Below are 57,232 nucleotides of genomic sequence, written 5' to 3'. Positions count from 1 at the left end.
TAAAAGGCGCCTGCGCCAGCTAATAGAATCCCCAACCTATATCCAAAAACGCCCACAGCTTCTCCCGTCCCATATTGAGATCGTTGCAGACGCTCAACCTGATAAGCAAGCATAACAATATCTTGAGTGGCAGAAGAAAACGCTATTAAAAATACAAAAACAACTATTTGTTCTAGATTCTGAGCTGGATCAAGGCGACTCAAACAAAACAAAAAAATAATTAAAAAACTCTGACTTAGAAAAAGCCACGCTCTCCGTCGCCCAAGCCACTGCGTTAACCAAGGCAGGCGTAATCGATCGACCAAAGGAGCCCATAAGAATTTAACCGTATAAGGCAAAACGGCTATACTCATAAGTCCAATTTTCGTGAGGCTAATTTTTTCTTGTGCCATCCAATACCCCAGCGTTGACGCTGTTAAAAGTAAAGGCAGGCCACAAGAAAACCCTAAAAGAGCAATGATTAAAATGCTACGATCATAATAGGATTGTATTAATAATTGCTTTGTTTCTTTAAAGAAATTCTTAACTCCTTATTATCCCCTATCCCTCAAAGTCATAGTACAAAAATTTCTCGGAGAGAAGAAAAGTTTTTCTTTTATGGAACAATCTCTTGCATGCTTAATAATATCTTTCTAAGGCCTTCCTTAAATATCAGTTGTCGCCCCTTAAAGTCCTCTTTATGATGCCTATGATAAATAGAAAGTCACCTACACATCTATTTAAATTCTAAAAAGGATATAAAAAATGAAAAATGCATTTATTGGTTTTGTAATAGGCCTCAGCACCTTATCGTTTTGCTCAACGACTTTCGCAGAAGAGACTCCTCAAACTTTAGAGAAAAATGTAGATCTTGAGAATGTTTCCTCAAATCAAAACACCCAATCTGTAGAAGAAAATCTAACTGAAAATACCGTTAAGAATATCAAAGAAAAGAAAAAATCAGCAAAGAAAGCACGTAAGAAAAAAAATAAAACTGACAAAAAAAGAATGCCGAAGAAAACCAGACGATATAATAAGAAGACATCAGAACAAGAAAAAAATATTTCCATTACAAAAGAAGAAGAAACTCAAATAAAATCTACACCTCAAGAAGAAAAAATAGATATACGCCCTGAGAATACTTCAAACTCTTCCGAAGAGAACGAATAATTTATTAAGATTTCAAGCTAAAGGCCACTCTCAAAGTGGCCTTTTTAAATATAATAAAAAATTAATGCTAATACTAAAGAAAATGTAATTAAAATAATGCTCTCAATGAGAAGAAAAAGAGGGCGCCGAGACGGTGAAATAGTTTCGATAAATTTTTGTTGCTGCTTTAATAGTTCTTTACGAATAGCATACCCAAATATCACAATAACACCCATCAAGATCATCATTGGGAAGAAAGAAAGCTTCAAAGCAATTAACCCGCCCATAAACCAGGCAAAAACTCCAAAGAACATTAAAAAACCACCATACCTCGTTGTCCAAAAGAGCATTGGTTCCATGATAAATTCTTCATCTTTAATGAAAAAATTGAGAACATAGGGCGTAATAAACTTAGTCAAAGAAAAAATATAACCTAATAATGAACTAAAAATTGTTAGCCAAAACAAAACACTAAAAGCTTCAACGTCAACAATCCCGATAAAAGGCACATGGGCGTGCTGAAATGTCCGCAATAACACTGTTAAAGCGCTTGAGAAAAATACACCCCCTAGAATAGGGGCCCAAGCTTGCATATGAAGAAAATTAAATAACTTTAAGAAACCTTGCCGCCCTTCCAAGCGTTCTCCAGGTAGCAAGAAAAAAGGTGCTAATAAAATAAGAACTTTTTGCCCTATCGTTGTCTCAAAAAAGGCATGAGAAGTTCGCTCAAAAAAATTTAAACATATTATTCGCAAGCCATGCAAAAGCTCACCCATGTATCTTAGCCTTTTCGACAATAATCTCTTTGTTCTCCATAGTCCAATCTACATTATTAACGCTACTATTTAAATAATTAATTAAGCGTTTCAAAGTAGCGTATCCCTTCCAAAAAGACACTGTATTCAATCTTTTTAAAAGGAAGCTTATTTTTATAAAATGCGCATCATTTCGCTACTTTTTCCCAGAATTTTCCTAGGTCCTCAACAACCTTTTCTACTGTTAGGGTGGTCATCAAGCTTCCTTGATCCCCCTCTTGTTGGCGTCTTTTAAGAATCTCATAGGATTCTGGTGTACGAACATATCCTGTTTTGTATCCATAAGGAGCATAATGTTGATCAAGGCTGGGCCCAAAAAGTCCAAATGTGGGGATTCCCGTAGCTGCTGCTAAGTGCATTAATCCCGAATCATTCCCTATAAAAAGTTGACATTGTGAAAAAAAGGCACCTATATCCAAAAGTTCCAAATTCCCCGCACAATCAATTAATTTTTCAGCGGGGATTTGAGCAAGAAAATCACTAATTCTTGCCCGCTCTTGTGGTGCAGAGAAAACAGCAATGCGCGCTTTAGGTAAAATTCCATCCACGGCTGTTATCTTGTTTATTAATTGCATAAAATATTCATGAGGCCACTCTTTTCCTATCCAATTTGCTGTTGGAGCCAGAGCAATTACAGGCCGATCATCATGAAAATAAGTCTTAACTCGTTGAAGTCGTTTTTTATCAAAATAAATTCTAGGATAAGGAACAGGTTTTATGTTCACCATAGCCGCTAAATGTTCAACACGATGCCCTAAAGTTGCAACAGAACGCCATATAAATCGTTGTTTTGCTCTTACACAATAAGCAATAACTGACCCTCTAGCATCGACAACAATATCCCATGAATGAGGCACGACTTTTTTCCAAAGTGAAAACCAATGCCCCAAAAATGGCTTCTTTTTAAAAATAATAACCTTTTGTAATCCCGGCCATTCTTTAAAAAGGGGAGCAGGAATTGCACCGCAAGCAATAGTAAGCTCAATTTGAGCACTAGATTTCCCTAAGGCATCTAAAATACCTGTTGATAAGATTGCATCGCCTAATCGATTTGAGGTAATAAACAATATTTTCATACTTGTTTTATAATGCTTTGAGATTTTTCTGTACAGGCAAAAGATAATCATCTTTAAGCAAGATTGACAGCCTTTCTATTTAACGTTAAAAAAGAAAAGTAAGGGGAAATTTATGCAAAAACTTATATCGATCGTTATCCTGTCAGCTAGTTTTTTTATTCAAGAAAAGGGATATAGCTACAAAGCACAACTTACGTGTCAAAATCTGAGTGACAATATGGCTCAGCTCTTAGTAGATTTTCCCGATGGCCGTATCCGAAGTTTTTGTGGTGCTGCTGAAACTTCATGTGAACGTTCTAAACAGCTTAAAGAGTTGGAAAAAATTATACAGAAAGCAACTCCAACAAACAAAGAAGCTCTTTCTGCCCTTTTCGAAGCTCTTTCTCCTAATATTACCAGCCAATTAGCCTTAGATCTAGGCGTATGTGAATTGGCCTTAGTTAGCCTCTTTCCTGATCAATATAAGCAAAAGTTCTTAGCTCATTAGATTATACGAAGAATGATAAGTCTAAATTGCTAAAGGTTATTTTCATGAAAGATCTGATAGAAAAAATTTTACTTTCCAAACTTTTCTCCCAATCGACTTTCTGATGAGAATCGACTATATCTTAAGATGAAAAAATAGATGGATATAGCAACATGCGTCTTTTATTAAAAGTATTAATATTATCCTTTTTTGTTTCATATAAAGGTGTTACAGCGCCTCGTGTTCTTGTGACACTCCCCCCTCTTTATTCACTGGTGGCGGGTATTATGAAGGGAATTGGCACCCCCACTCTTCTCTTAGATGGGCTTATCTCTCCTCATCACTATGCATTAAGACCCTCTGATCGACGAAAAATCGAGAACACTGATCTTCTTATATGGATCGGCCCGAATTATGAATTCTTCTTAGAAAAATCTTTAAAACAAAGTTCCACCCAAACGATTCAAATAAATGAACTTCCGGATCTTATTCAATTACCTATCCGTTCGATGGAATGTTCAACATGCTCTCATTCTCATGGAATTGAAGATAATGCCATAGATCCTCATCTATGGTTGACACCTGTCAATGCGCAAAAAATTACCAAAGTTATTGCAGAGGAATTATCCCGCCTTGACCCCAAAAATTCTTCAACTTATAAACAAAATGCGGTTTTTTTGATCTCAAAACTCGCTCAACTCCATCAAACCTTAACTCAACAATTAATCCCTGTAAAAAATCTCCCTTTTTTAGTATATCATGATGGTTATCAATATTTTGAAAAAGCTTATAATCTTGCAGGCCTAGGAGCTTTAACTCTAGATCCAGAAATACCAATTAGCCTACAAAGACTTAAAATTCTAGAAGCACAGATAAAACTTAAAAATGTGAGGTGCATTTTTGGAGAAACACAATTTTATCCTCCTCTTATTAAAACATTAGCTGATGCAACAAAGATTAACACAGGAAAATTAGATCCTTTCGGAACAAGTTTCCCTCTAGATGAAATGCTTTATTTTAAGATGATGCATCAACTTGCAGATACTTTTATCACTTGCCTTAAAGAGGCTGAATAAACATGAAAATTGCTTTTGTTTCTAGTTCTCACTCGGAAGCTCAAAAAGCACTGATAACACTGAAAGAACGCTATGCTTCTGTCTCTGTAGAACAAGCTGATATTATTGTTGCACTTGGAGGAGATGGCTTTATGCTCCATGTTCTTCAATCTACAATTAATCGAAGTGTATCTGTTTTTGGTATGAATTTTGGAAGCGTTGGATTTTTAATGAATAATTTCAATCTCGAAAACCTCCAAACCCGACTCGACAAAGCAAAAGCTATTCAGCTTCATCCCCTTCATACGCGTATTATCACAACTCAAAATATTAATTATGAAGCGCGTGCTATTAATGAAGTCTCTCTTTTAAGGCAGACTTATCAAGCAGCTAAATTACGCATTTTTATTGATGACATTGAACGACTGAATGAAATGATCTGTGATGGTGTTTTGGTCGCTACTCCTGCCGGCAGCACAGCTTATAATCTTTCAGCTCATGGTCCAATTATTCCCTTAAGTGCTAAACTTTTAGCTCTTACACCTATTAGCCCTTTCAGACCTCGGCGGTGGCGCGGCGCCTTACTTCCCCATGCAACGAAAGTGCGATTCGAAGTTTTAGAACCTCAAAAGCGTCCTGTCAGTGCAGCAGCAGATTCAACAGAAATCCGCGATGTACAATCAGTTGAGATCTCTGAAGATTCCTCAAAAAAATTTACACTTCTGTTTGATGAAAATCACGGGTTTGAAGAACGCGTTATTCAAGAGCAGTTCCAAGTCTAAGAATTAAAAAGTATACTCATGAATCAATTCCTCTAAATTTTGAGCGTCATTAGGAACCCAAGGAATATCTTCTTCTATGGGAAATATGATCCATCCCTTCTGCAGGCCGATAAGCTTCATCTGCTCAAAAAAACAATTTTTCGTGCTCAATCCCAATACGCCACTGGCTTTCAGGTTTATTTCCTTGAATAAAACAATCAATTAACGTTGTTCATCGCTATTTCTTGGAAATTTACAGAAAAATAACATTTTCTTTATCTATAATGTTACAAACTCTTTTCTTTTTCATTTCGCTTGCTGTTTTAAGAAAATTGAGGTAGGTTCTGGATCAGAAATGTTAACTATAGGTTGAAAAATGGCTGTTCCCAAGAGAAAAGTTTCTAAATCTCGACGCGATATGCGTCGCTCTCACCACGCGCTTCCTCAAATTCGTTCTGGTGAATGTACAAATTGTGGTGAACGAAAACTATCCCATCATATGTGTTCTAAATGTGGCCACTACCGTGGTCGGATGATCCTTGACATTAAAGTCTAAGCCGTCTTTCTACGCTTAGATTTTCTTAATGATCGATGAAAGGGGCTTAGCTTGAGCATTCGTATTGCCATTGATGCAATGGGCGGTGATCAAGCTCCTCATGTTGTCATTGAGGGGCTTACGCGAATTGTCCAAGATTTTACAGATGTTACTTTCCAAATCTATGGAAGTGAAGCAGGGGTTCTGCCTCTCTTAAAAAGCCAACCTCAGTTGCAATCTATTTCGACTTTTATTCCAACGACTGAAGTTATCACAGCAGATACGAAACCCAGCGCAGCAGTCAGAGGCTTTAAAAACTCAAGTATGCGACAAGCAATTATGGCCGTTCGTGAAGGACGCGCTGATGGCGTGATTTCAGCTGGCAATACTGGCGCCTATATGGCACTCGCTAAAATTATTTTAGGAACTCTTGAGGGAATTGATCGTCCCGCTATAACGGGCCTAGTTCCTTCAATTTCTGGCCCAAAAGTCATGCTGGATTTGGGAGCAAATGTAGATGTTAATCCCCAAAACATTATTGAATTCTCTTTAATGGGAACAGCTTTTGCAAAAATTGTTTTGAATTTGCAAAATCCTTCCGTAGGCCTCCTTAATATTGGCTCAGAAGAGCTCAAAGGGAACGCTGTGTTGCAAGTTGCTCAACAAATGTTACGATCCACAAAGTGCCTTGAGAATTATTATGGCTTCATTGAAGGCGATGACATCTCAAAAGGCACTGTTGATGTTATCGTTGCAGATGGTTTTATGGGAAATATTTCTCTCAAAACTATGGAAGGCACTGCTCGATTGATGTCTCATTTTTTACGTCAAGGATTGAAGCAATCTCTCCTCTCCAAAATTGGAGCCTTACTCTCAAAATCAGCCTTGCAATATGTAAAAAATAAGCTTGATCCGAGTAAATATAATGGCGCTCCTTTTTTAGGTCTTAAAGGAATTGCGGTTAAAAGTCATGGAGGAACAGATGCTTCTGGTTTCTATAATGCTGTCACCGTTACGGCAGACATGATTCGAAAAAATATTAATCAAAATATTAGCGCTATGATTCTTGAATTTTCTCAAAAATTAAAAGAGGATGAGACAACCTCCCTCTTGGATTCTGAAGGAGCTGATTTAAAATGATTCATCCTACACAGTGGCGATCAGTCATCACTGGGGTTGGAGGCTACCTTCCTCAGCGTGTTGTCACAAATTATGATCTATCTGAAGTCGTTGATACATCCCATGAATGGATTGTTGAACGCACGGGGATTCATCAACGTCACTTTGCTGCAGAAAATGAATTTACTTCTCATCTTTGTGCTAAAGCCGCTGAATGTGCCCTTAAAAATGCCGGAAAAGATATTAATGAGATTGATCTCATTATTGTCGCAACGGCTTCTCCTGATTTAACTTTTCCTTCCACAGCAGCTTTAACGCAAAAGCTTCTAAAAAATACAAATGCCTTAGCTTTTGATGTCGCAGGGGTCTGTGCAGGCTTTCTGCTTGCTCTGCAAGTTGCCGATAATTTTTTACGCTTAAGACAAGCTAAAACTGCTCTTGTGATTGGAGGAGAAACGTTCAGCAGACTCATTGATATGGAAGATCGACGCACCAATGTCTTATTTGGGGATGGAGCGGGTGCAATCGTTCTTGAAAGTATGCCTCCCGAAAAAGCAGGGGAACGAGGCGTCCTTGGTGTCCATCTTCAAACAGACGGTCAATTTAGTGATATTCTTTATACTGATGGGGGGGCTTCTTCTTCAGGGAAAACAGGTAAAATTAGGATGTCCGGTCAAGAAGTTTATAAACATGCCGTCACAAAATTAACAGATTCCGCTATTAAAATCTTAACCGAATATAACATTACCGTTAATGAAATTGATTGGTTTATACCTCATCAAGCAAATGCTCGGATTATTGAATCTGTTGCTCAACGCCTCAATTTACCTCTTGAAAAAGTGATTGTAACCGTCGATCGACATGCAAATACATCTGCCGCTTCTATTCCTTTAGCCCTTTGGACGGCAACTCAAGAGGGACGCGTCAAACCAGGGGATCTCATTCTTCATGAAGGAATTGGGGGAGGTCTTATTTGGGGATCAGCTTTAGTTAGATATTAATCCCCATTTTAAGTTTATCCTCGTAGTAATGAAGGATAACTAAAGCCTAGAATATGAATAAGGTTTACCGAAAAATGCAAAAGTATCGAAGACTCTAATCGTTGACTCCGCATGAAGACATACCCATACCCTATACCTGCCAGTGTCGAGAGTATAATATAGGGGACCCCACCTCTATAATGAGAAATCCCAAAAATGAAGGCCGCAATACTTAAAGCAATCCAATTCTTGTTCTTATAAGAAGCAAAAAATTTTGTAAGTTCCTTTTGAATAAAACCTCGGTAAAAAATTTCTTCCATCGCGCAAACTAACAATAGATTTGTCGGGAGCCACCAAATCAAAATAGAGGGGATTTTGAGATCAATTTTGATGGAATGCATTGCAAAAGCAGTTCCCAAGAGAAGAGCACAAACATATAGGAGAGGAAAAGGCAGGCTACGTAAAGATTTTTTCCACTCTGTAATGGATTTATTAAGCGCACAATAGAAGAGTAATAAGAGAGAACCCACCATAATTTTATCAACACTCACATAGGCAGAATAAAAATTAGAATCTGGACTTAATTTAACTTGATCGATAATTTTAAAATTATGAAATCCTGGCAGAGCGTGCAGATAGATAGAAAAGATAAGCATCGTCAACAAGATGCCCAGCATCTTTTTTGAAATAAAAGAGACTTTCTGATAAGCTAAAAGACCCAAAAAAATCAATAATAAATAACTAAAACCAAGGACTTCCGCATAATGATATCTATAAGCTAAGCTACAACTTAAGACATAACCTAGATAAGATACCCAACGCGGCGCAACCCAACATGAAGCAATCGTCATAGTGATCGTAAAAAAGAACCAAAGCTGAGCATCTCTCAGCAGAAAAGTGGATAATATAAATTCCATTCTAACTTCCCCTACATGAAAAATTAATTTTTTTATGCTGCCATACAAGATGTATAAGAGCAATATCAACATAATAATCTTTAGTATTCAGAAAAAATATTTTTTATTAAATAAAACAAAAATTGAATTAACTATTTATTAGAATTTTTTATCCTAAAATAAATTTATAAAAATCACATGATAATAAAAATGCTAAAGGCAATGTAATAAATGTCAGATCTTATGTTACCAAAGAATTTTTCTGTTTTTAATATTTTAGATCGTCTTTTGCTAGATAAAAATCACCCCCCTTTAAATACTTCTCCTAGTAACAAAGATATTGCTACCTCTTTTCAAGCTAAACACCTTCCTCATAATTCTTTTCCATCTCTTAAAGGCACTATACTTATAGTTGGAGAAACAAGAAGAGAGCGTGATTTAATTGTGACTGGACTTACCCAAATGGGTCACAAATCATTAACAGCTACCACCTTAAAAGAAGCTCTTAATATTTTATCTAGTCAGAAGATTGATATAATTATCAATAACTTTCAAGATTCTTTTCACCTTCTTGAACTTGTAAAAAAAGTAAAATCCCAAGGCGTTTTTTCTCATATTCCCCTCTTAATTTCTTCTACAATTCAAGAGAAAATCTCTCAAAGCCTTAAGCTTGGCGCTGAAGATTTTTTTCAACCGACTTTAGATCCTTCTCTTCTACGCTTAAGAATTCATCTATGGCTTGAAAATAAAATCTACCAAAGCGCGCAGATTGAAAATCTCCTTAAAATCCGGTCGAGGCTTTCTCTCTTAAAAGAAGCCGTTGAATGTGTTGATGATGGATTTGCTATTTTTGACGCTCAAGACCAATTAACGTTATGCAATCAAAGTTTTCGAAATATTTATAACCTTCAAGAAGATGAAATTAAACAAGGGCTTAATTACCAAAAATTATTGGAAATTAATTATAAACGAGGCCTCTATCTTACTAAGGGACGCCGATCTTTAAATCAACACACCGAGTTGGACCATAAGTATCTTACTTGGCTTTCTAAGAGACTCAAAATTCATAGGATGCCAGAGAATCCTTATATCGATAAGCTTTCGAATGGACTTTACATTGAAATTACAGAAAAAAAATTACCTGAAGGTGGGACAATTGCCATTTGCAAAAATGTGACCGAACAACTTCAATATGAAAATGAAATACAATACCTCGCCACTCATGATATTCTCACAGGACTTGCCAATCGAGTTCTTTTCAAAAAAGCCCTTGAAACTATTTGTGTTAAAACTCAAAAAAAACCTTCAAAAGTCGCTGTTATCTATATCGATCTCGATGGATTTAAAAACATTAATGATACATTTGGCCATGTCTATGGCGACCATTTGTTAACAGTCATGAGTGAACGACTTCAAAAGTGCCTTCGAAAATCCGAGCTTATTGCGCGCCTAGGAGGTGACGAATTTAGCATTCTTGTGAAAACAATAAAAAACCGCTCAGCTTTAGAAAATTTAATCCACCGTATTCAAAAAAGCATGTGTACCCCGATTCATCACAACGGAAAAACAATGGAAATTGCGGCCAGCATGGGGATTTTCTATGACCACCCTCAGGGATTAACACCGACCTCTTTACTGCTTGCAGCTGATAAAGCTATGTACGAAGCCAAACGTGCAGGAAGAAATAACTATCGATTTGCTTAATAACTTTTTAACAAAAATATAGACTTTTAAGTCTTTAATTTCTAAAAGGAAATTCAAATTCTTAAAAAAACTCAGAAGAGAAATTCCGTTACCTTCTATCTCTTATTTTTTGAGAATTTTCTCGAGCTGTTCCGCCACAATTTCTTTAACGAGCTTTGAAAGATTCTGGTCTATCCATGTTCGTAAGAGGGGTTGTAAAGATTCCCGAACCATATCTTCCATCGTGGAATTGAGAATTTCTTTTTGTACACCAGTTTGCCTGATGAAGTGAGAAAGATTTTCTACCGCTTGTGAAACTTCTTGGGCAATTTCTGAAGAAATAAGAGATTCCGATTTTTCGATAGCATGGGAATCTGCTGGAAAAGCTTGCTCCATTGCGTCTGACAACTGCTGTTCGACAGTTTGAGCCTGCTCAAGTTCTTTCTCTAAAGGGCCTTTATAGACATCTTCTGGAAGCATATTCGTTAATTCAAGAATATCTTCATCTGTATTTTCTTTCGATTCCTTCTTAACCGTTTTATTTTCTAAAGCTGGTTCAAAAGAAAATTTAGGGCTCTTATTTTTTGTATTTTCTTCGACATCATCTGCAATAATTTGACGAATTGAAGAAAGGATTTCTTCCATATCCTTATCAATCTGTGCCTGCGGCATCTCTAATTTCCTCTCGGCTTGGAACATCACCCCATCCAATATAGTGGCCACTTACCTCTTCTGCATATCCATTAACATTATGTTTTTGGACAGGAAGTTTAAGCAAAGCTGCAGACAAATTCCCCATCGCTCCTAAAATCTGATACCCAGAAGATAAGAAATCACTCGTTGCTCGTACAAAACCAATGCGCGCATTGACGACATCTTTCTGCGCGTATAGTACATCTAAAAACGTTCTTTCACCGACTAAAGATTCTTGACGTGTTCCTTCAATACGTGTCTCACCCGCTTTAATTTGAGTTTCAAGCCTTTTGATTCTTCCCTTCGAAGCGTACCTCGTTTCCCACACTTGGATTGCATTTTCTATCACTTGTCTGCGGACAGTTCTCACACCAATCGCTTTTTGGGCAGCCGTTTGATGGGAAGCCCGTATAGAAGCCCACTCTGATCCGCCTTGATAAATAGGAATTTTTACTTCAACTCTTGCTGCGATTTCATGAGTCCGTGTTCTTCTGCGAGAATTTAATTGACGACCAGCGTCTCCAACCACATCAACTTTTGGCATTAAATCGGCCGTCGCAATATCAATCCCAGCTTCAGCAGACTTTGCATCAAAAACAGCTTGTTGAAGAGTTGGGTTTCCATCCGTCGAAAGTTTTTTCAACTCTTCTAAAGATGATGGAAGCGTTACTCTTTCAGCAATGTCAGAAGGTAAAACTAATTCTTTAGGCGGTTGATGGCCAATCACTTTTATGTAAGTAGCTGTCGCGTTTTGAACTTCTGCTTCCGCCGAAATGAAGTCAGCTAAGGCCCCTGAATAGCTAAATTCTGCTTCTGCTATTTCTGTAAGACCAATCTCACCAACATCAGCTCTTGCTTTAGCTTGCTCTAAACTAAATTCAAAAAAACGAACGCTTGTTCTGTTAATTTCAAGCTCTTGACGACGAGCCCAAAGATCTAAGTAGGCCTGAATCGCTTTTAATAAAATACTCTGCTCTATTGCTGTAAAAGAAGCATTACCTGCTAAAATCAGATTTTCGGCATAGGTTGTATTGGCTAAGGTTTTTCCTCCTTCAAATACATTTTGTCGCACTTCAAGGCCGGCTGTCTTAGGATGAGATGAAGACGTGATCTTCTCTATTTGATTGGTTCCCTTGTTATAAGCTGCCATTGCTGTCCCATTAATACTTGGACGCCATCCAGCATAAGCTTTTGGTAATTCTTCAGCGAGGGCATTTTGCTCTTTAACCTTCGCCTTAAGCTCTGGATTTGAGGTATAAGCTTGTATTAAAGCCTGCATAAATGGATGTTCGGTCGTCATGCTATCGGCTTTAAGCTTCGGATACGTTTTTACTTTAGAAAGTTTTGCCGTCCCCATTTTAGAAGGGATTGATTTTGGTTTAACCACTGGCGCTTCTGTAGAAGATGTTTTAGCTTCGACAAAATCAATCATCATAAGGCTACAACCAAGACTTAAAGCAAAAAATGTATTTTTCATTCTCCAACCATCACTTTCATTAATAACGAGGAATTGAAGGGTCTATGAGCTGAGACCAGAGGTCAATTCCTCCTCTGAGACTTACGACCTTATCAAATCCCTGCTCTTTTAGTAAATAGCAAGCTTTCAAACTTCGAGCTCCATGATGACAAAGTGTAATAACAAGTTTGTCTTGTGGTATATTTACAACACTTCGAGGAAGCACTGATAAAGGAATATGAAGAGCTCCAGGAAAAGCAGCTTTCTCAATTTCATCTGTATTTCGCACATCGATAATACAGTAATCTTCTCGAGTTCCGAGAAATTGATGTAATTCTTGGACTGTAATTTCAAGCGATTCCATTAAAATTCAAATCCTTTTGTAAGATGAAATTCTTTTAAAATAGGTATTTTTGTTTCAAAAAGGACATTTGTAAACAATGAACCTTCTCTTTTTTCAATAACGACGCCCTGACAAGGCTCTTGTTTTCCTTTAGATAGAATTGTCACAATTCGCCCTCCTTCCGCAAGTTGCGCGAAAATCTCACCCGGAATTTCTTCAACACTCCCTTCAATGAAAATAACATCATAAGGAGCCTGTTCGAGACATCCTTCTCTTAAGGGTCGCAAATAACTTTGAGCATTGAAAATTTCATTATTTTCAAAAGCTTCATTCATTTGATTAACATAAATTGAGCTAGATTCAATAGCGATGACTTTTTCGGCAAGATAACTCAAAACGATCGCTGCATACCCCGTAGAACATGCGAGGGCAAGTACCTTTTCGTGAGGAAAAATGTGCGCTGCTTGGATAAGTGTCGCAAGCATCACAGGCGCCAACATAAGTCGGTTCTCAGCCACCGCAATATAGGTGTCTCCATAGCATACGCTTCGTTGCTCTTGAGGAACAAAAATTTCCCTTTGAAGGATCTTAAAACTCTGCAGAATTTTAGGATGTGTGACATATTGTGGCACCATCTGCCGCTGAATCATGGTCTGTCGCATTTCTTCAAAAATTGTTGTCATTTCCTGTCATTCTCTTTTTTAATTATATGCCTCTTAATATATCAATGTTCAGAAATCATTCACGTTTCGTGAGGTTTACTATTGTTTTCCGCTAGAGGCATCAGAGGAAAAAAATCATCTGCACTTAACCCTAAGGCTTGTTTTTTCTTTGTCATTTCTTCCATACGCAAAAGCGTTAAATCAACTTGAGTTCCCTGAGGAAAGTTGGAATCATATGAATGAACACACATCTTGTTATGGCAATGATCTATCTCATGCTGAAGGAGACGAGCTAAAAAACCTCTCGCTGTCCCTTCAATCTCATCCCCATTTATATCTTTGCCTTTATAGTTAATTTCTTTATATCTCCAAATTTTCCCATAATACTTCTTACCAGAGAAGCATCCTTCCCAATCGAGCGTCTTTCCTGATTTCTCGACAGGCTCATAGGAGGGGTTTATAAGAACTGTTAAAGGAACAAGATGAACCACATCTTCTCGCCATTTTAAAGCATTCTCGGGGACCTGATAAACTGTAACAGGCTTAGAAACTCCAACTTGGGGGGCCGCAAGTCCTGCCGCGCCCAATTCAATGACTTTCCTTTAAGAGCATCAATAAATTCAAGATCTGCTTGAGTCAGCGGAAATGTAACTTCAGACATAGGCGTCGTTAATACCATCCCCTTTTCAAGGTCATCAATATCCACAATTTCTAAACAAGTAACTTTGTTTTTATCTTCCATTATTGTTTTCCCTCTCAACATTTTTTGCTGGCAATCGCTTATAAATTCAGCCTTAAATACAAAGGAATACTCTAAAATGACCCTATGTTATTTGCTCTCTTTATTTATATCTCCTTTTCATAACTTATCTTTTAACAGATATTATGAGAGGAGAAATTAAAAATCTCGCCAAGTAACTTTAGCCTTTGAAAACAAAAGACTCCTAGTCTGCCTCATTCTTTTGCCTTTCCTCAAAAAAAATATTAATATTCAATTTCATACTTTAAATAAGGGACATTTTTTGACTCCTTCCATTCATTTATTATTCAAAAAAGCTCTCTATCGCGCTAAACATCGCGGCGGCAAGGAAGCTGACTTTCTCTTAGGAGGATTTGTTGAAGAGCATGGCTCATCTTTAGATGAAAAAGAGCTCACTGAGCTAAATCTCATTCTAGAACAAGATGATAATGCCATTTTTTCATGGCTATCTCTGGATCAAACGCCCCCTGTCGAGCTTAAAACAATGATTTTTGAAAAATTGAGAAACTACGTAAAAACGGCAGCTTAATTAATCTCATTTGGCAAGTTCGCTCTTTTTCATTGCTATACTTATGTAGTAACAATTTTCAACAAAAATTGCAAGGAAAAAAGCTAGCTAATGAGATTTTTAAACTTAAAAAATTACTTAAGTACAAATGAAAAAAGAGGATAAAGGATCCCTTATCCCCCTTAAAAATGCTCTCTAAATACTGTCACTTTTTGGTTCTTCAACGATGTCATCATGGGGAACCATTCCCAAAGCATGCAAATAAAGGGTCAAAATTTCTTCTTGCTCAGAACGCTCGTCATGGTCCATTTTTCGAATTTTCAATACTTGACGCATGATCTTTGTATCGAAGCCATTTGATTTTGCCTCAGCAAAAACTTCGCGAATATCATTTGCAAGATTTGCTTTGTCTTCTTCTAAACGCTCAACTCTTTCTATGAATTGTTTTAAATGAGCGCCTGAAACGCCGCCAAATGTGGTCATCTTTATCTCCTTAGGAATGAAACTGGAACAAAAATAACGCCCCTCGAAAAAGGATGCAAGCGCTTTCTCATCGTCTTAAATGAGCAACTATTTCAACATGGGGTGACCATAGAAATTGGTCAACAGGGGTTAGTTTTTCCAAACGAAACCCTCCTTTTTGCAAAAAAGAGACATCCCGCGCAAAAGTATCTGGATTACAAGATATCATCACGACATGAGAAACCTTGCTCAAAGCAAGCATTTTGGCTTGAGCAGCAGCTCCTTGACGCGGTGGATTCAAAACAACACTTTGATAAGAATCAAGATGTTCTGGCGTCAAAGGATCTGAAAATAAATTTCGCGCATATGTTTGGATGGGAAGTTGTTGGGTTTTAACCGCTTGAGTAAGAGCCTTTAAGGCTTTCCCATCCATTTCATACGCATCTACTTTTCGTGTCTCTGACAAAGGTAATGTAAATGTTCCTCGACCACAAAAAAGATCTGCCACTTTTCCTGACTCATCAGGAAGACCTTCTAACACAAGGGATGTCAAAAGCTGATCGGCTTCCGTACTTGTTTGCAAAAAACCATCTGCAGAGACTTCAACCATAGAGAAACCAAACTGAATTTGAGGAGTCTTAAGGGCTATAATAGGCCACCCTTCTTGGTCATTTTCAAAAGAAATTCGAGCCAAACTATGTTCATATGCAAAAGTTTTTAAAGCTTCTATGCTCAATAGATCAAGAGGTTCATTTCCTTTTACTTTCAATAAAAAATCTATCCCTGTTTTCGTGAAAGTTAAGAAAATATCTGCTTTTTCTTTCGGCTTGAGAATATTTCCTAAAAGTCGTTTCAGAGGCACGACAAGATCATTAATTTCAGGCCGCAATAGAAGACAATTAGCAATATCTACCAAATGATGAGAGCCCACCTGATAGTACCCGATCAAGGTCTCAGAGGCTGTTTTCAATGCATGAAAAATAGCTCGTCTTCGTAAATGAGGCTCTAAAATTACGAGAGGGTCCATAGAACTTCTTAGAACGCCATGACGTTCCATGGCTTGAGAGAGACGTTTCATTTTATAATCAGCGTAGGCAGAAGAGGACATATGCTGCAAAACACAGCCTCCACAAGTTTCATAGTAAGGGCAAGGAGGAGCTATTCTCTCAGAACTAACTTCTTCGATTTTTTTAACGCACCAACGATCCTGTACTTTTTCAATCTCTACCTTTTCGCCAGGCAAACTATAAGGAACGATTAGAGTTTCTCTATTTTCACTTTGCGCAATACCGTAGCCACGATCATCGAGCTTTAATATCGTTGTTTTTAAGGTTTTCATTTTTTAAAATTCACCATATTGCTACAATAATAGCAATAAAATACAAAAAGTTAGCACACAGCAGTTGCACAAATATCACACCCCCCCAATTCCCACAAATTGTCCTTGATTTTCAATTATTTTTCGGAGAATATGCATGCTGCATGACAAAGTGTTATGTTACATTTAACGGAGTGAAAAACATGAACAAGATTCTTTTAGCTGCTCTCTTGGCTTTCTCAACAGCTGCTATCGCTGCTGAAGCTGAAGTTGCTGCACCAGCTGCTGAAGCTGAAGTTGCTGCACCAGTTGCTGAAGCTGAAGTTGCTGCACCAGCTGCTGAAGAAGCTGCAAAGTAAGCTTTTAGCTTTCCTTAAAAAGCCACTGCCTCTTTAGTCAGTGGCTTTTTTAATGTCTTCTCTTGAATTAACTCTCTACTTCTTGTCTTTATTAAGAAAATTTTTAATTTCTAAAACTTTCCCATAAAAAATGGAAAGACCCCTAAAATAAAAGTCTTTCCATTCTTCATAACTTAAGATCTGCTTTTAAGAATCTAAGAAACTTCTTAGTTTTCTTGAGCGACTTGGATGCTTTAACTTCCGAAGCGCTTTTGCTTCGATTTGTCGAATACGTTCACGCGTCACCGAAAACTGTTGTCCGACTTCCTCAAGCGTATGATCTGTGTTCATCCCTATCCCAAAACGCATTCTTAAAACACGTTCTTCACGCGGGGTTAACGTCGATAAAACACGGGTCGTTGTCTCTCTCAAGTTTGCATTTACAGCCGCATCCATAGGAAGAATCGCGTTCTTATCTTCAATGAAATCACCTAAGCTTCCGTCTTCCTCATCTCCAATTGGAGTTTCAAGGCTGATAGGTTCTTTTGCGATCTTCATAACTTTGCGCACCTTATCAACTGGCATCAACAGTTTTTCTGCGAGCTCTTCTGGTGTTGGTTCTCGACCAATTTCATGCAACATCTGACGCGATGTCCGTACAAGTTTATTAATGGTCTCAATCATATGAACAGGGATACGAATTGTTCGAGCCTGATCCGCAATTGAACGTGTGATGGCCTGACGAATCCACCATGTCGCATAAGTTGAGAATTTATACCCGCGTCGATATTCAAATTTATCAACGGCTTTCATGAGGCCAATATTTCCTTCCTGAATTAAATCCAAGAATTGAAGTCCCCGGTTGGTATATTTTTTTGCAATCGAAATAACAAGACGCAAGTTCGCCTCAATCATCTCTTTCTTCGCGCGTCGAGCTTGACGATCTCCCTTTTGCACATCGGCTACAATTCGACGAAATTCAGCAATATTAAGACCGGACTCAACAGAAATTTCAGCGACACTGTCACGAATATGCTGCACTTCCTGACCATATTTTGTAATGAATTTATCGCCTGATTTCCCAAATTCTTTTATCGAAGGCAACCAATCAGGATCAAGTTCATGACCAAAATAAACACCGAGAAATTTCTCTCTTTGGATTCCTGATTCTGTGGCATAACGCAAAATCTTTCCTTCAAGCCCCATTAACTTTCGATTTAATGTGTAAAGTTGATCAACAAGCTGATCAATTCGAAGAGGATTGAATCGAATTTCACTCACGAGCTCAACAAGCGTCTTTTTTAAGTCTTTAAAAAACTTTTCATTCTTCGAACTTTGACTTTTTTTCTCTTTTGCAAGTTTTAAACGCTCAATTTGTAAGGCATATAAAGACTCATAGATTTCGGCAATTTTATCAAATTTTTCTAAGATTTGAGGTTTAAGAGCTTCTTCTTGAGCTGAAAAAAGATTTTGTTCACTCTCGTTTTCAGGGCTCTCTTCAGTATCTTCATTCTTTTCATTCTCACCGTCTTCGTTGCCTTCTTCCTCATCAACGAGTTCTTCTTCTAATTCTTCTCCTTCAGGATTCTCATTTTCACTTGTATCTTCAATATCAATAATTTCGCGTAATGAAATTTGATTTTCAACTAAGGCATCTCGCCAAGAGATGATTGCTCGAATTGTAAGAGGACTTTCACAAATAGCATCGATCATCATCAAACGACCGTCTTCTATCCGTTTAGCAATTTCTATCTCGCCTTCTCTAGATAAAAGCTCAACTCTTCCCATTTCGCGTAAATACATGCGAACGGGGTCATCTGTTCTTCCGCCTTCGGCGAGTTCAGTAGTCCCTTCCTCATCAGACTCTTCTTCTGTCTCACTCTCAGGATTTTCAGCTTCTTCCTCATCAACTTCATCAGCTTCAATGACATTAATGCCAAGCTCAGCAATTGCAGCCATAGCATCTTCAATTTGTTCCGAAGAAAACTCATCTTGAGGCAACGCATTATTCAACTGATCATATGTGATGTAGCCTTTTTCTTTTCCTTTGGCGATGAGCTTCTTAAGGGTAGCCTTCAAATCTACTTTTTTAAGCTCAACAGCAGCCTCTTCTTGGGTTTCATCACGAAGTTCGGCGGTTGTTCTCACAATTTTTATCCTTTCCTAATTTAATCATAAAATCTAATTTAACTTCTTATTTTTAGGTTTATTGATGCAAGTTTTGCACTTCAATCCATGCGTCATAACTCATATCTTCACCAAACCTACGTTTCGCTTCAAGAAGTGCCTGAGTTAGTTTTTTCTGACCTTGAATACGAGACCATATTTCTTTCCACCCTTCCCTTGCCTCATCAATGTCACTCTCTTCTTTTACAAAGGGGGCTAATGACTTTACTTGAGAAGATAAAACCTCTTGTACAATCTCTCGGAACCCCTCATTATACAAATGGTGATGCAAAATACCAGCGTCAAGTCCTGTCAAATCATTTATTTTTGTAAGCATTGCTTCTCGAAGTTTCCCCCATCCAGGATTAGAAAGTTCAAGTTCAACAAAATCTTCTGCATATTCCAAAATAAGACTTGGGTGATTCAAAAGTACGGCAATTAATATTTTTTGTGACAAAACACTTGAATTTAAAAATGATTGGGCTCCAGTTGAAGCGGACAAAGAAGCTTTCTTAAAAGATGAACTAGCTCCCTTACTTTTACCAGAATTCACATAAAACAATTCTTTTAATCGAGATCTATATTCTTGACGATATTGCTCACGCAAGGTTGGGTCTTGAAGACTATTGGCGTAAGCCATCACCGCCTTTTCAAATACCGCTTTCTGTTCAGGGGTTTTTAGGGGTTTTTGTTGTACTTCAAATTGCCATAATAACTCTGAAAGAGGTAAGGTGCGCTCTAAAACACGTTCAAAGCTTTTAACATCGCCGGAACGTATCAAACTATCGGGATCTTCTCCTTGAGGTAGAAGCGAAAAACGCAATGAAAGGCCAGGCTTTAATAAAGGAATCGCCCGTTCTGCTGCGCGTATAGCAGCTTTTTGTCCCGCATTATCCCCATCAAAGCAGAGGATCGGCTCTGAACGAAATCGCCAGAGTAAAAGGATTTGCTCCTCAGTTAAAGCCGTCCCTAGAGGAGCAACAGCTCCCTTAAAACCAGCTTGATGAAGGGAAATAACATCAAGATAACCTTCAGCAACTAACAAAAATTGATCTTTTTTAAGATCGCGCTGCACAAAATTATACGCATATAAGATCTGACTTTTATGAAAGATACTTGTTTCCGGAGAATTTAAATACTTAGGTTCACCTGCCTCTAAAATCCTCCCCCCAAAAGCAATCACACGTCCTTTTCGATCAAAAATAGGAAACATCACTCGATCGCGAAAACGATCATATGTCCTCTTATCTTCTTCTCGCTGAATAATAAGACCTGCTCGATGTATAATATCTTCGGAGAAACCTTCCTTCATTAAAGCTTCTTTTAAGGTATTGCCCATACTTGCATATCCAAGCCGAAACTGAGAAATCGTCTCAGGTTTTAGGCCTCTCATTTCAAGGTATTGGGCCGCTTTAAAACCTTTTGATGTCCTAAGTTGTTTTTCAAAAAAAACTGTTGCTGCTTCTAAAACTTGAAATAATTGCCCTTGGAAAGATTCTTCGTTAACGGGCTTCTCTTTAAAGATTGGAACTGTTAATCCCGTTATAGATGCCAATTTCTCTAAGGCTTCCATAAAGCTCACGCCTTCGACTTGCTGGAGAAAAGTGAGTGCATCTCCATGAGCGCCACATCCAAAGCAATGATACGTTCCTTGCTCATCTCTAATATGAAAAGAGGGCGTTTTTTCAGAATGAAATGGACATAAGCCTATTTTTAATCGCCCTCGCCGCATAATTTTTACATGTGTGCCAATAATCTCACTCAGCACTAAACGCGTCTTAAGATAATCAATAAATTCTACTAAATTTGCCATCTAAAAGGGGGGTTCCATTCAAAAAATACCGCTTTTACATTCGCATTCATGATTGTTTTTACGTACTTCGGCAATCATTGAGACCTGACCAGCTTTTGCAAATGTTAAAGTCAACTTAATTTTCTCTTTTTCTTTCAGAGGCCGATGAATATTTATCAACATGATATGGAGTCCCCCCTCCTTCAGATCAACTGTTTGTTTTGCAGGGATATTAATTGCCTCAATCGGTCTCATTCTAAAAATATTACCTTCTCGCACATGAGTATGTAACTCCACGATATTACATGCATCTGTTCGTACTTTCACGAGACGATCAGAGGTAAGCCCCTTATTGATAATTTTCATATAAGCAGCGCTATTACCAATCTCGGCAGCCCGTACCCAAGCGTTTTCAATACGAATAACTGACGATGAAGAAGCTTCATTCGCTAAAATCGGACTAATGAATAAGGAAAATATAACCAGAAAGAGATGTAACTTCATCGTCAATTCCTTTAATAAATAACCGTGCACTAAAGGGAAACGCCTTATACATACATTATTTCAAGCAAGATAGCGATTAATTCTTAAAAAAACTAAGTTAAAAAGTTAAATTTAATATTTTTTAACGAAAAATTAACTTTAGAGCTCTATAAATTTTAATGAACAACAAAAGGTTTGCAAGCAAAAAGACAAAAAGAAATTTACAAAAAAGCCCGCTTTAACGCAGCAGGCCTTTATCGATGTAAATTTATTTTATTACACATTTGTTGTAATAAGATAATTTTTAGAAATTAATAACTTCGATTGATCAATTTTCTTTAACATGTCTTCCTCCTAAACATTAAATCGACAAAGATTTGATGCATGCGCCAACAATATGCGGCACACAGAGCGATAATATCATAAGTTTTTAATATTGCAATAATTTTAATTAAATTTTTGCAATTTCAGTATTTTCAATAACTTAAAAATCATTATACCCATTCCGTCAATTAAATTATTCAATATTATTGTTAACTTCACTTAAATTTGTGTATATTAAATTAAGCTATTATATAATTGTTAAAAAATAAGTTGTATGTACCCTAAATGTTCTCATATGTTTAATAATGTAGTGTACAAAACTTTCAAGGAATGTATGAGTAAATGAGTCTTAAAGACACATTTATAGGGGTTTTTGTCCCCTTTTTATGGGCCACAAGTTTAATTGTGCAAAAAATTGCCTTGGATCATATTTCAATTTACATTTTAAGCTTTCTACGCCTCGTTTCTGTCGTTCCTTTACTCTTCTTATATTCTAAGCCGACCAATCCAATTTCTAGATATTTTTTAGCGGGCCTGTTTTGGAATGCTCTTAATTGGTTATTCATTGGTTTTGGCCTTAAAGCTGGAGTGGGTCCAGGATTATCCTCCTTCTTAATGCAAACAAATATTCTCTTTGGGGTTCTCTTCTGCTTCTTGATTCTTCAGGAAAAAGTCTCACTTATTGAACTTGCGGGGATGGCGGTTGCTTTTTTAGGAACCTATCTCTTAACCCAAGCAAGGTATAGCGACACCTCAGATATGCCTTTTCTGGGGATTGTATCTATCTTAGTGTCAGCCATCTGCTGGGGTATTGGATTCACCCTTCTCAAAAAATTTAAAATGGGCGCTAAAATGGCTGACAATGTATGGCTCTCAGTCATTTCGATTCCTTCATTGATGGTCATTCCATTTATTCTCGAAGGCCCCCAAGAAGCTATCTATAATTTCGCTCATCTTTCTTCAATTGGCATTTTATGTTCTATATATGTGGGATTGGTTTCAACAGTTTGGGCAGGATACCTTTGGCTAAGTCTTGCACAACGTGTTTCATCCCTTAAACAAACCCCTTTTATGCTACTCCTTCCTGTCTTCACTTGTTTACTATCTGCTTTACTATTCGGTGAAGAGCTTACATTTTCTCAAATAACTTCAGGAGGTATTATTTTATTAGGAGTTTTCATCACAAGGCTTCAATCCTTATTCACAAAATTTCCTTTAATTAAAGAGTCAAAAAAAGAACCTTCTAAAACATCTCCTTTAAAAAAGGCTCAAACAATCCATAAAAATACAAATAATTCTATTTCAAAAATAGAGCGCTCTCTTCTGGTAAAAAGAAACCATAGAAAATCTTAAATACCGATTTTATCGTCGTATATGCTCCCTAATAAGAAACACTTATCATTAAATGGAAAAAAACTCACATCTCCTCTTATTCAGTGTAGCGCTAATAAAAATGAGGGTTTCGACTATTTACAAAACATATAAATCCAACAACAGGCGCAAAACAGACTTTATTTCAACTAGCCTCACAAATTTGATAATTATAAAATTTCAGTAATGCGCCATAGGGTGCATTAATGTGCAACACTCATAATGGGTTGATAGAAAATTCTGCAGTATTAAGTGGTGGGATTTTCCAAAGACCTTCCAATCTTATGACTTGCACATGCAATAAAAGGAACATGAAGTTTGTTTTTGCAACTCTATTCCTCATAAGAAAGGCTCTTCAGGAACACTATATTTCTAAGGTCCCAGAAAAGAGACCTTTACTTCCACGAAAATTGTTGCTGATTTCCTTTCTCTGCCCCTAAAAATACAAAGGAGAGAAAAATGGCACAAAACAATCGCAATAAACAACCTCAAAGCCCCAAAACTTCTAAACGCGGCTTTGCATCAATGCCTCATGAAAAAGTTCAAAAAATTGCTCGCCAAGGAGGGTTAGCAAGTGCCGAAAAAGCTGGGCATGATGGGATGTCTGAACGCGGGCAAAAAGGTGGCGAAGAAAGAAAACGTCAACTTGGTCATGAAGGCTATGTTGAGTTAGGTCACATGGGCGGTGAAGCTCGTAAAAAACAACTCGGCCCAGAAGGTTACGCGCGCATGGGACGTGAAGGTGGAAATGCTCGAAGAGATAAATCAAAACTAGGAAAAACGTAAAGGCGCACCCATCCATATCAAGCCAAATATACATTCTTTTTTAAAGGGTAAACTCAACAACCAATATTTTGATGTTTGCCCTTTCATTTTGAAAGAAAAAAAATAAAGGGGCAAAAAATGGTAACTTTAGTTGGAATACAAGCAAATTTTGAGGATGCTCTCAAAGATCTTATCGAATTAGATTATGATGCGGTAGAAGCTTATGAAGCTGCTGTAAATCGTCTTCACAATCAGGAGCTCAAAGAGAAATTAAACATCTTCAAAGCCGATCATGAGTGGCACATCCAAGAACTTGCAAATGTTTTAAAAAAAAGAAATATTGCTCCTCCTTCTGGCCCAAGCGTAGGAAAACAATGGCTCACAAAAGGAAAAGTTATACTCGCAAATTTAATTGGCGACAATTCCATTTTACGAGCCATGCTTAGCAATGAACTTGATACAAACACCGCATATGAGCGCGTTTTTTTGCGAGAAGACATGTGGCCTGAAGCTAAAGATATCATTAGAAGAAGTTTTGAAGATGAAAAAAGGCATAAAAAATGGCTTGAAAATACTATTTTAGAAGAGAATAACCTATAATTTCTTACGATTTCCCTTTCCTATAGAAAAAAGAAGGTTATTTTTTCAAAGTACTTTAGACTTAAGCTGAAAAATCACCGTTAACATTCCTCCTTTATTTTGAGGAATAATTTCTAAATATTTATCATTTAAAACATACGTAAACCGCCCTGTTCGTTCCCATCCATATGTTTGCAACCTATCTTGATAAAACTCTTCAATATCTTCCACAAAAACATTCCCCGAAGCTTCCGCTTCAAGTCTAAAAATGTCACCTCCTTGCCCCACATCTTCAATCTCCCCTGTAAGCTTAAGTCCATGCATAAGTGGGATATTTTTCAATGCAAGAATGGCCATAGGAGTCTCTTTTCCTAGCTTTAGCCTATTTGTTGCACATGAAAAAGATATAATAAAGGTGAAACAAATTAGACATAAAATTAATCTCATTTTTGACATTTTCCACAGTAAAATGTTGAACGATTAGATTGAAGAATTCGCTTAATTTCCATGTCATCACATTGCAAACACTTTTCCCCTTCACGATTATATACCATAAAAGTGTCTTGAAAAGCTCCTTTTTTGCCGTCTGGTTGGCGATGATCTTTTAATGTTGATCCTCCCGCAGCAATTGCTTTCTTTAAAATATCTTGAATTGTCTTAACTAAAAATTCAGCTTCTTGATGAGTAATTGTTTCTGCTAATCGAAGAGGTGATAATTTTGCCCGATGAAGAGCTTCACAAGCATAAATATTACCCAGTCCCGCAATGATTTTTTGATTTAAAAGTGCCGCTTTAAGAGAGAGTGACCTATTTTTAAAAAGTCTCAAAAGAAATGTAGCAGAGAAATCCTTATCCAGAGGTTCTATCCCTAAAGAACTTAGTAGAGAAAAACTTGATAATTCTTCTAAGGGAACAAGCAGCATTGCTCCAAAACGACGCGGGTCTCGAAATCGCAATGTTAAACCAGAGAAAAAGGTGATCTCCACATGATCATGCGCTTGACGAGGATTTAATTCTTCAGGGGCAATAATTTGCACTCTTCCTGACATTCCTAAATGCCATAACAAGATAAAATCAGCTTTTTCAAAATATAAAAGAAGATACTTAGCTCGACGGACAAGTTTTTTAACTTTTTGTCCCTTAAGCATTTCTTCAAAATTAGAAGAAATAGGCCAACGCAATCCACGGTGATGGACTTCGACTTTTTCGATTGTCTGATCAAGTATACACTTCTCAAGGTTTACTTTGACAGATTCAACTTCCGGCAATTCAGGCATAAGAGTACTAGAAATTAAATTAAGTTTCCTTTATGGTTTACTCTATCTCAAAAAAGATAAGAAAACACATAGATGACAAACCGTAACACTACTGATTTTGGTTTTCAAGATGTAGATTCATCAAAGAAGACAGGCCTTGTTACCGATATTTTTCGTCGTGTCGCAAGTAATTATGACTTGATGAATGATGTTATGAGCTTTGGTATCCATAGATGGTGGAAAGATCAACTTATTCAAAGAATTTCCCCTAAAAAAGAAGAAAAGTTTTTAGATGTTGCAGGTGGAACTGGAGACATAGCTCTGAGACTCCTTCATAAAACAGCACCTGAAACAGATATTATCATTTCCGATATTAATCCTGCTATGTTGGAACAAGGTCGAGCCCGCGCCATTGATCAAGGAGTGATTAAAGGTTTGCAATGGAGTTGCGCAACAGCGGAGAACCTCCCTTTTCCAAACGCTTATTTTGATGTTTATACGATCGCCTTTGGCTTACGCAATGTTACCAATAAAGAAGCTGCTCTGAAGGAAGCTTTCCGCGTTTTAAAACCAGGAGGTCGCTTTTACTGTCTTGAATTTTCTAAAGTCAATCATTCCTTATTTGAGAAAGCATATTCTCTTTACTCTTTCAGTGTTATCCCAAAGATTGGTGCTCTTATCGCAAAAGATAAGGCTGCTTACCAATACCTGGTTGAGAGTATTGCTCGTTTTCCGTCGCAAGAACAACTCGTCACAATGATAAGAGATGCTGGGTTTTCTTCAGTTTCATATCAAAATCTTACGCAAGGAATTGTCGCTATTCATGAAGGGATAAAGGGCTTCAAAGAAGCTTAAAAAAATGATATGAAACAGCAGTTCAATTAACAAGCATCGACTTTTAAAGAGGCAATATGACGATTGATATAAAAATAGTTCATAGGATTTCTAAACTTGCGAGAATCAAAATTCCGGAAGCAGATGTTGACTCTCTCAAAGGAGACCTTAATCGCATTTTAGGCTGGATTGAACAATTGTCAGAGGTCAATACAGACAATATTCAACCTCTTTATAATATTTCACTTAAAAATATGCCTCGACGTGAAGATCAAATCACCGATGGAAACTATCCTAACGCTATCCTTGCCAATGCGCCAGAAGCAGAATTTGGCATGTTTATTGTGCCTAAAGTTGTAGAGTAACCCATGACAAAATTAACCGACCTTACCTTATGTGAAGCAAGAGATGGCCTTATTAACAAGCAATTCTCAGCCCAAGAATTAACCCAATCTCACTTAGAGAAAATGGACGAGACAAGGGCTTTGAATGCTTATATTACTGAAACGCCTGATATTGCACTCAAAATGGCTCAAGCATCTGATGCAAAAGTTGCAAAAGGCGAAGAGCTTGGTACTCTCGAAGGACTTCCTATCGGAATTAAAGACCTTTTTTGTACTAAAGACATACGCACAACAGCAGGTTCAAAAATACTTGATGATTATAAACCTCAATATGAATCAACTGTAACTCAGAATTTATGGGATGCTGGGGCCGTATTATTAGGCAAATTAAATCTTGATGAGTTTGCGATGGGCTCAGCTAATCTCACAAGTGCTTATGGCCCTGCTATAAGCCCCTGGAAAATTAGAGAAGATGATCGCCAATTTGTTCCTGGAGGTTCTTCTGGTGGATCCGCAGCCGCTGTTGCAGCTGGCTCTGCTCTTGCGACAACAGGCACTGATACAGGAGGATCAATTCGGCAACCTGCAGCTTTTGCTGGGATTGTCGGTCTAAAACCAACCTATGGTCGATGTTCCCGCTATGGAGTTGTCGCTTTCGCATCTTCTCTCGATCAAGCAGGGCCTCTTACAAAAGACGTTCATGATGCCGCTTTAATGCTTAAAGTTATGGCAAGTTATGACCCTAAAGATGCGACTTCTACCAATATTCCAGTTCCTGATTATGAAAAATTCCTCACAGGAAATGTTAATAAGCTCAAAATTGGCATTCCAAAAGAGTATCGAGTTGACGGCCTTAATCCTGAAATTGATGCATTATGGATGCAAGGAATAGAGTGGCTTAAAAGTGCTGGAGCCGAAATCCATGAGATCTCACTTCCCCACACTAAATACGCCCTCCCAACCTATTATATTCTTGCACCTGCTGAAGCTTCCTCTAACTTAGCCCGCTATGATGGCATACGCTTTGGCTTAAGAAACTCTGGCCAAACTCTTGATGAATTATATGAACTTACGCGTGCAGAAGGATTTGGAAAAGAAGTCAAACGTCGCATTATGATTGGCACGTATGTTCTCTCAGCTGGCTATTATGATGCTTATTATCTCAAAGCTCAAAAAATCAGACGCCTTATTCATCAAGATTTTGAAGAAGCTTTTAAGAAGATAGACGTCATTTTAACCCCCACAACACCGACTGCTGCCTTTGCTATTGGAGAAGAACCTAAAGATCCCGTGACGATGTATATGAATGACGTTTTAACTGTCCCAGCTAATTTGGCGGGAATTCCAGGCCTTTCTATTCCAACATCTTTTACCAAAGAAGGCCTTCCTTTAGGATTACAAATCTTAGGGCCTGCTTTTGAAGAAGGTCGAATTTTAAACGTCGGCTATGCTCTAGAACAAGCTGCACAATTTAAAGAAAAAGCCCTAAAATTACGGACACGCACATGAGTGAAAAAAATAATTATATCCAAGGCAAAACAGGTCTTTGGGAAGTCGTGATAGGACTTGAAGTCCACGCACAAATTGCCTCAAAAGCAAAGCTTTTTTCTGGGGCTTCAACAGCTTTTGGCGGAGATCCAAATACTCAAGTTTCCTTCATTGATGCCGGGTTTCCAGGGATGTTACCTGTTATTAATAATTTTTGCGTAGAACAAGCCATTAAAACAGGTCTTGGTCTGAATGCCCAAATTAATAAAACCTCTATTTTTGATCGTAAAAATTATTTTTATGCTGACCTTCCTCAAGGATACCAAATTTCCCAGTATCATTATCCAATTGTTGGGAAAGGCTTTCTTGAAATTGAGCTTGAAGATGGCACAGTGAAGCGAATTAATATTACACGCCTTCATCTTGAACAAGATGCCGGTAAAAGCATTCATGATCAACATCCCACCAAAACTTATATTGATCTCAATCGCTCAGGTATCGCCTTAATGGAAATTGTTTCTGAGCCTGATATTCGTTCGATCGAAGAAGCCCAAGCTTATATTAAAAAATTACGAGGTCTCTTACGTTATTTGGGAACTTGTGATGGAAATATGGAACAAGGCAGCCTTCGTGCCGACGTCAATGTTTCTTTAAGAAGACCAGGGGATACCTATGGGACACGCGCAGAAATAAAAAATGTCAACTCTGTAAGATTCATGGGGCAAGCAATTTCTTATGAAATCCAACGTCAAATGGAAATCCTTGAAAACGGTGGACAGATAGACCAAGAAACACGTCTTTTTGATGCCTCAAAAGGCATCACTAGATCTATGCGTAATAAAGAAAACGCTCACGACTATCGTTATTTCCCAGATCCCGATCTTCCACCTCTTATTTTAAATGATGAAGAGATTGAACATATTCGGGGAATGCTTCCCGAATTACCAGATGCTAAAAAAGCTCGTTTTATAAAAGACTATCAACTTCCATCTTATGACGCGGGTGTTTTAAGCTCTGAACTCGAGACTGTTTTCTATTTCGAGACAGCCCTTAAATTTCTCAAAGAAACAACTGAAAAAAGCATAAAGCTACTTGCAAATTGGATTATTGGAGAGTTATTTGCAGCTCTTAATAGAGATTCCCTCTTGATTGAAGACAGTAAAATCTCAGCTCAATCTTTGGCCGAACTTGTTAATTTTATTCATGAAGAAACAATTTCAGGACGTCTCGCAAAAGATATTTTTGCAGAGATGTGGGAAACGGGCGAACATCCAGATAAAATTATTCATACAAAAGGTCTTGTTCAAGTAAGTGATGAAGGAGCTATTGCAACCGTTATTGATAAGGTCCTTAGTGAAAATCAAGATAAAGTGACTGAATATCAATCAGGAAAAGATAAGCTTCTTGGTTTCTTTGTTGGGCAAGTTATGAAGTTGATGCAAGGAAAAGGTAATCCAGCTATTATTAACAAAATTTTGCTTGAGAAATTAAAACCTTAAAACGACAGTTAATCTCTCGCTTTTTAAGAAAAAGGGTTTACAATAAAGTTAATGGCAACGAATCCTTTAGAACAATTTTTGATTAAATCTATTGTCCCCCTCCATATTGGGGGCTATGATATTTCTTTCACAAATTCTTCTTTATTTATGGTCTTGACAACAGCCTTAATTATTTTATTCCAATGGGTAGGAGTTAAAGACCGTAAAATCATTCCTTCTCGTATCCAATCTTTTTATGAAATTAGCTATGATTTCATTCAAACAATGGTCAAAGATAATCTAGGAGAAGATGGGAAAAAATTTTTCCCTTTTATTTTTTCTCTGTTTCTTTTCATCTTATTTGGCAATCTCTGGGGAATGATTCCTTATTCTTTTACATTTACAAGTCATATTATTGTCACAGGAGCACTCGCCTTTATTGTATTTGTCCTTATTACAAGTGTTGGGTTGGCAAAACATGGGGTTAAATTTTTTAGACTCTTTTTTCCCAAAGGAGTACCTTTAGCTATTGCACCCATTTTAATTCCTGTTGAAATTATTGCTTATTTATTCAGACCTATTACGCTTGCCATACGTCTATTTGCGAATATGATGGCCGGCCACATGGTTTTGAAACTCTTTGGTGGTTTTACAGTCGCAATGGGCGTATATGGTTTGTTTGCTCCTTTGCCCTTTTTGATTTTTTTTACTGCTTTTGAAGTTTTTGTTGCATTACTTCAAGCATACGTTTTTACTATTTTAACATGTATTTATTTACATGATACCCTTCACTTACATTAAGTTTATGGTAAACTCAGACATTCAAAATACATAAAGGAGATAATGAATGGAGGTTGGTGCAGCTAAATTAATTGGAGCAGGCTTGGCTGTTATTGCTCTTTTGGGCGTCGGCATTGGCGTTGGGAATATATTTTCGAATCTTTTAAAAGCTATTGCTCGCAATCCATCTGTTAAAAACGATGTGATGATTCCGGCTTATATTGGTGCTGCGTTGACAGAGGCTGTTGGTATTTTAGCCTTTACAGTCGCACTCATCATCTTATTTAGTTAAGATAAAGCGGCGGAGTCGGTAATGCCGCAACTTGAAATAACCACTTATCTTTCCCAACTTTTTTGGTTAGTAATTTGTTTTGCAATTATTTTTCTTTTTTCATGGCGTATTTCACTTCCACGCCTGACAGCCCTTTTGCATCAAAGATGGGAACAAATAGAGGGGCAAAAAAAATTAGCTGGTAGCTTACGAGCTGAAGCTGAAATCCTGAGACAAGCTCAAGAAAAAACTCTTGAGAAAGCTCGTCATCAGGCTAAAGAAATTATGATTCAAACTGACCACAAGATAAAGCTTAGTTTTGAACAAGAGCGCATTCGTCTCTCAAGCACAATGAGAGAAAAAATTAAAGTAACAGAAGCTCATTTACATCAAAAGAAAGAACAAATTTCCAAAGAGATGCCTGAAATAGTTCGTCAGCTGACTCACGAAATTATTAAAAAGGCTTTAAATTCATCTGATTCTTCTCAACTTATTATTAAGGAGAAAAAATCTGATGCTTAATGCCTCTTTATGGGTTTTGATTGCTTTCTGTATTTTAATCTTATTCATTGGACGCCCTGCTTGGCGTGCGCTTGTGAACTACCTCGATCAACATTCTTTTAAAGTTAGAAATGATCTAGAAGAAGCAAAACGTCTTCATAAAGAAGCCCAGGATTTTATTAATGACGCAAAACGTTTACAAATGGAAGCAACTCATCGCGCCCAAGAAATTATTTCTCATGCTAAAATCCAAGCTGAAACTTTACAGAAAACATCGCAAGAAGAACTTGAAACCTATATACGAATTGAAGAACAATTACTTTCAGAACGACTTTCTCACATGAAGGCTCAAGTTTTAGCAGAAATCGAGAATAAAGCTCTCAAAGCTGCTCTTGATGCAGCTCATCAGAATCTTGCCAAAACAATCCAATCTTCTGAGCAAGAGCATCTTTTTACTGAAACCCTTGATCATGTAAAAAACAGTCCCTTGAAATCTAAATCTTCATAACTTTCTTCTGCCTCAAGAAGGCCAACACCAGGCTTATAAATCCACCTAAGGCCATCAATAAAGCCCCTATCCACAAAAGTTGAATACCAGGATAAACAGCTATCTCGAATACCCATCTTTTTTTAGGTAATACTCCTCCCAGAACAATATAAAGATCCGTTAACCAATGGTGCTTAAGAGCAACTTCTGTTGTTAAGACTTGTGAAGATTGATAAAAACGCTTTTCAGGTACCATTAATTGAGGTTTTTCTTGTCCATTATTGATTTCTAAATAAGCTTGACGAGCTTCGTAAGTTGGCATCTTATAAGTTTTTATCTCTTTTAAATAAAACGTATAACCTTGATAATTTGTCTTCTCTCCCTCCTTAAGAAGAATTGTTGTTTTAGAAGACCACAGATTTAGAATACACATGCCCATAATAGAAATTGCCATCCCACTGTGGGCAAAAAGCATGGCATAGCTATTCAACTTTAGGTTCCGTCTCCTCCATTCCATAAAGGAAGAAAGCAAAATTAAACTCGTTAAAACTAAACCCACCACTCCAAATGAAAGCTGACAAGATCCAAATCCGAGTACGCCAAAGATAAGAATACTTCCCAAGATTAAAAAATTGACCCATCTTGAGAGTTGCTTTCGTGTGGTATGGGCCCATACAAAGATAGGTCCCCCAATCATAAAAATCATCATCAAAAATGTCAGCGGAATTACCATCATTTGAAAATAATCCGATCCCACAACAAGTTTTCTCGTAAGCCAAAATTCTCCTAATAAAGGTGAAATTGTCCCTAATAAAATAAGGCCAGACATAAGTGTTAATAAAAAGTTATTTACCGTAATGCCGCCTTCTCGTGAAAATAAGTGAAATGAGTGAGAAGAGGTAAGTTTTGGAGCTCTATAAATAAAAAAACCAATACCTATACAAGAAATAAGAACCGTAAAACCAAAAATGAAAGCTCCTCGAGTGGGATCTGTTGCAAAACTGTGGACAGAGTTAATAGCGCCGGAGCGTACAAGATAAGTCCCGATAAGACAGAGGATAAAAGTTATAATCCCCAATAAAGGCCCCCAAAACTTAAATGAACCTTTCTTCTCAAGGGCAAGAAGAGAATGAATAAGTGCTGTCCCTAAAAGCCATGGCATTAAAGCTGCATTTTCAACGGGATCCCAAAACCAATATCCTCCCCACCCTAGCTCGTAATAAGCCCAGAAACTTCCTGTGGCAATGCCGAGGGTCAAAAAAATCCAGCTCATTAAAACCCATCTTCTTAAAGAACGAGCCCAAGAAGGTGTAATTTTATTTTCAATTAATCCAACGATTGCATAACTATAAGGCACTGAAAAACCGACATAACCTAAATATAAAAGGGGCGGATGAATAGCAAGGGCAGGATCTTGTAACACGGCATTTAAATCTTGTCCTTCATAAGCAATGTTCATGGCTCGCATAAAAGGATTTGCGAGAATAAGTACATACGCCAGAAATCCTATCCCTAACCCAGATTGAATACTTAAAAGTTTTAAGCGAGTTTTAATGAAAGATGTTCCTTCAGAACTCGAGCGTACCTGCATCAAAAATGTGTAAAAAGTTAGAGCCCAAACCCATAAAATCATTGAGCCTTCATGATTCCCCCACACACCCGTGATTTTATATAAAAGAGGAGTCTTTGAATGAGAGTGAGACGCGACAATTTGCAAACTAAAATCTGACATAAGAAAAGCATAGATTAAAGTAAGGAATGAAAGAGTTAGTAATATAAAACTACTGAACGCCCCTAATCTGCCGAGTTGAAGAGCAAAATGAGTTTGCTTCTTAACTAAAAAAAGGGGAACCACACTGTTAATAAGCATGATTATCACTGCTGCATAAAGAGCACTCTCTCCAAATTCATTCATGTTAGATCACCTTTAGTCCTTGAGTGTTTGCACTATTTTATCTTGCTTGTTACCTGGTTTAGGAGGTCGATAGTTTTCATCATGCTTTGCCAGAATACGGTTAGCATCAAACACGCCATTTTCCTTAAATTTACCTTCCGCAACAACACCTTGACCTTCACGAAAGAGATCCGGAAGGGCAGAGCTAAAAGTCACTAAAATCTCTTTCTTAAAATCCGTTAAAATAAATTCGCCTGCAATACCGATAGGAGCATATTTTAAACTTTTCTCTTTCACGACCCCTCCAAGGCGAATTTTTTCAGAAGGAAGGGAATTTCCTTTATTTAAGTCTTCTGGCGTGTAAAAAAAAATAAGATGCGTACGTAAATTATAAAGCACAGCAGATAGTCCTCCACCGAGACTTATAAGAGCAAACATAATATAATAAAGACGTTGTTTCTTTTTAGATATCATGATGCTTTAAGGTCTGTTCAAGTCGTTTTATCCTTTTATGAGCAGCTTGAACTTTCAGATAAGTGAAAACAAAAAAAACAAGACAACTGATAAGAGTTATAGCATACGCACTTGCGATATAATAAAGATAAGAAGTATCCATCTTTTTTTTCTTTCTCAATTCGATTTTAGAGCCTGTACTTTAAAGGCATAAAGGTTTTGTTCTCGCCGTTTCAAATACTCTGTTTCAATTTTTAGCAAAAGCATTACGATAAAATAACTTGCGTAAGCACCAGCCATCAAAAAAAGAGGAATGAGCATCTCAGAATGAATAGAGGGAGAAGAAAGCTTCGTTAGGCTTGCAGGCTGATGAAGCGTGTTCCACCAATTTACAGACCATTTTATAATCGGCAAATTAAATGCTCCAACGATGACGAGTATACTTCCAGCTTTAAGCCCTTGAGCCTGATTTTCAAAACTATCAACCAAAGCCAAGTAGCCTAAATAAAGCAAAAAAAGAATGAGGACAGAGGTTAAACGCGCATCCCACACCCACCATGTACCCCACATGGGCTTTCCCCATAAAGCCCCTGTCGTTAGACTGATAAAAGTAAAAAGGGCTCCAATCGGAGCTGCTGCCTTCACAACGATATCTGCTAAAGGATGTTTTGTAATCCACCCTATCATCGCATTTAAGGCCATGAATGCATACACTCCCATGGCAAACCAGGATGCTGGCACATGAATGTACATCATACGTACAGCATCCCCCATTTGGTAATCAGGTGGAGACCCAAAAAATGCAAACCATAACCCCAAACTTAAAAAGAGAATATGGCTTACAATACAAAAAGGGAGAACCCTTTTCTTAAAAGTTAAAAATTGTTTCGGACTCGCAATAATGCGCATAAGATCTCCTATTTAGTGGTCTGAGTGTAGAAGATTTTCAAGCTAATGAGAAATAAAAAGATGGGATTTCTTTAGACATCTTTTGATTAATTTTTGAAAAAATTCTTATTTCGTGTATTATGGTTGTGTCTTAGAAAATAACGACATTCCTTGTCCCTAATACAGAGGTCTCTATGTTTTTAAACAAACTAAAAATCTGGTCTCAATATAAGAATTTTTTACAGCTTATCCTGATCATCTCTGCTGTCTTTACTCCACACGCTGAAGTTTATTCTACAGAGTTAACTGGAGATGAGATCCTGAGAAATCATCAAATTCTACAAAGACTTGTTAACGACTGTTATACAAATTTTTCAGGAAATCATTACAAAACTTATTTTAATCCAGGACATGATCGAAATTTCAACTTTCGAGGAAATATCAATTTTTGTGCCGGTGGTATTCAATGGATGATGAGAAAAACGGACTCAGACGAATATATAATCACTCCTTTCACTCCTTTCAGAGGAAAAACTGGAAAAAGATTAATTTTTTCGAATACCTCGACCTATCAATGGTCAGGAAGGGAATTAGATACTTATCAAATCTTATCATGGCCATATGAAAGAATAGGAGATGAACTAGAAGATGGAAAAATTGAATATAGTTTAGAACCTTATCATGCTACTTTTTTGGAAGAAATGGAGGAAGAGTTTGGTAAATGGTTGAAAAAAGAAGCTGCCTTTGATCGCAAATACTTTCCTCGATTTTTCCCGCATTCCTGTAAAAAAAAGGATGAAAGAAAATCCATAGTAAATAGAGATGTATCAACAGATTTTGATGAAACTAAAACAAAGTATTTCAGAGCTCTCGACCAAGTTGATTTTGAAAGTTATAAGCACCTTTTTGTGTCAGATACAACCCCTGAAGACCTTATAGATAGAGGCCCTAATATGCTTATCCAAGACGCTGATCATAATCATTCCGAGCCTCTTTTTTGTTGGTGGGTTCAACAAAATATTGAATCCTTGAAAGAAGCCATAATTTCTTCTAAACCTGGATATGACGTTGTATACCCTATTATCTCTCTTTACACAGAGCGACAAACTTGTCTTATCCCATGTGAGCAAGTTGTCCAAAAATGCGCCACTAATTCTTATGTCCCTCTCATTTCATTTAGTAAGCCTTATGAACGAAATAAAGAAATTATCTTAGCTGGATTAACGTCAAAAATAAATCTTGGCAATAATGAAATGGGATTCCCACCTTCTACAATGGTACCAGCCATAAAATTATCAGTCCCTCATCTAGAAGGAATAATAGGAATTTCAAAACCTGATTTTGTGAATTGGGAAATCGTAAGTGTCTTTCAACCCAGCGAGAATACACAGCACCTGAGAGGAATTACAAGGTTTCCTATTCAGTTTCAGCTGGACTAAACTAAGGAGAAAGAGTTTATTTTCCGAAAATATCTTCTTTGAAATAATCTTCATGTGTCTTTATGTGTCCTGAATGATGTTTTACGACTTCTTCTTCCTGAAGATATTTTTGAGGAATATAAATAATTTTACTTTTTAAAACAGGATCTAAAGGAGAAAAGGTTTCTGCATCTTCCGCAGCCGTTGTGCCAATGATCACTAAATATTTAAAAGAATCTTTCTTAATCAATTCTTCTAAAACATCCGTAATATCGCAACCTATGCTAGTTCCAGAAAGATTAAAACATTTGATCTTTCCTTTAATTTTATCTGTAAGTTCTTTGTATATTGCACCTACGGTATTAATAGAAATAAAGCGCTGAGACAGATCAATCGCAATATCTTGGTCCGGATTTTCAGTATGGAATTGATTTAATTGGCTAACAAAAGCTTTCAAAGGAGTACCATCTTTATAAGCCAAGTACCCTCTCTTCTTTTCATACTTAAATCTTAAAACAGAAACTTCTTTCCCTTCTTTAATTACTTCCAGATATTTGGGGGATTGTGCCTCCTGATGAACAGAATCAGTTGAAGTTTTTTCTTCTATTCCCCCAACATCTTTAGTGGAGGGACTATCAACCCGGGGTAGTGAATAAAGATCAATCCCCATGTGAGCAAAAACATCCATACTCGAACTCGGATGAATTGGACTTGATACTCTCATGACAAGTGGTTGTACTTGGGTAACTATTTTCTCATTTAAAAGAGAGATTGTCTGAGTAGAAGCATTACTAGTACCAGTTAAAGTAAATAAGCCAATAAATAAAATCTTCAACTTCATTCTATTCTCCTTTTAAAATTTAAGATCTATCAAACCTACTGCTCAACATCAGTTTTTAAAGTTTTCTCAAAATGAATCCGAAAAGCATCCAACTGACTTGCTTTAATAACATACCCAAGATTTAACATGACGTTCGATTGAGAAAAAGGGGTTAATTGGGTGGGAATATCCTTCGTCACAATTTTTCCTTCTACAGTCATCTGAGGACCTGAATGCAAGATACCTAAAAATAAAAGTCTCCCACCTGCAACTATATTATTATGACCTACACTATATATCCCTGCATTATATATAAATACAGGAGAGCCTGAAGACCCTGGAAAACATGCGGCATCAATCATAAATTCTGGTTTACCATTAAAATCAATTGCCGGATGTGTTGACGTGATTCCTTTTCTAAAAATAGGAAAGTTATTAACTGAATCGTAAAGCCCTGTTGGGTATCCAACCATTAAAACATCTTCAACTGCTGATAACTTTTTTAAGTCTTCTTCTGTCGGTATTAAAGTTTTATTTAAAGAAATCATAAAGGGAGTTTTTTTATACTCTTCTAGCTCCTTTATTATAGGAACAAAAGGAATAACACAAAGATCTATCTCTTCTTTGGGATGAAGAATCACCCTATTCTCAATGTCTTTGAGTTCTAAAATGAATTTATCACTTGAAGGTATAATTTTATCAGAAGTAACAATTGTCCCATGAAAATGAAATTTGGCTTCCGTTGCGCCCTTAACGACATGTTTATTCGTGACAAGGCAAGGCACAGTTTTCTTCTCTGATGGATCTCCAAGGGGAAAATCAAAACGAAAACCGGTTCCCACACCTTGATCTGTTTCAATTCGAACTGTGCAATACATCAGTTGATCTGTGATCGTCTGAGGAACCAGCCCTGGCTTAGGAGAAGATGAAGATTCTGCCTGCTCTTCGGGTAAAGTAGAGGAAGAAGCCTGTTGCCAAAAAGCAGAACTTAAAAGGGTTAAACAACATAGAAAAATCTTATACATAAATCATTCCCTTTACTTGAATTGGCTATTATTAGAACATAATTTGGCTTTAATGGCAATTTCATTAAAAGTTAGCTTAGTTCTATAATTTGTTATTTGCCCTTTTTACTTTTACGCCGGCTTAGAGCCTATTTTATGCCCCCATAAGATACTCAATTACATAGGATGCACAGACACAAATTTAAAATAAATAAATGAATACAATGTATCTTTTTTGCTTTCCTCATTTTCAGGAAAAAATTTCATCGACGGCAGATAAAATTAGGCAATTAAGAAAGATCTCAGCCATAAACTTAAGCATAGTATGATGCTGTTTACCGCCTCACAATTTACCTTTGGCCAGTTTTAGTGCCACTTACGATGAACTGAAACCAGCCAAAGAATATTTATTGAAAATGGTAATGATTACGATTCAATCAACTTTCCTTTAGACGCATGAGCCGCTGGCCGAATTTCAATCGTTCGGGGTTTCATCGCCTCAGGGATTTCACGTTGAAGCGTAATTCTGAGAAGGCCATTTTCAAGATTGGCTTCTCCGACTTTAATGAAGTCAGCAAGCTGAAAATGTCTTTCAAAGGCACGCCCTGCAATGCCACGGTAAAGATATTGGACATTCTCATCGTCTGCCCGTGCTTTACCCATGATCACCAGCACGTTATCTTGAACGGTGATACTTAAATTCTCGTCACTAAACCCAGCCACAGCCATTGTTAGGCGGTAGGTTTGATCATCCACTTTTTCAATATTATAAGGAGGATAGGACGCCCCTCCTTCTTCGCCACGGGTGGCTGAATCCATCACCCGCATTAAGCGATCAAAACCAATACTTGAACGAAACAAAGGTGTTAAATCATAATTGCGCATTCTTATTCTCCATCGAGCAATAAGGTTAATCCATCCGCAAAAGCCGGACATTCCCAATCGGACCCACGTAGGCATCCGACCTATTATAATCATATCAAAAACAGCACAAAAAAGCAAGATTTTTGTAAATACTCCCTTTTAAAACCAAGAGTTTTATCTTTTTATTTTCAATGAGTTATTAGGTATTTTTTTTTGCTTTCCTCCGGCTCTTAAAACCACTAATCAACAGGGAAAACTTCCTCCCGATTTGTTAAAAGAGGCTTCACGGAATGCCTCCTCAAATCAGAGGTAGGGCATTGAACAAAATGCCTTACTTGATGATTATTTTTTTATTGCCTTTGCATTCAGTGGATCAACGGATGCCTTTTTTCTTATGTGTCCACTTCGCGGAGACGCTGCGCCTTCTTTTTTTAAAGGTTCTGAATATGATTGATTTGATGAGCTTTGAGAGGAAGCGAAAGAGCTTGAAAAAGTTGAAGAACTTTCCTTAGGCTCTTCTGCTTTAGGTGAAGAAGGGACTTGAGATTGCTCATTCTCTTTTAAGAGCGCATCTATATCTTCCTGTAATAAGGTGAAATTTCCTTTCCGCGTTGACCGAGATGAAGGCGATTCTGGTCTCTTGTTTTTCCCTAACAATTGACTTGAAGGGCTTGATGAAGATGCCAGAGATCCTTCTGTCTCTTCTTCTTTTTTCTCTAAAGAAGGCTGTATCGCAATGCCTTGAGAGCTGGGCTCTGCCTTCTCTTTCTTTTTGAAAGGGCTTCTTTTCTTCGATGGAGTCACAATTTTTTCACCTAATATATCTTCTAAAGAATCACTTCTTTCCTTTAGTTTTCTTGTAAGCTCGCCATCCTTAGTAACGCCATATTCTCCTTTAGAAAGCTCGGATATCTGGCACGAATCTCTTCTAGAATTTTCACTAAAATCATCAAATGACGCCCCCTTTTTGGTCCAAAACAACCCACCATCTTTGAAGTTTTTCGCCTTTGCTCGCTCAATTGCCTGAAGATGAAATCTAAGAGGCGGGAAGCTTCCATGAGAAATTTTATAAGTACCTTGATAATAATCTTCGCCAGTTTTGAGATCAACCAACACTCGCATAATGATCGGTGAAACTTTTCGCTCTTTGTATTTTTGGCTCATTAGCATCTTATAGTAGACTTCGTAGTTCCTAGACGAGAAATCATCGGGGTCAACATGGACTGAAAACACATAATGGCAATCTCCCAATTCTCTTACCTGAGACAATCCTAGATATTGTGCTCCCGCTGTTTTATTGCCAGATAAATATGGATTGTCTACTATTAACATTTGAAGCGTAGAAAGAGGGATTTGAAGATACTGAAGCCCAATTTTAGCGGATTTGAATGTTTCTCCTTCATCAAGAGCACTGGCCCTGACCGACTGCCTGTTCAAGACCACAAGAAATAAACCAATGATAACCCATCTAAAACTCTTCATAAATAAACTCCATCCCAACAATTTTATGTCTAAAAGTTAAAAAAACCGTAGCACATTCTTTTAAGATTATAAATAAGGATTGATCAATAAAATAGAGAAATAAAAAAAAATCCCTAGGCACAAACCTAGGGATTTCAAGAGCTGAAAAAGATCAGGTCGTTCTTAGTGGTGAGCTAAGATCGCCAACAAGAGCAAGGCTACAATGTTTGTAATCTTGATCATTGGGTTGATTGCAGGCCCAGCTGTATCCTTATAAGGATCACCCACTGTATCACCTGTTACAGAAGCTTTATGAGCTTCAGACCCTTTTCCACCACAATTGCCATCTTCAATGTACTTTTTAGCATTATCCCATGCTCCACCACCGGAAGTCATAGAAATAGCGACAAAGAGACCCGTTACAATCGTCCCTAGCAACATCGCCCCTACAGCTGTGAAGGCAGATTCAGCATCGGCTGTTAAACGAACCACAGACCATAGTAAAGCAGGCGCCAATACAGGAAGGAGAGAAGGAACGATCATTTCTTTAATCGCCGTTTTGGTTAAAAGATCAACTGCACGACGATAATCTGGTTTTGCTTTTCCTGTCATAATCCCAGGAATTTCTTTGAATTGACGACGGACTTCAACAACGACTTGCGCACCAGCACGACCGACAGCCATCATCCCCATTGCCCCAAAAAGATAAGGCAATAAGCCACCAATGAATAGACCAATTACAACATACGGATCTTGAAGAACGAAGGCACAATTCAAGCCGGGGAAATAATGGTTTAAATCCTCAGTATAAGCAGAGAATAATACAAGCGCTGCAAGACCAGCAGATCCAATCGCGTATCCCTTAGTCACGGCTTTCGTTGTATTTCCAACAGCATCAAGAGCATCTGTTACCGTACGAACTTCTTTTGGAAGTTCAGACATTTCAGCAATACCACCCGCGTTATCCGTGATCGGACCATAGGCATCTAATGCAACAACCATTCCCGCCAAAGCCAACATTGCCGTTGCCGCAATTGCAATTCCATAAAGCCCCGCATTGGTGTAAGCGATAAGAATACCTGCAGAAATCACGAGCACTGGTAATGCACAAGATTCCATAGATACTGCAAGACCTTGAATAATATTGGTTGCATGGCCTGTTTGAGAAGCAGAAGCAATGCTTCGAACCGGACGATACGCTGTTGAGGTATAATACTCTGTGATCCACACAAGAAGACCAGTTACGGCAAGACCTGTGAAAGCACAAATCAAAAGCTTAGTTCCATCAACGACGAGGTCACCAATCATGAAAGTTTGCTCAAAGCCGACTAATTTTTGAGTTGCCAGCATAATAAAACCTGCTGATAAAAGCGTGCAAACGAAGAGCCCTTTATACAAAGCACCCATGATGTTTTGTTGCTTACCAAGCTTAACCGCAAAAGTTCCCAAAATAGAACCAACGATACAAACCGCCCCAATCAATAAAGGATATAGGATTAAGGTTTCGGCTATGTCTCCCTTAATGAAAATCGTGCCTAACACCATTGTCGCAACAATCGTGACCACATATGTTTCAAAAAGGTCAGCTGCCATTCCTGCACAGTCACCCACGTTATCACCCACGTTATCTGCGATAACAGCTGGATTTCGGGGATCATCCTCAGGGATTCCTGCCTCAATCTTACCAACCAAATCTGCGCCGACATCTGCCCCTTTGGTGAAGATACCCCCCCCTAAACGAGCAAAAATAGAAATGAGCGAAGCGCCAAAACTTAATGCAATCAAGGCTTCCATGATCGCACGTTGTTCATAATGACTATTCTTTAAGATCATGAAATAAAGAGTGATTCCGAGAAGTCCTAAACCAACAACCAACATCCCCGTAATTGCACCGCCTTTAAAAGCAATGTCTAACGCCGGTTGTAATCCAGATCTTGCAGCTTCAGCTGTTCTTACATTTGCACGAACGGAGACGTTCATTCCAATGTAACCCGCGATTCCAGAAAGTACCGCCCCCATAACAAAGCCCGCTCCGACGTGCCAACCAAGAACCCAAGATAATCCTGCGGCAACAACAAAACCAACCATTGCAATTGTTTTATATTGACGATTTAAGTAAGCAGCAGCTCCTTCTTGAATAGCAGCTGCAATCTCAATCATTCTGGCTGTTCCTTTGGGGGCTTTAAGAACTTGCGCCCCTGCATACAAGCCATAGAGCAAAGCTAAAAGCCCACACCCTAAAATAATATAATAGATTTCCATTATCCTCACTCTTTTGTTAAAAATTAAACGTGTTTCTCTTTAAGAGGTTGCCAGAATGTAGCTTAGCTTTCAACTATCTTCCAACAATTTTAGTCTTTTTTATTAAAAATTTTTAATTTTATGTCATGTACAAGTTTTTTAGAAAAAAGTCGTTAATAATGTCCTGATGTAGATGGGCTTGCAGATCATGAGATTTTAACTTTTTACGTCTAAACCTTTTCCTCCTTTCTTTATTCATTCTTATTTCCACTCAGTTCTCGCCCATAAGCTCAAAGCCCTCTTTTCTTTCATTATCCTCGGCCCTGTGCTTAGGATCTCAAGTAACCTTAAGATCTCCCCTATCCCCATTCGATGTTTTTCATCCTAAAGAGGGAGAGAGTCGCAAGAACAACAAAGGAGAAACCTGTAAGACCCTTTTTACTTCCTATCCATTTACGCCTTCATCATCCTTGCTCATTCTCCAGGATCCCAAATCTTTCCTGAGTGCACTCAGGAAAGGGTGAAATGCCCTTTCATAGAGAGAAAAGACCTTCTGTCGAAAAATCCAAAAATAAGTCTGTCTTTCCTTTTAATCCCCTCTTGCATGCTTTTGGGGTTTATCTCCCTTACTATGCCCCTCACATTCGCAAGGACAGCCAAAGTAGAGTTAATAAAAAAAGAAAAGGCCTCGTCTCAATTTTGAGATTTCTCGGCTTTCTTTCCTCTCAAGAATCTTTGATACAAAGATCAGAGATATTTCTTGAAAAGAAAGCCCTTCCTCTTGCTTTTTGGCTTTTCTCCTCACCATACCTTTCACGTATGCTGAGATCCTTTTGCCACCTAGTTACATCACCAGGTTGCCCGAGATCCCCGGGACAAGCCCGAGAATAACCTCCTGAATATCATCCTTCCTGACCTTTCCTTGTCTTTTCACGAGGCAAAGAGAAGGCATTCGCTCAAAAAGAGCGTTAAAAGGCTTACTTTCTTTAATAATTTAGGTTTTCATCCCTTTATTATTCTTCTTATTGGATGGGTTCAGAAACTGAGTAAAGGGTTTATGAAGAGAGGTCTTCTTTTCATAAGAAGGAATCATTTCTAACCATCTACTACCAGACTATCACAAAACGATACAAAATTCAAGCAAATTTGGTACAAGAATGAAAAAATTTAAGAGATTCGTCATGCTCTCAACTATCATAGTACTTGCACACTGCCGAGAAGCTGTCTCAACAGCAACCTAGGGAAGTTTGAACTATTGTTACGAAGGAGAGATGAAAATTATCCCTTTACGGTTTTTTATTAAGGCGGGGCAATCCTAAAATTTCAGGTAATTTAGGGTCTTTTGCCGCAAAAAAAGTATAAGAAAGGGTGATAGAAGTGAGATCTTTACAATGAGGATCTTCAGCGATTTTAGGATCAATATAAAATTGAACAGGAAGCTCGAGGGTCTGATGAGGTTCAAGCCTTTGTTCTTCAAAACAAAAACATTCTATTTTATTAAAATAAGGAGCAGCTTTATCAGGCGTTACATTATAGACAGCAATCCCAATAAGGGGTTCATCTGACGTATTTTGCACCTTATAATAAGCCAACCCCAAAGCCCCTGCTTTTACCGTTATTTTTGATTGTAAAGGCAAAAATTTCCATGGAAGTGACGTATTCATATCTGCATTAAAATGAATTGTTAAAGAATGTTCGATAACGCGATCAGCTCCTGCAAGAGCCACACGAGGAGTTCCTCCATATCCTGTTTTTTGACAAAAAATACGATAAAGAGGAACTGATGCAAAAGAGAGTACTGTCATCACAAAAAGAAGCATTAACAGAAAAATAACTGTGCGCTTATTGCGTTGAGATGTCATCTAGTGACCAAATTTAATGCGCACGATTGCTAATCCATAAAACAACCCCACAATCGAGATTAAAACTATCAATAAAGCTCTGTTCTTAGTACGTTGTTTTTTCTGTTGATTAGTCATTTTATACTGATTCATCGCCCTATCCCATGATCTAATACTAAAGCACTTAAAAGTAAAAAAAGATAAACTATAGAAAAAATAAAAAGCCGCATTGCATTCGTATTTTTCCCCTTAAAATAGAGCTTAAACGTAAAAAATAACCATCCTAGATTCAAGATTGTTATGAGAGATCCATAAATCCAACCATAGGGAGGAAACCAGAAAAAAAAGTAAGAAAAACTAATTAATAGAAATGAATAAATTAAGATTTGTTTTTTTGTTGCCTGTTCCCCAACTACATTAGGCAACATTGGAATATTCGCTTGTTTATAATCTTCAACTTTTGTAAGCGCTAAGGCCCAAAAATGAGGAGGAGTCCACAAGAAAATAATAAAGAATAATAGAACAGCTTCTGGGCTTATCGCGTTTGTTGCTGCAACCCATCCAATGAGAGGTGGAAAGGCTCCTGCAGCACCGCCAATAACAATATTATACGCCGTTGTTCTTTTGAGAATCATCGTATAAATAACCGCATAAAAAAAGATCGAAAAAGCCAATAAAGTGGCAGCAAAATAATTGGTCGAAAGCCCCATCAATATAATTGAAAAAATGGCTAATATCATTCCAAAGGCTAAAGCATCTTGAGGTGCTATGCGTCCTGCTGGAATAGGGCGACTTTGCGTTCTTTTCATAAGCGCATCAATATCCCGATCATACCACATGTTAAGAGCTCCAGAAGCGCCAGATCCTAAAGCAATTGCGAGTAAAACAAGCCCCTCTAAAAAAGGGTGTAAATCCCCTGGAGCAAGATAAATTCCAACCCAACCACTAAAAACAACAAGAGTCATCACACCTGGCTTAAGTAAGGTGATAAAGTCCTTAACTGTAGCTTCTGCAGAGTGGCTTGAGAAATAAGGAGTCGTTGTCGGGATAGAAACCATTGCCTACTTAACCGTTGGGAGTGTTTCAAATGTATGAAATGGCGGTGGTGAGCTAACCGTCCACTCTAAAGTTGTCGCTCCTTCTCCCCACGGATTTGCTTCAGCTTTTCTTCCCCGCCACAAAGCATAGAAAATGCTCCCTATAAAAAAGACTGTGGCAAAGGCTGTTATATAAGCCCCATAGGACGCAATTTTATTCCAGCCAGCATAAGCTGTTGGATAATCCGGAATACGCCTTGGCATCCCAGCTAAACCTAAAAAGTGCATGGGGAAAAATAACAAATTAACACCTACGAAAGTAAGCCAGAAATGGATTTTTCCTAAGGTTTCAGGAAATTCTTTCCCAAACATCTTGCCAAACCAATAATAGAATCCACAAAATATTCCAAATAGGGCTCCCATCGATAAAACATAATGAAAATGAGCAACCACATAGTATGTATCATGAAGCACAACATCAAGACCAGCATTTGAGAGGATAACACCTGTTAATCCTCCTAATGTAAAAACAAAAATAAACCCAACCGCAAACAGCATAGGAACCCGAAAAGTAATCGAGCCCCCCCACATCGTTGCTATCCAACTAAACACTTTAATTCCCGTTGGGACAGCAATAATCATCGTTGCAGCTGTAAAATAAGCCCGCGTATTGACATCAAGCCCCACCGTGAACATATGGTGAGCCCAAACCACGAAACCAATTAAACCTATTGATACCATTGCGTAAACCATGCCTAAATAACCAAATATGGGTTTTTTAGAAAATGTTGAAAGAACCTGACTAATGATGCCGAAAGCAGGCAAAATCATGATATAAACTTCAGGATGCCCGAAAAACCAAAAGAGATGTTGGAATAGAACTGGATCTCCTCCCCCTGCAGGGTCAAAAAACGTCGTTCCAAAATTTCGATCTGTAATTAACATTGTAATCCCGCCTGCCAAAACAGGGACAGACAACAACAATAAGAATGACGTCACAAGCATAGACCATACGAATAAAGGCATTTTATGAAGCGTCATCCCCGGCGCTCGCATATTAAAAATAGTGGTAATAAAATTGATGGCCCCCAGCAGTGATGAAGCCCCTGCGAGATGAAGAGCAAAAAGCATAAAATCTACAGAAGCATCCGAGTGCCCTAACAATGAACTCAGAGGCGGATACATTGTCCATCCTGTTCCAGCTCCAGAGCCAACAAAAACTGCCATAATTAACAGTATTAAGGACGGGACTAATAACCAAAAGCTTATATTATTTAAGCGGGGGAAAGCCATATCCGGCGCTCCGATCAACAAGGGAACAAACCAGTTGCCAAATCCACCTATCAAAGCTGGCATTACCATAAAAAAGATCATAAGTAACCCGTGAGCGGTAATAACAACGTTATAAAGTTGATAATTTCCCATAAAAACAGTCCCAGCCGGATGGGCAAGCTGAAGACGCATCAGAATGGATAAAAATGCGCCTAAAAAACCAGCTGCAATAGAAAATATAATGTAAAGTGTTCCTATATCTTTATGATTGGTGGAAAAAACCCATCGTTTCCATCCTTTAGGCCTATGCTCTAATTCATGCATAATGTATCACCTTACTCTTTGTATTTAGGCTGTAAATTTTTGTTTTGCTTCGCGCAGCCACTGTTCATATTCTTGCTTAGAAACCGCCCTAATCTTAATTGGCATAAAGGCGTGATTAACACCGCAAAGTTCAGAACATTGGCCATAATAAGTCCCGCTTTTTACAATACGCATCCAAGTTTCTCTTAGTCGACCAGGAATAGTATCCTGCTTGATTCCTAAAGCCGGCATCGCCCAGCTATGAAGAACATCTGCAGATGTCACCAGAATACGAATATTTGTTTCAATTGGAACAACAATTTCATGGTCGACTTCAAGTAGTCTTTGTTGCCCAGGCTTTAAGTCTGCATCTTGAATCATATAGCTATCAAAAGAGATTTTTGCTTCTGGGTATTCATAACTCCAATACCACTGATGTCCTGTAACCTTGAGAGTCATTTCAGGTTCATGAGTTCTATCCATAAAATAAAGTAACTTAAATGAAGGGAAAGCAATTCCTAAAAGAATAGCAGCAGGGACCAAAGTCCATACAACTTCCAAAATAGGGTTATGAGTTGTTTTGGAAGGAATTGGATTTTTTTTAGCGCGAAACTTCAATACGACATAAAGTAAGAGAAAAACAACGGCCAAGGCAATACATGCAATAACGATTAACAATGTATTATGAAGACTATGAATCTGTTGAGCTACAGGCGTCGCAGCTTCTTGTAAATTTATTTGCCATGGAAGAGGGGATTTAGCAAATAATCTACATGAGATAAACAAACTCATGAAAAAACCTAAGACTCGAATTGTTATGCTCCTTTATATTTTATGTTGCTTAGTATACCCAACTCTTTAAAAATTTATAGCAGAAATACAAGTAATTCCCTAGATTACGTCAATTTTTTTAATAACCAAGGCATGATAGAATCAGCCGCCATGGGCCGGGCGAAATAAAAGCCTTGTCCATAATCACATTTCAAATCTTTTAATTTTCTAAACTCAGCTTCGCTTTGTACCCCTTCTGCAACGACTTCAAGATTAAGTTCATGACCTAGTAGAATCGCATTCCGTACAATGGCTTCAGCACCCAAATTCTTAAGCATATTCCGCGTAAAAACTTGATCTATCTTTAAGACATCAAAGGGTAATTCTAAAAGATAATGAAGCGAAGATTGCCCTGTCCCAAAATCATCAATTGCTATTCGAACACCTATTTCCCGCAACGTATGAAGAACTTTTGCAACGTGTTGAAGATTATCTGTAAATGCCGTTTCTGTAATTTCAATTTCAAGGTTTTGTGCAGGAATTTTATATTTCCGAAGCGTTTCATGAATATGATCAATCATCATTGAATCTTGAAAATTTTTCATTGAAAAATTGATCGACAAACATACATCAAAACTTTCTCTCAACCAAAAAGCCAACTGCGAAATCGTTTGATCCAATAACCACTTAGTGAAAGGATTAATTAAGAGAGTTCCTTCAGCAAGAGGAATAAATTCTGCAGGAGAAATCATGCCTAATTCCGGATGGTGCCACCGAACAAGTGCCTCAAGTCTTTCAACTTGACCAGTTCCAAGATTAATTTGTGGTTGATAAAAAAGCTCCAATTCACCTAAAGAAATCGCAGAACTTAAATCGTGAATAATTTTAGCATTCCTTAAAAGTTGTGTTTCGTCTTCATTTTCAAAAGACGCTATTTCAGAATTATTTCGAATTGCTTTTTCAGCCGCAATACGTCCCCGATACAGAAAGTCAATAAAAGGTTCTTTGGGATTTTGAATTTCTGCAATCCCATAAAAAATATTTACAAAAACCGGAATGTCATTAATTGTGAAAACATTTCCGAGTTTATGTCGACATTTTGCAATTGTTTCTTTTGTTTTTTTTGTGTCTTGAAGTAAAAGAGCAAAAGTCCCTGTCTCTAAAGTTGCAATAATTCCTAGATCTTTAACAATGTTTTTAAGAGATTGTGAGATATTCTTAAATAACTGATCCATTTCATCTGGTTTTAGAATAGCTTCCAAGGACGCAAGCTCATGAATGCGCATAATCACTAAAGAAGATTTAATATCTTGTTTATGTATAAAATTTTGCTGCCATTCTTCTATTAACCCGCGACTATTCAATAACTGCGTAACAGAATCTGTGATCAAGCGCTTTTCAAGGTCTTGTAAATAAGTCTTAACTATTTTAGCCCCAATGCCAGAAAGCCCTCCGACTAAGAAAAAAAAGAGACTCCTTAATAGCCAAGATTGGGATGGTTGAGCTATCTCCAATGCAACGTCAAAAGGCATACTGGGACCCGCTAATAAGGAAGCAAGGAAAGCTGTAATAATTCCGCCACGCGCTGAGAAAATAATCCCAGATAAGATAATAGGAATATAAAATCCATGAACATAAGCAAATTTTGTACCTCCCATCGTATAGACAAGAAGATTGCTCATCATTAACAGGCCAAAAATAAAGCTTAAAGCCATGAGTTTTTTTAATCCTTTAGGATTTAAATAACTCTGAATCATTTTTCCTGTGTTTTGATTCAAGGCCCCCACCTTTTGATTTTTAAATGCCATTTTTAGCTTTATATTTTCGATTGTCGCTTTTTTGGTTAAGATAAAACAAGGAAAAAAATAAAAAGGAGGACTTCTTGGCACTCAAAGAGCATTACGAAGGTCATCGCGCGCGCCTTCGAGAACGATTCCTTAAAGCAGGAGGAGATGCTCTTGCTGATTATGAACTTTTAGAGCTCATTCTATACGCGGCTCATTCTCGTGGTGATGTCAAACCTCTCGCGAAAGAGCTTTTGGGAACCTTTAAAACGTTTCCTCAAGTCTTAAGCGCTGATATTCAGGATCTTTTGAAAGTAAAAGGGGTTGGGAATGCTGTCGTAGCAGCTCTTAAATCTGTTCACGTCTCTGTAGAAAGATGCCTTAAGGCTGAGATCTTGCAACGTCCTATTTTAAAATCTTGGCCGCAAATTGTAAATTATTGTGAAATAATGATGAGGGATCTTAAGTATGAACAACTAAGATTACTTTTCCTCGATCGCCAAAACAATCTAATTGCCGATGAGGTTCAGCAAAATGGAACTGTGGATCAAGCAACTATCTATACACGTGAGATTGTTAAAAGAGCTCTTGAATTAGGCGCCTCCGGACTGATTTTAGTGCATAATCATCCAAGTGGAGATCCAACACCTTCAAATGCAGACATTGAAGCAACCTTTCGTATTCGAGAAGCATCAGAACGACTTGGCATTAAAGTATTTGATCATATTATTGTTGGAAAAGGACAATGTCGTTCTTTGAGAAACGAACGAATGATTTAAAATATAGGGGCTAAATTTCTTAACAAAAATGTTAAAACCCCATTTAACTTTTGCAAACCCTCTGCAGTTAATTTGAAATTATCTTCATTCCATTTTATAAGGTTTTCTGCCCTTAAAATTTCAAGGGCAGAATTTTGGAATAATGTCTCGAATTCTCTTCCACCTGAAAGATCCTCAAGATCTTTCCGAGGGATTCCTTCTCGCAACCTAAGTCCCATCATGAGACGTTCGGTAAAAATATCTTCAACCGAAAGCTTAACTTTTTCATCGATACCATGCCCCTTTTCGACAACAGCTTTTATCCATACCTCAGGGGCACGAGTTTCTTTAAAAGAAAACTTCTCATTATCAAAAGTTAAACGTCCATGAGCCCCAGGGCCAACACCTACATAATCTTGCCCTTGCCAATAAACAAGATTATGACGTGATTCTTGCCCTGGACTTGCATGATTCGAAATTTCATATGCTGGCAATCCCGCTTTTTCCATCATTTCTTGTGTTGCTTCATAGAGATCTGCCGCTAAATAATCGTCCGGAACTGTAAAATCTTTACGTTGGTGAGCTGTATAAAAAGCCGTTCCTTGTTCAATTGTCAGCTGATAAAGAGACAAATGCCCTTGCGCTAAGGCCAAAGCCTCTTTCAACTCTTCTTGCCATTGTTTTACAGTTTGTTGAGGACGAGCATAGATCAAATCAAAAGAAAATCTCTCAAAGTTATTTCTTGCAATCGTCAAAGCCTTTAAAGCATCGTCACGACCATGCGTCCGACCCAAGAATTTTAAATCCTGATCTCTAAGAGCCTGAATACCGACAGAAACTCGATTAATCCCTGCATTTTTAAACTCTCGAAACTTATTGGCTTCAATTGAAGTTGGATTTGCTTCAAGCGTGATTTCAAGGTCGTCTTGCAACTGCCAATAATCAGAGAGCTTCTCCAACAAACTTGCGACCGTTTTAGGAGCCATCAAAGAAGGGGTTCCCCCACCAAAAAAAACACTCTTAAGCAACCGGCCTTTGGTTAAATTTCCAAAATAATTAAGCTCTTTTAAGAGAGTTTCTTGCCACAAGGATTCATTGATTTTTTCGCGGACATGACTATTAAAATCACAATAAGGACATTTTGAAAGACAGAAAGGCCAGTGAATATAAAGCGCAAGAGCTTGTGTCATTTAAAACAAGACTCTATCAGCTGCTGAAGCGCAAGAAAACGATGACTCACTTTATTTTTCTCTATTAACGGCATTTCAGCAACTGTTTGGTTACATCCTTCAGGAATAAAAATCGGATCATAACCATGTCCATGAATCCCTCGCGGCGGAAAAGTTAATCTTCCTCTCACTCTTCCTTCAAACACTTCTTGATGTCCATCTGGCCACAAAAGTACTTGGACACAATAAAAAGAAGCTTTCACATTTTTTTGTATTTCAGGATGGTTGGCCCATAGGTCAAACACCTTATCATAGCCTCCCAATGCTTTTGCATAAGGTGCCGTATCAACCCCAGGATTGCCATCTAAAGCTTCTACTTCCAAACCAGAATCATCACTCAAGGCAGGTAAACCCGTTTCAGTCACACATGCTCTAGCTTTTAAAAGAGCATTTTTGAGATAAGTTCCGCCGGTTTCTTCCGGTTCAACCAACCCTAAGGCTGCAGAAGAGGACAATTTTATATTAAAAGGAGAGAATAACTGAGTAATCTCCTCAATCTTTCCTTGATTATGACTTGCGATAACAAGTTGAGATTCTGTGAATTTCCTTGCCATTATGAGGCCTTAAAGAAAAAATAAGTTAAATAGATGGTGCCCCCGGGGAGACTCGAACTCCCACTTCCTTGCGGAAAGCAGATTTTGAGTCTGCCGCGTCTACCAATTCCACCACAGGGGCATGGCTCGCATCATAACCAAGTCTCACGATAGGTCAATACCTAGTTTAAGCGATTTTTTTGTTAATGTAATTTTTACATGCTCTTTTTCAAATCTTATTGCACCCCTTCCTTAACGATGCTAAGCAAGACTTTAAACTACTTTTTCAGGTTGCTAATGCTTCATAAACTCTATTACTGGATCATGAGTTTTGCTGGTCATCGCCATGCTTTATGGGTATTAGCGATCGTATCTTTTGCTGAGAGTTCTTTTTTCCCCATTCCACCTGATCCTCTTTACATGGCCATGATTTTGGGAAATCGTGAAAAAGCATGGTCGTTAGCCACTATCTGCACCTTAAGCTCTGTAATTGGTGGCATTCTCGGTTATTACATAGGATATGGTTTGTTCGAGACATTTGGGGCTTGGATTGTTGATGCTTATGGCCTTCAAGAAAGCTTCGTTCAATTACAACATAGTTTTCAAAAGTGGGGCTTTTGGATCGTTGCTCTAAAAGGCCTAACCCCAATTCCTTATAAAATAGTGACGATTACAAGTGGAGTTGCTGAACTTAATTTAGGCACCTTTATTTTAGCCTCGATTGTGGCACGAGGATTTCGTTTTTTTTCACTTGCCCTTCTATTGTGGCATTTTGGCCCCCACATCAAGAACTATATTGAAAAAAATCTTCTGCTAGTAACAATTGGGGGCTTTAGCATTTTAATTCTTGGATTTTTAGCGATTAAGTATTTATGGTAAATAGAATAACATCTTTATAAATCAATAAGTATCTCATGCGAAAAATAAATTGTCTTTCTTGGCTCCCTCTTTTTTTAACTCTTACTGCCTTTCTTGCCTTATCAAGTGGATTTGTCGCTGAGTATTTTTTTAAATTACGCCCCTGCTCATTATGCCTCTTTCAGCAATATATTTTTCTGGCTATTCTTATTATCGGATGTCTTTCAATATTTTTGCCTTTTTTGAAAAATTCCTCTCGAAAAGTATGTTTCCTGCTCGCTCTTTTATATATACTCAATGCGAATATTGCTTTTTATCACGTTGCCGTCGAACACCAATGGGTAGATCCCCCCTCTCAATGCCAACATAAAAAACTCTCCGGCAATTCTATTGAAGAAATGAGAGAACAGCTCTTAAATACTGAAACTGTTCGTTGCGATCAGGTTCAATGGTCTCTCTTTGGAATTTCCATGGCTGGATATAACGCCTTATATTGTCTTGGTTTAGGAATATTCACCTTTCACTTTTTGAGAAGACACAAAAAGAAGAAAGAATCTCAATGAAACGTCTCCTCCCTGGCATGCAAACTTCACAAGAACGTATTAAACAGATGATTCGCGTGAATCAAGCCGGTGAATATGGGGCTTTGCGTATTTATCAAGGCCAACTTGATGTTTTAAAAAATCATCCTTCTTCTTCTCTCATTCAAATCATGAAAGACCAAGAACAAGAACATCTTGAGACATTCAATCAACTCCTGACTGAGCGAAAGATAAAACCAACTTTTTTTACACCTTTATGGCATCTTGGGGGCTATGCTTTAGGAGCCTTAACAGCAAAATTAGGCGTAAAAGCCGCCATGGCTTGCACCGTCGCTGTCGAAGAAGTTATTGATCAGCATTATGCAACACAAGTAGAAGAACTTGAGAAGAAAAACTTAGAACCCGAGCTTTCGATCACAATTAAACGTTTCCGAGAAGATGAAATTTCCCATAAAGATCAAAGTTTAGAAGCCGGTGCTGCGGATGCACCCGGTTTTACGGTCTTACGCCATAGTATTAAAACGATCACTAGAGTGGCTATTTGGCTGTCGACAAGAATATAACGTGATTCTTTATACTATAGGTGAAGATTATCTATTTTCACCAGGATGCCACAAAACATCAGCATTCCCTTGATCATTCAAAATACGCGCTAAAACGAATAAATGATCAGACAGACGATTAAGATATATCCCAATTTTTGGATTAAGATCTTCCTTCTCTCCTAAGGCATAGATTATTCTTTCAGCTCGTCGAACAATTGTTCGAGCTACATGCAATGTAGCACTTGCAGAGCTTCCTCCCGGTAATACAAATGAATTTAAAGGCTTTAAAACTTCATTCATATGATCAATTTCACCCTCAAGGCGTTCGATTTGTTTATCCGTAATTCTTAAAGTAGGTTTTGATCGTCGATCGTGTGGTAAACATAAATCAGCCCCTAAATCAAAGAGATCATTTTGAATATGAGCTAATAGACGATCATCATTGCCTTGCGTATGGAGTCGAGCCATCCCTATTGCTGCATTTGCCTCATCAACAGCCCCAATAGCTTCGATTCTGATATCATATTTTTGTCGACGAGAACCATCTCCTAAGCCTGTGCTTCCCAAATCACCTGTTTTTGTATATATTTTAGTTAATTTGACCATTATCCGCTCTTTTTCTGAAACAAAAGAAGTAAGGCAAATAAGCATAAGGCCGCAAATTGCAAAAAGATTCTCCAGCGCATAAACTTGTTACTTTTTGAAGACGCACTTTTATCTTGCAAAAATAAAGTTGAGAGCCCGGCAATTAAAACAATAAAAGTTGCAATCAGCGCGGCAATGGTTAAATAAGAGAGAAAGGAATGCATTATTATTTAACTCCAAAAAATAATAATGAATTATAAACAATTTTTATGAAGTATGAAAGCCATGGTTGATCTTTTTCAAGCGCCACGCAAAACAACGAAAACAGACTATAGTGCCAAAGATATAGAAGTTTTAGAAGGTTTAGAACCTGTTCGCCGCCGCCCAGGGATGTATATTGGGGGTACTGACGAGCGAGCCTTACACCATCTCATCGCTGAAGTTGTTGATAACGCCATGGATGAGGCTGTTGCAGGACATGCTTCTAGAATTGAAGTTGAATTGTCTGCAGATGGCTTTGTCACTGTTCGCGACAATGGTCGAGGCATTCCTATTGATCCGCATCCTAAATTTCCCAATCAATCGGCTTTAGAAGTCATTCTGACCACTCTGCATTCAGGTGGAAAATTCGGCGGAGATGCGTACGAAACTTCTGGTGGACTCCATGGTGTCGGGCTTTCTGTTGTAAATGCCCTTTCCGATCAATTAACAGTGGAAATTGTTTCCCAAAAACAATTGTGGTCTCAAGATTACAGTCGCGGCCATGTAACCTCTCCTTTAACAAATAAAGGGCCTATGAGTAATCGTCGAGGAACAACGCTTCGATTCCATCCAGATCCGGAAATCTTTGGGGCCCATGCTCATTTCAAACCGCCTCTTGTCTATCGGATGATCCGCTCAAAAGCCTATCTTTTTAAAGGAATTGAGATTCATTGGATATGTGATGCCTCCTTGCTTAAGCCAGAAGATAACCTTCCACCTAAAGACATTTTTCATTTCCCCGGAGGACTCAAAGATTACTTACTCGAAACCCTAAAAGAGAGCCCTCTTGTCTGCCCTGAACCTTTCAGTGGTGAAGCGGAACTTCCAGATAACTTAGGTCGAGTCGAATGGGTAATAACTTGGCCTCTTGAAAATGAAGGGTTCTCTCATTCATATTGTAATACGGTCCCCACGCCCTTAGGAGGGACTCATGAAACAGGTCTACGCCAAGCTTTAATAAAAGGGATTCGAGGTTTTGGCGAACGTCTTGGCAACCGTAAAGTTTCTCAAATCACAGCCGAAGACTGCATCTCTGGGGCAGCCATTCTTCTCTCTGCGTTCATTCGAAATCCTCAATTTCAAGGACAAACAAAAGAAAAACTTGTCAACAATGAAATTACACGTGGCATTGAAACAGTTATTAAAGACCACTTAGATCATTGGCTATCAGGTCAACGAGATGTGGCAGAAGCTCTTCTCAATCATATTATTGAACGGGTTGATGAACGGTTGAGACGTAAAGAAGCAAAAGAGACCCTTCGCCAAACGCCAACCCGAAGGTTACGTCTTCCTGGAAAACTTGCTGACTGTATTTCTGAAAATCCGCATGAGACAGAAATTTTCCTCGTCGAAGGAGATTCCGCGGGAGGCCCAGCAAAGCAAGGGAGAAACCGAAAAAATCAAGCGGTTCTACCCTTACGCGGAAAAATTCTTAACGTAGCAAGTGCCTCAACTGATAAACTTAAAGCAAATCAGGAAATTCAAGATTTAGGAAAAGCTTTAGGGTGTGGTACAGGCAAGAATTGTGATCCTTCTCAATTGCGATACGGACGCGTAATTATCTTAACGGATGCGGATGTCGATGGAGCGCATATTGCGTCCCTTCTGTTAACTTTTTTCTTTCAAGAAATGCGTCCCATCCTTGAAAAAGGTCATGTTTATCTGGCATTACCACCGCTTTTTCGCATTATCCAAGGCACCAAAAGTCTCTATGCTCGAGATGATGCTCATCGTGACGACCTCTTAAAAAAAGAATTTACGGGCCGCGGAAAAATTGAGATTAGCCGCTTTAAAGGATTAGGCGAAATGGCCTGGCAGCAACTTAAAGAAACAACTTTAGATCCAAAAACAAGAACCTTGTTGCAAGTTCACCTTCCTCAAACTGAAATTGAAGCAA

At 38.0% G+C, this 57,232-nt stretch carries 62 protein-coding genes and 1 tRNA gene (2 of these 63 only partly in view); 27 read left to right on the top strand and 36 right to left on the bottom strand.

Annotated features, from left to right (window positions below; all coding sequences use genetic code 11):
- Window positions 1–491: the start of an MFS transporter gene (locus J0H12_00680; GenBank protein MBN9412428.1), read on the bottom strand. Its footprint begins 838 nt before the window's first position; only the first 491 of its 1,329 coding nucleotides appear in the window; the start codon lies at window positions 489–491; its stop codon lies beyond the left edge, outside the window.
- A 253-nt stretch (window positions 492–744) separates the two neighbouring features.
- Here J0H12_00680 and J0H12_00675 point away from each other — a divergent pair, with 253 nt between their 5' ends.
- Complete coding sequence (locus J0H12_00675) at window positions 745–1,149, top strand: hypothetical protein (protein ID MBN9412427.1); 405 nt, start codon at window positions 745–747, stop codon at window positions 1,147–1,149.
- A gap of 44 nt (window positions 1,150–1,193) precedes the next feature.
- Here the strand turns inward: J0H12_00675 and J0H12_00670 are convergent, their stop codons facing one another.
- On the bottom strand, window positions 1,194–1,904 hold the full coding sequence (locus J0H12_00670; GenBank protein ID MBN9412426.1) for a hypothetical protein: 711 nt from the start codon (window positions 1,902–1,904) through the stop codon (window positions 1,194–1,196).
- 167 nt (window positions 1,905–2,071) lie between these two features.
- On the bottom strand, window positions 2,072–3,019 hold the full coding sequence (locus tag J0H12_00665; protein ID MBN9412425.1) for a glycosyltransferase family 9 protein: 948 nt from the start codon (window positions 3,017–3,019) through the stop codon (window positions 2,072–2,074).
- 112 nt (window positions 3,020–3,131) lie between these two features.
- Here J0H12_00665 and J0H12_00660 point away from each other — a divergent pair, with 112 nt between their 5' ends.
- From J0H12_00660 to J0H12_00635, 6 genes are all read left to right on the top strand, one after another.
- A complete protein-coding gene (locus tag J0H12_00660) occupies window positions 3,132–3,506 on the top strand; it encodes a hypothetical protein (protein ID MBN9412424.1) in 375 nt (124 codons plus the stop codon).
- 152 nt (window positions 3,507–3,658) lie between these two features.
- The gene (locus J0H12_00655; protein MBN9412423.1) at window positions 3,659–4,561 is read left to right on the top strand and encodes a zinc ABC transporter substrate-binding protein; all 903 of its coding nucleotides are present in this window, start codon (window positions 3,659–3,661) and stop codon (window positions 4,559–4,561) included.
- Window positions 4,558–5,322, top strand: a complete 765-nt coding sequence (locus J0H12_00650; GenBank protein ID MBN9412422.1) for an NAD kinase — start codon at window positions 4,558–4,560, stop codon at window positions 5,320–5,322. The genes J0H12_00655 and J0H12_00650 overlap by 4 nt, the downstream gene beginning before the upstream one ends.
- 355 nt (window positions 5,323–5,677) lie before the next feature.
- Window positions 5,678–5,857: a 50S ribosomal protein L32 gene (gene rpmF / locus J0H12_00645; protein ID MBN9412421.1), complete on the top strand. Its 180-nt coding sequence runs from the start codon at window positions 5,678–5,680 to the stop codon at window positions 5,855–5,857.
- 51 nt (window positions 5,858–5,908) lie between these two features.
- On the top strand, window positions 5,909–6,976 hold the full coding sequence (plsX, locus tag J0H12_00640; GenBank protein ID MBN9412420.1) for a phosphate acyltransferase PlsX: 1,068 nt from the start codon (window positions 5,909–5,911) through the stop codon (window positions 6,974–6,976).
- Entirely contained in the window at window positions 6,973–7,956 is a 984-nt protein-coding gene (locus tag J0H12_00635; protein ID MBN9412419.1) for a ketoacyl-ACP synthase III, read from the top strand. The genes plsX and J0H12_00635 overlap by 4 nt, the downstream gene beginning before the upstream one ends.
- A gap of 14 nt (window positions 7,957–7,970) precedes the next feature.
- Here the strand turns inward: J0H12_00635 and J0H12_00630 are convergent, their stop codons facing one another.
- Entirely contained in the window at window positions 7,971–8,852 is an 882-nt protein-coding gene (locus J0H12_00630) for a CPBP family intramembrane metalloprotease (protein MBN9412418.1), read from the bottom strand.
- A 210-nt stretch (window positions 8,853–9,062) separates the two neighbouring features.
- On the opposite strand from J0H12_00630, the gene J0H12_00625 reads away from it, so the two are divergent.
- Complete coding sequence (locus J0H12_00625) at window positions 9,063–10,535, top strand: diguanylate cyclase (protein ID MBN9412417.1); 1,473 nt, start codon at window positions 9,063–9,065, stop codon at window positions 10,533–10,535.
- A gap of 102 nt (window positions 10,536–10,637) precedes the next feature.
- Here J0H12_00625 and J0H12_00620 read toward each other — a convergent pair whose 3' ends face one another.
- From J0H12_00620 to J0H12_00595, 6 genes are read right to left on the bottom strand one after another with little or no spacing between them, the layout of a single operon-like run.
- Window positions 10,638–11,186 (bottom strand): DUF2497 domain-containing protein, encoded by a 549-nt coding sequence (locus J0H12_00620; GenBank protein MBN9412416.1) that lies wholly within the window; start codon window positions 11,184–11,186, stop codon window positions 10,638–10,640.
- A complete protein-coding gene (locus J0H12_00615) occupies window positions 11,167–12,684 on the bottom strand; it encodes a TolC family outer membrane protein (GenBank protein ID MBN9412415.1) in 1,518 nt (505 codons plus the stop codon). Before J0H12_00615 ends, J0H12_00620 begins: the two co-directional genes overlap by 20 nt.
- 19 nt (window positions 12,685–12,703) lie before the next feature.
- Window positions 12,704–13,027, bottom strand: coding sequence for a sulfurtransferase (locus tag J0H12_00610; GenBank protein MBN9412414.1), 324 nt, complete (start codon window positions 13,025–13,027; stop codon window positions 12,704–12,706).
- A complete protein-coding gene (locus J0H12_00605; GenBank protein MBN9412413.1) occupies window positions 13,027–13,689 on the bottom strand; it encodes a hypothetical protein in 663 nt (220 codons plus the stop codon). The genes J0H12_00610 and J0H12_00605 overlap by 1 nt, the downstream gene beginning before the upstream one ends.
- A 59-nt stretch (window positions 13,690–13,748) precedes the next feature.
- A complete protein-coding gene (locus J0H12_00600) occupies window positions 13,749–14,255 on the bottom strand; it encodes a peptide deformylase (GenBank protein ID MBN9412412.1) in 507 nt (168 codons plus the stop codon).
- Complete coding sequence (locus J0H12_00595; protein ID MBN9412411.1) at window positions 14,174–14,410, bottom strand: hypothetical protein; 237 nt, start codon at window positions 14,408–14,410, stop codon at window positions 14,174–14,176. The genes J0H12_00600 and J0H12_00595 overlap by 82 nt, the downstream gene beginning before the upstream one ends.
- Window positions 14,411–14,690: 280 nt before the next feature.
- Here J0H12_00595 and J0H12_00590 point away from each other — a divergent pair, with 280 nt between their 5' ends.
- Complete coding sequence (locus J0H12_00590; protein ID MBN9412410.1) at window positions 14,691–14,957, top strand: succinate dehydrogenase assembly factor 2; 267 nt, start codon at window positions 14,691–14,693, stop codon at window positions 14,955–14,957.
- Between the two features lie 174 nt (window positions 14,958–15,131).
- On the opposite strand, the gene J0H12_00585 is transcribed toward J0H12_00590, so the two are convergent.
- Together J0H12_00585 and J0H12_00580 are read right to left on the bottom strand one after the other, a co-directional pair.
- Entirely contained in the window at window positions 15,132–15,419 is a 288-nt protein-coding gene (locus J0H12_00585) for a DUF2312 domain-containing protein (GenBank protein ID MBN9412409.1), read from the bottom strand.
- A 67-nt stretch (window positions 15,420–15,486) separates the two neighbouring features.
- Window positions 15,487–16,737 carry a class I SAM-dependent RNA methyltransferase gene (locus J0H12_00580; GenBank protein ID MBN9412408.1) on the bottom strand — a complete coding sequence of 417 codons (1,251 nt, stop codon included), beginning with the start codon at window positions 16,735–16,737 and terminating at the stop codon, window positions 15,487–15,489.
- Between the two features lie 182 nt (window positions 16,738–16,919).
- Between J0H12_00580 and J0H12_00575 the strand changes: the two genes are divergently transcribed.
- Window positions 16,920–17,075 (top strand): hypothetical protein, encoded by a 156-nt coding sequence (locus tag J0H12_00575; protein ID MBN9412407.1) that lies wholly within the window; start codon window positions 16,920–16,922, stop codon window positions 17,073–17,075.
- Between the two features lie 186 nt (window positions 17,076–17,261).
- Here the strand turns inward: J0H12_00575 and rpoD are convergent, their stop codons facing one another.
- The 3 genes from rpoD to J0H12_00560 are packed head-to-tail and all read right to left on the bottom strand — an operon-like array spanning window position 17,262 to window position 21,516.
- On the bottom strand, window positions 17,262–19,202 hold the full coding sequence (rpoD, locus tag J0H12_00570) for an RNA polymerase sigma factor RpoD (protein ID MBN9412406.1): 1,941 nt from the start codon (window positions 19,200–19,202) through the stop codon (window positions 17,262–17,264).
- A gap of 58 nt (window positions 19,203–19,260) precedes the next feature.
- The gene (locus J0H12_00565) at window positions 19,261–21,033 is read right to left on the bottom strand and encodes a DNA primase (GenBank protein ID MBN9412405.1); all 1,773 of its coding nucleotides are present in this window, start codon (window positions 21,031–21,033) and stop codon (window positions 19,261–19,263) included.
- 18 nt (window positions 21,034–21,051) lie between these two features.
- A complete protein-coding gene (locus J0H12_00560) occupies window positions 21,052–21,516 on the bottom strand; it encodes a copper chaperone PCu(A)C (protein ID MBN9412404.1) in 465 nt (154 codons plus the stop codon).
- Window positions 21,517–22,161: 645 nt separating this feature from the next.
- Between J0H12_00560 and J0H12_00555 the strand changes: the two genes are divergently transcribed.
- From J0H12_00555 to J0H12_00545, 3 genes are all read left to right on the top strand, one after another.
- The gene (locus J0H12_00555; protein MBN9412403.1) at window positions 22,162–23,172 is read left to right on the top strand and encodes an EamA family transporter; all 1,011 of its coding nucleotides are present in this window, start codon (window positions 22,162–22,164) and stop codon (window positions 23,170–23,172) included.
- Between the two features lie 477 nt (window positions 23,173–23,649).
- Window positions 23,650–23,976 (top strand): hypothetical protein, encoded by a 327-nt coding sequence (locus J0H12_00550; GenBank protein MBN9412402.1) that lies wholly within the window; start codon window positions 23,650–23,652, stop codon window positions 23,974–23,976.
- Window positions 23,977–24,093: 117 nt separating this feature from the next.
- Complete coding sequence (locus J0H12_00545; protein MBN9412401.1) at window positions 24,094–24,555, top strand: ferritin-like domain-containing protein; 462 nt, start codon at window positions 24,094–24,096, stop codon at window positions 24,553–24,555.
- A gap of 45 nt (window positions 24,556–24,600) precedes the next feature.
- Here the strand turns inward: J0H12_00545 and J0H12_00540 are convergent, their stop codons facing one another.
- Entirely contained in the window at window positions 24,601–24,891 is a 291-nt protein-coding gene (locus J0H12_00540; protein MBN9412400.1) for a hypothetical protein, read from the bottom strand.
- Window positions 24,892–24,977: 86 nt separating this feature from the next.
- Window positions 24,978–25,811 (bottom strand): bifunctional DNA-formamidopyrimidine glycosylase/DNA-(apurinic or apyrimidinic site) lyase, encoded by an 834-nt coding sequence (gene mutM, locus J0H12_00535; protein ID MBN9412399.1) that lies wholly within the window; start codon window positions 25,809–25,811, stop codon window positions 24,978–24,980.
- 72 nt (window positions 25,812–25,883) lie between these two features.
- Between mutM and ubiE the strand changes: the two genes are divergently transcribed.
- The 8 genes from ubiE to J0H12_00495 are packed head-to-tail and all read left to right on the top strand — an operon-like array spanning window position 25,884 to window position 31,994.
- Window positions 25,884–26,645, top strand: coding sequence for a bifunctional demethylmenaquinone methyltransferase/2-methoxy-6-polyprenyl-1,4-benzoquinol methylase UbiE (ubiE, locus tag J0H12_00530; protein MBN9412398.1), 762 nt, complete (start codon window positions 25,884–25,886; stop codon window positions 26,643–26,645).
- 56 nt (window positions 26,646–26,701) lie between these two features.
- Complete coding sequence (gatC, locus tag J0H12_00525) at window positions 26,702–26,989, top strand: Asp-tRNA(Asn)/Glu-tRNA(Gln) amidotransferase subunit GatC (GenBank protein MBN9412397.1); 288 nt, start codon at window positions 26,702–26,704, stop codon at window positions 26,987–26,989.
- A gap of 3 nt (window positions 26,990–26,992) precedes the next feature.
- A complete protein-coding gene (gene gatA, locus J0H12_00520; GenBank protein ID MBN9412396.1) occupies window positions 26,993–28,477 on the top strand; it encodes an Asp-tRNA(Asn)/Glu-tRNA(Gln) amidotransferase subunit GatA in 1,485 nt (494 codons plus the stop codon).
- Complete coding sequence (gene gatB / locus J0H12_00515; GenBank protein ID MBN9412395.1) at window positions 28,474–29,955, top strand: Asp-tRNA(Asn)/Glu-tRNA(Gln) amidotransferase subunit GatB; 1,482 nt, start codon at window positions 28,474–28,476, stop codon at window positions 29,953–29,955. Before gatA ends, gatB begins: the two co-directional genes overlap by 4 nt.
- Window positions 29,956–30,006: 51 nt before the next feature.
- A complete protein-coding gene (locus tag J0H12_00510; protein ID MBN9412394.1) occupies window positions 30,007–30,735 on the top strand; it encodes a F0F1 ATP synthase subunit A in 729 nt (242 codons plus the stop codon).
- Window positions 30,736–30,781: 46 nt separating this feature from the next.
- Window positions 30,782–31,006: a F0F1 ATP synthase subunit C gene (locus J0H12_00505; protein ID MBN9412393.1), complete on the top strand. Its 225-nt coding sequence runs from the start codon at window positions 30,782–30,784 to the stop codon at window positions 31,004–31,006.
- Between the two features lie 21 nt (window positions 31,007–31,027).
- Window positions 31,028–31,507 (top strand): hypothetical protein, encoded by a 480-nt coding sequence (locus J0H12_00500; GenBank protein MBN9412392.1) that lies wholly within the window; start codon window positions 31,028–31,030, stop codon window positions 31,505–31,507.
- Complete coding sequence (locus J0H12_00495; protein ID MBN9412391.1) at window positions 31,500–31,994, top strand: hypothetical protein; 495 nt, start codon at window positions 31,500–31,502, stop codon at window positions 31,992–31,994. The genes J0H12_00500 and J0H12_00495 overlap by 8 nt, the downstream gene beginning before the upstream one ends.
- Here J0H12_00495 and J0H12_00490 read toward each other — a convergent pair.
- The 4 genes from J0H12_00490 to J0H12_00475 are packed head-to-tail and all read right to left on the bottom strand — an operon-like array spanning window position 31,981 to window position 35,229.
- Window positions 31,981–33,888: a heme lyase CcmF/NrfE family subunit gene (locus J0H12_00490; protein ID MBN9412390.1), complete on the bottom strand. Its 1,908-nt coding sequence runs from the start codon at window positions 33,886–33,888 to the stop codon at window positions 31,981–31,983. The genes J0H12_00495 and J0H12_00490 overlap by 14 nt on opposite strands.
- 12 nt (window positions 33,889–33,900) lie before the next feature.
- Entirely contained in the window at window positions 33,901–34,341 is a 441-nt protein-coding gene (ccmE, locus tag J0H12_00485; protein MBN9412389.1) for a cytochrome c maturation protein CcmE, read from the bottom strand.
- Window positions 34,331–34,483, bottom strand: a complete 153-nt coding sequence (locus J0H12_00480) for a heme exporter protein CcmD (protein MBN9412388.1) — start codon at window positions 34,481–34,483, stop codon at window positions 34,331–34,333. The genes ccmE and J0H12_00480 overlap by 11 nt, the downstream gene beginning before the upstream one ends.
- Window positions 34,484–34,497: 14 nt before the next feature.
- Complete coding sequence (locus J0H12_00475) at window positions 34,498–35,229, bottom strand: heme ABC transporter permease (protein ID MBN9412387.1); 732 nt, start codon at window positions 35,227–35,229, stop codon at window positions 34,498–34,500.
- Window positions 35,230–35,402: 173 nt separating this feature from the next.
- On the opposite strand from J0H12_00475, the gene J0H12_00470 reads away from it, so the two are divergent.
- A complete protein-coding gene (locus tag J0H12_00470; protein ID MBN9412386.1) occupies window positions 35,403–36,647 on the top strand; it encodes a hypothetical protein in 1,245 nt (414 codons plus the stop codon).
- Between the two features lie 16 nt (window positions 36,648–36,663).
- On the opposite strand, the gene J0H12_00465 is transcribed toward J0H12_00470, so the two are convergent.
- The 10 genes from J0H12_00465 to J0H12_00420 form a co-directional block, all read right to left on the bottom strand.
- Complete coding sequence (locus tag J0H12_00465) at window positions 36,664–37,467, bottom strand: hypothetical protein (protein MBN9412385.1); 804 nt, start codon at window positions 37,465–37,467, stop codon at window positions 36,664–36,666.
- Window positions 37,468–37,502: 35 nt separating this feature from the next.
- Window positions 37,503–38,471: a trypsin-like peptidase domain-containing protein gene (locus tag J0H12_00460; protein MBN9412384.1), complete on the bottom strand. Its 969-nt coding sequence runs from the start codon at window positions 38,469–38,471 to the stop codon at window positions 37,503–37,505.
- Window positions 38,472–38,876: 405 nt separating this feature from the next.
- The gene (locus J0H12_00455) at window positions 38,877–39,335 is read right to left on the bottom strand and encodes an Hsp20 family protein (protein MBN9412383.1); all 459 of its coding nucleotides are present in this window, start codon (window positions 39,333–39,335) and stop codon (window positions 38,877–38,879) included.
- 321 nt (window positions 39,336–39,656) lie between these two features.
- A complete protein-coding gene (locus J0H12_00450; protein ID MBN9412382.1) occupies window positions 39,657–40,796 on the bottom strand; it encodes a hypothetical protein in 1,140 nt (379 codons plus the stop codon).
- Between the two features lie 162 nt (window positions 40,797–40,958).
- Complete coding sequence (locus J0H12_00445; protein ID MBN9412381.1) at window positions 40,959–43,037, bottom strand: sodium-translocating pyrophosphatase; 2,079 nt, start codon at window positions 43,035–43,037, stop codon at window positions 40,959–40,961.
- 1,265 nt (window positions 43,038–44,302) lie between these two features.
- Window positions 44,303–44,878 carry a cytochrome c oxidase assembly protein gene (locus J0H12_00440; GenBank protein MBN9412380.1) on the bottom strand — a complete coding sequence of 192 codons (576 nt, stop codon included), beginning with the start codon at window positions 44,876–44,878 and terminating at the stop codon, window positions 44,303–44,305.
- A 128-nt stretch (window positions 44,879–45,006) separates the two neighbouring features.
- On the bottom strand, window positions 45,007–45,915 hold the full coding sequence (locus J0H12_00435) for a heme o synthase (GenBank protein ID MBN9412379.1): 909 nt from the start codon (window positions 45,913–45,915) through the stop codon (window positions 45,007–45,009).
- A 3-nt stretch (window positions 45,916–45,918) separates the two neighbouring features.
- A complete protein-coding gene (gene ctaD / locus J0H12_00430; GenBank protein MBN9412378.1) occupies window positions 45,919–47,490 on the bottom strand; it encodes a cytochrome c oxidase subunit I in 1,572 nt (523 codons plus the stop codon).
- A gap of 24 nt (window positions 47,491–47,514) precedes the next feature.
- Window positions 47,515–48,261 (bottom strand): cytochrome c oxidase subunit II, encoded by a 747-nt coding sequence (gene coxB, locus J0H12_00425; GenBank protein ID MBN9412377.1) that lies wholly within the window; start codon window positions 48,259–48,261, stop codon window positions 47,515–47,517.
- Window positions 48,262–48,365: 104 nt separating this feature from the next.
- Entirely contained in the window at window positions 48,366–50,018 is a 1,653-nt protein-coding gene (locus J0H12_00420) for an EAL domain-containing protein (protein ID MBN9412376.1), read from the bottom strand.
- Between the two features lie 104 nt (window positions 50,019–50,122).
- Between J0H12_00420 and radC the strand changes: the two genes are divergently transcribed.
- Window positions 50,123–50,803 carry a DNA repair protein RadC gene (gene radC, locus J0H12_00415; GenBank protein ID MBN9412375.1) on the top strand — a complete coding sequence of 227 codons (681 nt, stop codon included), beginning with the start codon at window positions 50,123–50,125 and terminating at the stop codon, window positions 50,801–50,803.
- Here the strand turns inward: radC and J0H12_00410 are convergent.
- The 3 genes from J0H12_00410 to J0H12_00400 all read right to left on the bottom strand — a co-directional run bounded on the left by J0H12_00410 (window position 50,800) and on the right by J0H12_00400 (window position 52,686).
- On the bottom strand, window positions 50,800–51,972 hold the full coding sequence (locus tag J0H12_00410; protein ID MBN9412374.1) for a coproporphyrinogen III oxidase: 1,173 nt from the start codon (window positions 51,970–51,972) through the stop codon (window positions 50,800–50,802). The two genes, radC and J0H12_00410, sit on opposite strands and share 4 nt — an antisense overlap.
- On the bottom strand, window positions 51,969–52,565 hold the full coding sequence (rdgB, locus tag J0H12_00405) for an RdgB/HAM1 family non-canonical purine NTP pyrophosphatase (protein MBN9412373.1): 597 nt from the start codon (window positions 52,563–52,565) through the stop codon (window positions 51,969–51,971). The genes J0H12_00410 and rdgB overlap by 4 nt, the downstream gene beginning before the upstream one ends.
- 34 nt (window positions 52,566–52,599) lie before the next feature.
- Window positions 52,600–52,686: transfer RNA gene (locus J0H12_00400), tRNA-Leu, on the bottom strand.
- 182 nt (window positions 52,687–52,868) lie between these two features.
- On the opposite strand from J0H12_00400, the gene J0H12_00395 reads away from it, so the two are divergent.
- The 3 genes from J0H12_00395 to J0H12_00385 are packed head-to-tail and all read left to right on the top strand — an operon-like array spanning window position 52,869 to window position 54,507.
- Entirely contained in the window at window positions 52,869–53,423 is a 555-nt protein-coding gene (locus tag J0H12_00395; GenBank protein MBN9412372.1) for a DedA family protein, read from the top strand.
- A gap of 35 nt (window positions 53,424–53,458) precedes the next feature.
- On the top strand, window positions 53,459–53,965 hold the full coding sequence (locus tag J0H12_00390; GenBank protein MBN9412371.1) for a disulfide bond formation protein B: 507 nt from the start codon (window positions 53,459–53,461) through the stop codon (window positions 53,963–53,965).
- Entirely contained in the window at window positions 53,962–54,507 is a 546-nt protein-coding gene (locus J0H12_00385) for a demethoxyubiquinone hydroxylase family protein (protein MBN9412370.1), read from the top strand. The genes J0H12_00390 and J0H12_00385 overlap by 4 nt, the downstream gene beginning before the upstream one ends.
- Before the next feature lie 27 nt (window positions 54,508–54,534).
- Here the strand turns inward: J0H12_00385 and J0H12_00380 are convergent, their stop codons facing one another.
- Window positions 54,535–55,095 (bottom strand): cob(I)yrinic acid a,c-diamide adenosyltransferase, encoded by a 561-nt coding sequence (locus tag J0H12_00380; protein MBN9412369.1) that lies wholly within the window; start codon window positions 55,093–55,095, stop codon window positions 54,535–54,537.
- A complete protein-coding gene (locus J0H12_00375; GenBank protein MBN9412368.1) occupies window positions 55,095–55,298 on the bottom strand; it encodes a twin transmembrane helix small protein in 204 nt (67 codons plus the stop codon). The genes J0H12_00380 and J0H12_00375 overlap by 1 nt, the downstream gene beginning before the upstream one ends.
- A 61-nt stretch (window positions 55,299–55,359) precedes the next feature.
- Here J0H12_00375 and parE point away from each other — a divergent pair, with 61 nt between their 5' ends.
- A protein-coding gene (gene parE / locus J0H12_00370; protein MBN9412367.1) for a DNA topoisomerase IV subunit B crosses the window boundary here: on the top strand, window positions 55,360–57,232 show its 5' portion. Its footprint extends 125 nt past the window's final position; 1,873 of the gene's 1,998 nt are visible here — the first part of the coding sequence; its start codon is at window positions 55,360–55,362; the stop codon falls past the right edge of the window.

The organism is Candidatus Paracaedimonas acanthamoebae (assembly GCA_017307065.1).
Taxonomy (GTDB): Bacteria; Pseudomonadota; Alphaproteobacteria; order Caedimonadales; family Caedimonadaceae; genus Paracaedimonas; species Paracaedimonas acanthamoebae_A.
This window is presented reverse-complemented; position numbering and strand designations above follow the sequence as displayed.

Bases quoted from the DNA above. Each gene is read 5' to 3' on its own strand.
- J0H12_00675 (MBN9412427.1), top strand. From the start codon at position 745: ATGAAAAATGCATTTATTGGTTTTGTAATAGGCCTCAGCACCTTATCG.
- J0H12_00670 (MBN9412426.1), bottom strand. From the start codon at position 1,904: ATGGGTGAGCTTTTGCATGGCTTGCGAATAATATGTTTAAATTTTTTT.
- J0H12_00665 (MBN9412425.1), bottom strand. From the start codon at position 3,019: ATGAAAATATTGTTTATTACCTCAAATCGATTAGGCGATGCAATCTTA.
- J0H12_00660 (MBN9412424.1), top strand. From the start codon at position 3,132: ATGCAAAAACTTATATCGATCGTTATCCTGTCAGCTAGTTTTTTTATT.
- J0H12_00655 (MBN9412423.1), top strand. From the start codon at position 3,659: ATGCGTCTTTTATTAAAAGTATTAATATTATCCTTTTTTGTTTCATAT.
- rpmF (MBN9412421.1), top strand. From the start codon at position 5,678: ATGGCTGTTCCCAAGAGAAAAGTTTCTAAATCTCGACGCGATATGCGT.
- J0H12_00635 (MBN9412419.1), top strand. From the start codon at position 6,973: ATGATTCATCCTACACAGTGGCGATCAGTCATCACTGGGGTTGGAGGC.
- J0H12_00630 (MBN9412418.1), bottom strand. From the start codon at position 8,852: ATGGAATTTATATTATCCACTTTTCTGCTGAGAGATGCTCAGCTTTGG.
- J0H12_00625 (MBN9412417.1), top strand. From the start codon at position 9,063: ATGTCAGATCTTATGTTACCAAAGAATTTTTCTGTTTTTAATATTTTA.
- J0H12_00620 (MBN9412416.1), bottom strand. From the start codon at position 11,186: ATGCCGCAGGCACAGATTGATAAGGATATGGAAGAAATCCTTTCTTCA.
- J0H12_00615 (MBN9412415.1), bottom strand. From the start codon at position 12,684: ATGAAAAATACATTTTTTGCTTTAAGTCTTGGTTGTAGCCTTATGATG.
- J0H12_00610 (MBN9412414.1), bottom strand. From the start codon at position 13,027: ATGGAATCGCTTGAAATTACAGTCCAAGAATTACATCAATTTCTCGGA.
- J0H12_00605 (MBN9412413.1), bottom strand. From the start codon at position 13,689: ATGACAACAATTTTTGAAGAAATGCGACAGACCATGATTCAGCGGCAG.
- J0H12_00595 (MBN9412411.1), bottom strand. From the start codon at position 14,410: ATGGAAGATAAAAACAAAGTTACTTGTTTAGAAATTGTGGATATTGAT.
- J0H12_00585 (MBN9412409.1), bottom strand. From the start codon at position 15,419: ATGACCACATTTGGCGGCGTTTCAGGCGCTCATTTAAAACAATTCATA.
- J0H12_00580 (MBN9412408.1), bottom strand. From the start codon at position 16,737: ATGAAAACCTTAAAAACAACGATATTAAAGCTCGATGATCGTGGCTAC.
- J0H12_00575 (MBN9412407.1), top strand. From the start codon at position 16,920: ATGAACAAGATTCTTTTAGCTGCTCTCTTGGCTTTCTCAACAGCTGCT.
- J0H12_00565 (MBN9412405.1), bottom strand. From the start codon at position 21,033: ATGGCAAATTTAGTAGAATTTATTGATTATCTTAAGACGCGTTTAGTG.
- J0H12_00560 (MBN9412404.1), bottom strand. From the start codon at position 21,516: ATGAAGTTACATCTCTTTCTGGTTATATTTTCCTTATTCATTAGTCCG.
- J0H12_00555 (MBN9412403.1), top strand. From the start codon at position 22,162: ATGAGTCTTAAAGACACATTTATAGGGGTTTTTGTCCCCTTTTTATGG.
- J0H12_00550 (MBN9412402.1), top strand. From the start codon at position 23,650: ATGGCACAAAACAATCGCAATAAACAACCTCAAAGCCCCAAAACTTCT.
- J0H12_00545 (MBN9412401.1), top strand. From the start codon at position 24,094: ATGGTAACTTTAGTTGGAATACAAGCAAATTTTGAGGATGCTCTCAAA.
- J0H12_00540 (MBN9412400.1), bottom strand. From the start codon at position 24,891: ATGGCCATTCTTGCATTGAAAAATATCCCACTTATGCATGGACTTAAG.
- mutM (MBN9412399.1), bottom strand. From the start codon at position 25,811: ATGCCTGAATTGCCGGAAGTTGAATCTGTCAAAGTAAACCTTGAGAAG.
- ubiE (MBN9412398.1), top strand. From the start codon at position 25,884: ATGACAAACCGTAACACTACTGATTTTGGTTTTCAAGATGTAGATTCA.
- gatC (MBN9412397.1), top strand. From the start codon at position 26,702: ATGACGATTGATATAAAAATAGTTCATAGGATTTCTAAACTTGCGAGA.
- gatA (MBN9412396.1), top strand. From the start codon at position 26,993: ATGACAAAATTAACCGACCTTACCTTATGTGAAGCAAGAGATGGCCTT.
- gatB (MBN9412395.1), top strand. From the start codon at position 28,474: ATGAGTGAAAAAAATAATTATATCCAAGGCAAAACAGGTCTTTGGGAA.
- J0H12_00510 (MBN9412394.1), top strand. From the start codon at position 30,007: ATGGCAACGAATCCTTTAGAACAATTTTTGATTAAATCTATTGTCCCC.
- J0H12_00505 (MBN9412393.1), top strand. From the start codon at position 30,782: ATGGAGGTTGGTGCAGCTAAATTAATTGGAGCAGGCTTGGCTGTTATT.
- J0H12_00500 (MBN9412392.1), top strand. From the start codon at position 31,028: ATGCCGCAACTTGAAATAACCACTTATCTTTCCCAACTTTTTTGGTTA.
- J0H12_00495 (MBN9412391.1), top strand. From the start codon at position 31,500: ATGCTTAATGCCTCTTTATGGGTTTTGATTGCTTTCTGTATTTTAATC.
- J0H12_00490 (MBN9412390.1), bottom strand. From the start codon at position 33,888: ATGAATGAATTTGGAGAGAGTGCTCTTTATGCAGCAGTGATAATCATG.
- ccmE (MBN9412389.1), bottom strand. From the start codon at position 34,341: ATGATATCTAAAAAGAAACAACGTCTTTATTATATTATGTTTGCTCTT.
- J0H12_00480 (MBN9412388.1), bottom strand. From the start codon at position 34,483: ATGGATACTTCTTATCTTTATTATATCGCAAGTGCGTATGCTATAACT.
- J0H12_00475 (MBN9412387.1), bottom strand. From the start codon at position 35,229: ATGCGCATTATTGCGAGTCCGAAACAATTTTTAACTTTTAAGAAAAGG.
- J0H12_00470 (MBN9412386.1), top strand. From the start codon at position 35,403: ATGTTTTTAAACAAACTAAAAATCTGGTCTCAATATAAGAATTTTTTA.
- J0H12_00465 (MBN9412385.1), bottom strand. From the start codon at position 37,467: ATGAAGTTGAAGATTTTATTTATTGGCTTATTTACTTTAACTGGTACT.
- J0H12_00460 (MBN9412384.1), bottom strand. From the start codon at position 38,471: ATGTATAAGATTTTTCTATGTTGTTTAACCCTTTTAAGTTCTGCTTTT.
- J0H12_00455 (MBN9412383.1), bottom strand. From the start codon at position 39,335: ATGCGCAATTATGATTTAACACCTTTGTTTCGTTCAAGTATTGGTTTT.
- J0H12_00450 (MBN9412382.1), bottom strand. From the start codon at position 40,796: ATGAAGAGTTTTAGATGGGTTATCATTGGTTTATTTCTTGTGGTCTTG.
- J0H12_00445 (MBN9412381.1), bottom strand. From the start codon at position 43,037: ATGGAAATCTATTATATTATTTTAGGGTGTGGGCTTTTAGCTTTGCTC.
- J0H12_00440 (MBN9412380.1), bottom strand. From the start codon at position 44,878: ATGACATCTCAACGCAATAAGCGCACAGTTATTTTTCTGTTAATGCTT.
- J0H12_00435 (MBN9412379.1), bottom strand. From the start codon at position 45,915: ATGGTTTCTATCCCGACAACGACTCCTTATTTCTCAAGCCACTCTGCA.
- ctaD (MBN9412378.1), bottom strand. From the start codon at position 47,490: ATGCATGAATTAGAGCATAGGCCTAAAGGATGGAAACGATGGGTTTTT.
- coxB (MBN9412377.1), bottom strand. From the start codon at position 48,261: ATGAGTTTGTTTATCTCATGTAGATTATTTGCTAAATCCCCTCTTCCA.
- J0H12_00410 (MBN9412374.1), bottom strand. From the start codon at position 51,972: ATGACACAAGCTCTTGCGCTTTATATTCACTGGCCTTTCTGTCTTTCA.
- rdgB (MBN9412373.1), bottom strand. From the start codon at position 52,565: ATGGCAAGGAAATTCACAGAATCTCAACTTGTTATCGCAAGTCATAAT.
- J0H12_00395 (MBN9412372.1), top strand. From the start codon at position 52,869: ATGAGTTTTGCTGGTCATCGCCATGCTTTATGGGTATTAGCGATCGTA.
- J0H12_00390 (MBN9412371.1), top strand. From the start codon at position 53,459: ATGCGAAAAATAAATTGTCTTTCTTGGCTCCCTCTTTTTTTAACTCTT.
- J0H12_00385 (MBN9412370.1), top strand. From the start codon at position 53,962: ATGAAACGTCTCCTCCCTGGCATGCAAACTTCACAAGAACGTATTAAA.
- J0H12_00380 (MBN9412369.1), bottom strand. From the start codon at position 55,095: ATGGTCAAATTAACTAAAATATATACAAAAACAGGTGATTTGGGAAGC.
- J0H12_00375 (MBN9412368.1), bottom strand. From the start codon at position 55,298: ATGCATTCCTTTCTCTCTTATTTAACCATTGCCGCGCTGATTGCAACT.